Source organism: Ensifer sp. 4252 (assembly GCF_050434565.1).
Classification (GTDB): domain Bacteria; phylum Pseudomonadota; class Alphaproteobacteria; order Rhizobiales; family Rhizobiaceae; genus Ensifer.
The window spans coordinates 1-57,221 of the sequence record NZ_JBNDIU010000025.1; the positions used below are offsets into that span (position 1 = coordinate 1).

The window sequence follows — 57,221 nt, forward strand, 5'->3', positions numbered from 1 at the left end:
CATCGCATCGGCATCGACGCGTTCCGCGACGGCTTCGAGGCCATGCGCGCAGGCAATTCCGGCAAGGTCGTCATGGACTGGTAATCGAGACGACGATTCGCAGGCATTATCGACGTGAACAGGCCGATCGGCTGGGGTGAGAGATGTTTAAGCAAACAGGTGCAGTCGCGCGGGTCTTTCCGCCAAGGTCGAATGCGCGATGAACATTTCGCCACCTGCGGAGCTGCAGGAAAACTGGAACCGCCGCATGGTCATGCTGGCGCTTCCGATCATCCTGGCCAATCTGGCGCAGCCGGTGCTGTCGCTGGTCGACACGATGGTGGCGGGGCATCTTCCCGGCCCTTGGTATCTCGGCGGCGTCGCGCTCAGCGGTGTTCTGTTCAATTTCCTGTTCTGGAGCTTCAGCTTCCTGCGGATGGCGACCACCGGCCTTGTCGCCCAGGCGTCAGGCGCAGACGATGACGTGCTGATGCGCAAGCATCTTCTGCGGGCGCTTCTGATAGCCGCCGCCGCCGGCGCGATCATCATCGTGCTGCAGACGCCGATCATCGAAATCGGGCTGGCACTCCTTGGCGGCAGCCAGGCGGTCTACGAGAGTGCCGTGGCCTATGCCTCGGCCCGCATCTGGTCAGCGCCGGCAGCCCTCGGGAACTTCGTTCTGCTGGGCTATCTGCTCGGCCGGCAGCGGGTGATGATTTCGCTCGCGCTGCAGATCGCGCTGAATGTGATCAACCTTGCGGCGACAGTGACACTGGTCTTCGTGTTTGACTGGGGTGTGGCCGGCATCGGTGCGGGCACGGCCATGGCCGAATGGGCCGCCTTCGTCGCCGGTTTGTTGATCGTCCGACCCTTCAGTGCAGGGCCACCGTTGGCGTTGCGCGAGCTTTTGGATGGCGCCGCCTTTCGAAGCTTGATTGCCGTCAACCGAGACATATTTCTGCGCAGTCTCTTCCTACTGGTATGCTTCGGCTGGTTTGCGCGAAGCGGGGCGGCGGAAGGCGACGCGATCCTGGCGGCCAACGCCGTGCTCTTGAACCTGCACGGCATCACCTCCTATGGCCTCGATGGCTTTGCCCATGCCACCGAGACCCTTGTCGGATCCGTCATCGGCGCACGCCGCAAGCAAGCCCTTCGGCGTGTGATCAAGGCGGCTTTCCTGTGGTCCGGACTGGTGGCACTCCTGTTTTCGCTCTGCTACGCGCTGGCTGGTCCCTCGATCATTTCCCTATTGACCAACCAGGAGGATGTTCGCACGGCGGCCGTCCACTTTCTTCCCTACGTCGTCGTGTTGCCGCTGATCTCGGTGACGAGTTACATGCTCGATGGTGTGTTCATTGGCGCAATGCGCACCCGTGAACTGCGCAACAGCATGTTGATCTCCACGACGGTCTTCCTCGTGGCGGCATACATTCTCCAGCAACTCTGGGGCAATCACGGGCTCTGGCTCGGGATGATGGTCTTGATGCTGGCTCGCGCGGCGACATTGGGCCTCAAACTGAAGCGTATATTCGCGGAGCTCTGATCTTGACCGTTGGATGCGGGCAGTGACGTCGTCGATTCAAGCAGGTGGGTTCATTCGGGTAATCCTGCCAGCCGCAGGCCCTCGGCAAACCGCGCAAAATCTTCCGGGCGGTGGATCGGAAGCCAGTCCTTGAGATTGGCGATACGCAAGGACGGATCAAGCGTGCGCAGGCGCTGCATCGCCTGTCGCGCTTCCTCCAACCGCCCCGCGAGCGCGTGGCTCGACGCCAGAAGGGCGACGGCGACCAGGAGGCTGGGCAGGTTCCCCAGCGCCTTTTCCGCCCAGGCAGAGGCAGAATCGAAGCGCCCGTCGAAAAAATGCGCGAGCGAAGTGGTGGCCTCCATTCGAAACATTTCCGGATCCAACGGGCTCAAACGAACAGCATGCGCGAGATCCTCGATTGCGCTGCCGGTTTCACCACGGAAAACGCGCAGGGCCGCACCGAGGAACCAGGCGGGGGCGAAGTTGGGATTGAGCAACCGTGCTCTGTCGATGAGTGCGATGCCGCCGTCGAGGTCGCCGGCGAGATGCCCGAGCGCGTGGCCAGCTCTCGTCAACGCCACCGCATCATCACGACCCAGTTCCACGGCCAGCCGCGCCAGCCGCACGCCTTCGGCGATCTCCTGGCTCCGGTCGACCATCCAGCCGTTCAGCTTGCGCCAGAAATAGCACCAGGCCGCCCCGCCATAGGCGGATGCAAAGTCGGGATCGAGCTCGATTGCCTTATAAAACAAGGCCAGCGCCGTCTCGATCGCTTCGTGGGTTCCGATGTGCAGCTTCGCCATGCCGCGCAGGTAATAGTCGTAGGCGTCGAGGCTTTCCGTCGGCTTGCGCTTGGCGCGCTCGATTTCCACGCGCTCGAGTTGCGGTGAGATCGCGCCGACGACACTGGCCGAAATCTGATCCTGAAGTTCGAAAATGTTGTCGAGCGCGCCCTCGAAGCGCTCTGCCCAAAGATGCGCCCCGGTCGTGGCGTCGATCAGCTGACCGGTGATGCGCACCTGGTTGCCCGCCTTGCGCAAGCTGCCCTCCAGGACGTAGCGCACGCCCAGTTCCCGGCCGACTTCTTTCACATCCACCGCCCGGCCCTTGTAGGTAAAGCTCGAATTGCGCGCGATGACGAACAGCCAGCGGATGCGCGACAACGCCGTGATGATGTCCTCGACCACGCCATCGGCGAAATATTCCTGCTCCGGATCGCCGCTCAGGTGCTGGAACGGCAGGACGGTAATGGAGGGCTTTTCGGGAAGAACGAGCGCGGACGGCTGCTGCTGAAATTTTCCTAAGGTCTGCTCAGTGGCACCAGGCCCGCTCGGCTGTTTTGTCTGTCCGGTCTCATCGACCGAGATTTCGCCGACGAAGCGGAAGCCCTTGCGCGCGATCGTGCGGACCAGGCGCTGCTCCTCGCCGCTGTCTCCGATGGCCTTGCGAACCGCATTGATGTGGCTGGTGATCGTCGATTCCGAGACCACCCGGCCGCTCCACACCGCCTCCAGAAGGTCGTCCTTGCTGACGACGCGGTTGCGGTTCGCCACCAGGTGCAGCAGAAGATCGAAGACCTGCGGTCCGACGGCCACGACTTGCCCGAGCAAGGTCAGTTCCCTGCGCTGCTGATCAAGCACGTAGTCTCCAAAAATGAACTGCAAGGCCGGCATCCCTGACCGCACGCCACCGGCGCGCGGCCGAGGCAACTGACGAATGATATCTGACATCGATAGCGAACGCCTGACCCGTCACACGCCCGCAATGGCGTCGGTCCGGCAAGCGTCCTGGACATATATTCAAGCGTCCTTCAAGGACAATTCAAGCCCGCCTCAAGGACTTCCTACATACCCGCAGGTACTCTCCATTTGCACAGACGGCAATGGTTGCGGTCGGAAAAGCGGAGAAAACCCATGAAGATCGTCGTTATCGGAGGCACCGGCCTCATCGGATCGAAACTCGTGAAGAACCTGCGCGAGCGTGGTCATGACGTGCTCCCAGCCTCTCCCAACACGGGCGTGAACACCATTACCCGCGAGGGCCTCGCGGCAGCGATGGATGGAGCCGAGATCGTCGTCGACGTGGCGAATGCGCCGGTCTGGGAAGACAAGGCAGTCCTCGAGTTTTTCGAGACCTCGGGTCGTAACCTGTTGGCAGCCGAAGCTGCGGCGGGCGTTCGCCACCACATTGCCCTGTCGATCGTCGGCAGCGAGCGGCTTCCGGACAACGGCTACTTCCGGGCAAAGATCGCACAGGAAAACCTCATCAAGGCGTCCGGCATTCCTTACACCATCCTGCGCGCTACGCAGTTCTTCGAGTTTGTCGACGGCATTGCGCAATCGGCCACCGTCGACGGCGAGATCCGTCTGTCGCCGGCACTGTTCCAGCCGATCGCGTCCGACGACGTGGCAGCTGCGCTCACCGATGTCGCTCTTGCCCCGCCCGTCAACGGCACGGTGGAAGTGGCCGGCCCCGAGGCTGTTCCGCTCGATGAACTGGTGCGGCGCTTCCTGAGGGCGAAGCGCGACACGCGCAAGGTCGTGCCCGACGTTCACGCACGCTACTTCGGCGCCGTGCTTAACGATCAGTCGCTGACACCAGGCGAGAAACCGCGCCTCGGCAGGATCCACTTCGAGGACTGGCTCAGCCAGCAAGCCGCACACTGAGACTTGCGCAGGCTGCACCAAGCACTCGTGCGGGACACGGCGCTGTGTCCGACGAAACACTCAAAGGAGAACGACAATGCTGACGCGGTTTCTCCAGGCCTTTGCGAACGCTCTCGATCACCGCGGTCTCAGCCGCCGACCGGCCCGGGGGCAAGGTCACGATCGTCTTCGACCACGCCCTTCCGAATGTGCCCGGCAAGAGCATGAAGGGCGTGCTTGTCGAATACGGGCCGGGCGGCGCATCGCCCGGCCATACACACCCGGACTCCGCCTTCATCTACGCAACAGTGCTTGAAGGCTCGATCCGCAGCAGCGTCAACGGGTTGCCGGAGAGGGTCTACGAGGCCGGCGAGAACTTCTACGAGGACCCCGGCGCTCGTCACGGAGTAAGCGCAAACGCCAGCGACACGAAGCCGGCGCGATTGCTCGCGGTTTTCGTCGTCGACACCGGTGAAAAGGAACTGACCACGCCCATCGGCGAATAGACGCATCGAACGCGTTTCCGCGCAGGCAGCCTTTGGCAACTGCCATCGAAAGGCTGCCTCGCGGCCACCTAACCCAACAGGAACTGAGAAAATGGATTCGCTCGAGGACAAAGCCGCCATCGTCGCAGACTGCCTCGGCGCCGTGATAGCCGTTGCTGGCGGATGGGCCTGGGCTCGACCGAGCGGCGAGGCGTCGACCGACAATGGCTATGTGCGCGGCGATGTGACCTCGCTTGCCGCAAAAGTCGGGGGCTACGTTACGGCGGTGGAGGTTGATGACAACGAAACCGTAACCGCAGGGCAGGTGCTGTTCCGGATCGATGATCGGGACTACAGGGCGCGGCTTGCCCAGGCGGTCGCCAATGTGGACGATGCCGAGGCTCGCCTTACCAATGTCGACGCGGAGACCGAGCTTCAGCACGCCCTCATTCGACAGGCCGAGGCCCAGAGACGTTCGGCCGTCGCCGAAATGGATCTGGCGAGCAAGGCCTACGATCGCCGGCGCGAACTCATTCGAAGCAACACAGTCAGCCAGGCTCATGTCGATGAAAGCGATACCGCGCGATCAAGAGCGGAAGCGGGGGTTGCGGCTGCATCCGCCACCGTCGAGGCTCAGCAGCACCGCCTAACGGTCTTTGCCGCTCAGCGCGAGGCGGCCGTCGCCGCCGTAGCGCAGGCAGAGGCCGCGCACGATCTCGCCCAGATCGATCTCGATGACACCGTGGTGCGTGCGCCTGTCGCCGGCGTAATCGGTAACCGTCAGGTCCGCGTCGGAAGGCTCGTTGCGCCGGGAAATGCCTTGCTCGATATCGTTCCCGTCGCCGGGGTGTGGATCGTGGCGAACTTCAAGGAGACCCAGCTCGAAGATATCCACCCTGGCCAGCGCGTCCGCATCACCATCGACGGTTACCGCAACGAAAAGCTTGAAGGTGTCGTCGACAGCTTCGCTCCGGGCAGCGGCTCGGCCTTCAGCTTGCTTCCCACAGACAATGCGACAGGCAACTTCGTTCGTGTCGTCCAGCGTGTTCCGGTGAAGATCCGCCTTGTCGGCAATCCGCTGCTCGGTCGTCTGGTTCCCGGCCTTTCCGCGCGTGTCGCGATCGATCTGGGGAGCGGGTCATGACAATGGCCGTCAGTGCGAGCCTGAGCCATGAGAGATCGACGGCTGGAGTGCTTCTTGTCACGGGCATCGTGCTTGCCGCACTGACTGAAGCAGTCGCCAGCAGCGTTCTATCGCTCGGGCGTGGTGACATCATCGGCGACACCTATGCAACACCAGACGAGTTCGCCTGGCTGGATGTCGGATACACCAGTTTCAAGCTGATCGGTTTCATGACAGCACCCTGGCTGCTCAGCCGTATCCATCCCCTGCGCCTGATCATTGCCTCGACACTTGCCATGGGCATGGCCTGCGGCATTGCCGCCATGACGGCTCGCTTGGACTTGCTGGTCATCCTTCGAATAATTCAGGGCTTCTCCGGCGGCACGCTTTTGGTTGGTGGCCAGGCAATTATTTTCCTCGCCTATCCCAGTAGTCGCCAACCAATCCTGCAAGCGTTGTTTGCCATGGGGGCTGTTGTCGCAGCAGCGACAATCGCCCCGGCGCTTCAGGGGTGGCTGCTCGACAGTCAATCCTGGACATGGATATTCTTCAGCGTCGTTCCGGTGTCGCTTGGCGCCGCCGGGCTTCTGCTGATCGCAGACGAGCCAATGCCCATGAAAACGGCGCGTCGTCCGTTTGACTGGATCGGTTTTACACTGATGTCCGTCGCGCTCTTCTGCTTCACGTATGTCCTTAGTCAGGGAAGCCGGTGGGATTGGTTCGAGGAGCCGCGCATCCTGTGGCTAACGGTGATTGGCATGGCCACACTGCTGGCGTTTCTTTGCCAACAGGTGCTGGCAAAAGGTCAGGGCCTGCTCGATTTTACGCTGTTCAGCTCGGAGGATTTCAGCTTCGCCTTCATCGTAAGCTTTGTTGCCGGTGCTGCGCTGTTCGGGAGCGCCTTTCTCATCCCGTCATTTGCCGTGTCCGTCCTCGCGTTCACGCCCACCGACGCCGGACAGCTCCTGTTGCCGAGCGCCGCACTCTTCATCGGCGCGCTCCTGCTGGCGGCCTTTCTCATACAGGTTCGCCACCTTCCTCCTTTCGCCACTGTGCCCTTTGGCATTCTGATGATCATGGTGGCGATGTGGATGCTGTCGGGTTCGACCAGCGAGAGTGGCGCGGACGACATGATGGCAGCGGTCCTGTTGCGGGGTCTGGGTCTGGGCTTCCTGTTTCTATCGATCACCCTGATTGCGTTCAGCAACCTCAACAGCCGAAATCTCGCGTCCGGGATCGGCCTCTTCAATACCGGTCGCCAGCTTGGTGGACTGATCGGGGTCGCGGGCCTCCAGACATTGATCGACCATAACTTCGCCGACAATGTCGCCGTGCTTGCCGCCGACGTGACCGCAGGGGAGACCGCGGTGCTCGAACGGCTGAACACCACGACAGCCACGCTGATGGCGAAAGGGATGGAAGCAGGCGCCGCAAGCCGGACAGCGATGAGCCTTTTGGGCCGGGCCGTGACAGGCCAGTCGACGGTGATTGCCTTCGACACCGCCTTCAACGCCGTCGCACTGCTTTTTCTGGTTGCCGCCCCGGTGCTGGTCGCCATCAAGATCGGATTGTCCCGATATGCAAAGGCACGCGTTAGACAGCTTCGTGAGTAGCCCCGCAGCGGGTCAGGCCCTGACCCGCTGCAGCGCCGGCGGATCCTTAGGGGATCCGGGCAATGACCTTGATCTCGAAATCGAAGCCGGCGAGCCAATTCACACCGACTGCGGTCCAGTTCGGGTAAGGTGGCTTGCTGAAAATCTGTTGCTTGACGGCCATGATCGTTGCGAACTGGTTCTCGGGATCCGTGTGGAAAGTCGTCACATCGACAAGATCGTCGAATGTGCAGCCGGCCGCATGCAGTGTCGCCTTGAGGTTTTCGAAGGCCAGTTGGACTTGACGTTCAAAATCAGGTTCCGGCGTTCCGTCGCTACGGCTACCAACCTGGCCGGAGACGAACAATAGGTCTCCGGATCGAATGGCGGCCGAATAACCGTGTTCCTCATAAAGAGCGTGTCGGTTTGCGGGAAAGATTACTTCGCGCTTTGTCATCTTTGATCTCGCCTTGCTGTCATTTGGCCGCATCCAGTGAGCGGATGGCTACGCTTCAACCGCTTTCCATGCTCACTCATTTCATGTACGGTGCGTATGTGAAATAGTCCAAATACGCCTCGTATGTCAAGTTCATATACGGAGCGTATATGAACTTGAGGGCAAGATGGCGAAACGACGTGTTGAGACGATGGAGGAAAACCGCGTCAAGCTGATCGCGGCGGCGCGAAAAGCCTTTGCCGAAAAGGGATATTCCGCTGCTTCAATGGACGAATTGACAGCTGAAGTCGGGCTCACGCGAGGGGCGCTTTACCATAATTTTGGCGACAAGCGCGGCCTGCTTGCGGCGGTCGTCAACCAGATCGACTCCGACATGGCCGCGCGCGCGCAGGAGGTCGGTGCCCGTGCAGCGGACACTTGGCAGGGTTTGCTGGCCGAAGGGGCCGCCTATATCGAGATGGCACTTGACCCGGAAGTCCAACGCATCGTTCTGCTCGACGGACCGGCGGTATTGGGCGATCCATCGCAATGGCCGAGCCAATGCAGCTGTCTTCAGGCGACCAAGCGCACAGTTGAGCGGCTCATCGCACAGGGAATACTCAAGCCGGTGGACGCGGAAGCAGCCGCCCGGCTTCTCAGCGGCGCTGCGCTCAATGCCGCCCTCTGGATTGCAGCCAGTGACGATCCGCAGGATGTACTGCCGAAGGCTGTCGACGCTTTCCACGCGCTGGCCACGGGCTTTCTCAAAAAAAGCCGCGTAAGTTCCCAGGCCAATTCAATTGCGCGAGATTGTTGATCTTGGCGCCACGAAACTTCGCGTGGCACCACATCGCTCCCTTGCGTCATCACATACCGGCAACGCTGCCGGCCTCATGTGGCCCCGCTTGGTTTCTCATACCGCTATCCTTTGGACCCTGAGCCCAAAGCCGCCTGCAGGGGCGGGGCTCTTCAGGATTGGGATAAGGATCCCTGTCGCGAGGGTGGCCACAAGGCAATCTGTGACCGGAAAGGCAAACCAAATCGCCGTGCTGTCGCCGAAGACCCCGAAGCAGACAATCAGCAGCGGGCTAAGCGCAAACGGTTTGACGAGCGTCAGCACCGCCGCCCTGCCAGGCTGGCCCACGGCCTGGAAATAGAGCGCGAACACCAGGATGGGCCCGGTAAAGAGATAAAGAGAAACCATCGGCCGTAAGATAGCTCCGACTTCGGTCACCACGGACCGCTCCCGCGCAAAGTCCGCGCCGATCATGCTGCTTGTGCTCAGCAAGACGAGTTCGACCGCCAGGCAGTAGGCAAACGCAACGCTTGTAGCGAGGCGCAACATCTTGTCCGAACGCTGATAAAAACCGGCTCCTACATTGTTGCCGACGATGCTTTGCGTGGCGAGCGCGATCGCCATGAGCGGCAGGAAGGCAAAGCTGAAAATGCGCATGACGATGCCGTAGGCAGCAGCAGTGTCGGCGTAGCTGGCGCCGGCGGTCAGCCGCAATGTTGCGATCACCGTTGCCGCAACCAGTGCGATGCCGATGAAGCTCAGGCTCAGTGGTACGCCGAGCATCACAATGGACCGCCAGCCTCCGGCCCAACTATGCGCCCCGAGCGAAGAGAGCGGTATCACCCAAACGCCGTGTAGCCGCATCCCGACCAGGAGTGCCAATCCAAGGGCCTGGGCCAGCGCTGTGCCCAACGCCGATCCTGCAATGCCAAGATCGAGCTCGACGATCAACACGTAGTTGAGCGCGATATTGGCGAAGGTTACACCGACCGACATCAATGCCATCAGGCCCACGCGGCCTTCGTTGCGGCAAGCATCCGCGTGCAACCCCAGCAGAAACTGCGCAGGCGTCGCGCAGATCATGATCAGGAGGTAGCGATACGACATTTCGGCGATGTTGCCTTCGGCGCCTGCCATGTGGCCGGTGGCGGTGCGCCCGCCCACAAGGAAGGCAAAGATCAGCACCAGCGCGATCACGAGCGCTAGACCGTGGGCCCGCGCAAATTCTGCCGCCGCCATGTCTCGCGCGCCTGCGCCTAAATGCCGGGCAAGCAGGCTGGACATGCCGCCGCTGACAAGCGCCGACAATGCGATGGTGACCATCACCGCTGGAAAGACGATGCTGACTGCAGCCAGGGCATCGGCACCAATGAAATGCCCGAGGATGGCGGCATCAACCACGGTCAATAGTCCGCTCATCATCATGACAAGCATCATCGGCAAAGCATTAGTAATAAAGAGCCGCCCGATCGGAGCGGTCAGGAACGGGTTTTGTTGTGCGTCTCCGGACGACATCGCTCACTCCTCAAATGAGGCATTTCGCATTTGACAGGGAGCCTGCTTTACCTACCGACGAAATGCTTCGAGGGTGAGAAGATGAGTATCGTCGGGCTTCACCGTGACTTGCGTCCGCAGGCGGCAGGTGCCCGATACCTTAGCCGAGCTTTATCCGCCTGCCGGTCCGGATGTCAAATTCTTAGATCTATCAAGGCGGCGGGTCCGGCGCTTTTCAGCCAGCGCTGCTTTGAGCTTGTTCGGTACGGTCGTTTTCGCGCGAATGCATGCTAGCAGCTCTGCCCCGTTCCTGATGGATCATCATGTCGGGTGGACGCATCAAACCCGCTCATTTCGCTGATTGCGACGTGATACTGCGTTATTGATCGGGACAAACGGGTGAAGCTTTTCGACTTTGAGTTCGTCGTTGCGCCCTGATACTGTAAGTTGACTTCGGCGTGACTTTCCGCCTACTTCAACTTAGGGTCGTGTGGAAATCTGACAGAGGTGGAGCGATTGGATTCAGGCGGCGAACCACAGTCGGCGATCTTCCGCCTGCGGACATTTGGCGGTCTGGAGTTGCTCGATGAGCATGGGCACGCCATCCCGTTCCCCGCAAAGGCGCTTGTGATCCTCGCCTACCTTTTTTCCACAGGCCGTCGAACCGTCACGAGAATGGAGGTTGCGGAGCTGCTTTGGGGCAGGGGAACACCATCCACCGCTTTTACCAATCTTCGCAGGTTGATCTCGCGGATCAAAGGTCGTCAATCCGAGCTCAATGTGCATTTTCTTGTTTTTTCGAACCATGGGATCGAGCTCAAGTCATCCTCGATCATCTGCGATGTTTCGTTGTTTGGGATAGCCGAGCCTGAAGGCTCGTTCGATGAACTCAAGGTGCTTGTTGATCGGCTTCGATCGGCTTTTCTGGATAAAATCGACCTTCAAAATTCTTTGTTTGATCACTGGCTAGCGCAGCAGCGAGAGCGTCAGCTTGTAGCTCTCGATCATGCCATGCGACTGATGGCATCCCTGGCCGAGACAGCTGACCAGCGTGCCGTCGTCCAACAGGCAGCGCTTCTCGTCCTTCTCTCGGGCTCAAACGACCAGATCGCACCCCAATTTCTGCTGCAGGCCTACGATGTGCAGGGAGAGGTTGAGCATCTCAGGCGCACGTTTGAACGGCGAAACGAGATGCTCGCATCCTGGACGAGGGAAAAACAATCGTTCCCGCCAGCCAAGATCGCGGCGCGGGCGACAAATGTCGAGATAATCAATCCCGCTGAACTGACGGAACATCCAAGGCCTAGCCCGCCGCGCCTGGCGTTGCTCCCGCCCAGCAACTACAGCCGCGAACCCGCCGCAGCGATGATCGTAGCCTCGCTTCTCGAAGACATCACCATTGGCTTCTGTGTGCTGAATAGCGTTCAGGTGCTCGCACCTTACTCCGCCCTGCAGATAAGCCGCAAAACTGAAGACCAGCTCGCGATGCTTGAGCATCATGGCCTGACCTATGTGCTCGAGACGCGGTTGAGCGGTGTGGACGAGGCGCTTTCCTTGTTCACACAGCTCGTGTTTCTTCCCACGAGCGAGATTGTCTGGGCGGAGCGGCTCAGCCTTGATGGCGCGCGCTTCGCGCAAAACAGGCGTGACATATCCGGGCGCCTGGCACTTTCGGTCGCGAGCGAAATCGAGCGCCACAGGATCACGCGCTCCAATTTCGATCGGAACCCGGCCGCGTATCACCGCTATCTGCTTGGACGGCGGTTTTTCGACCGCTTGACGCTGCCAAACCTGCGTCGTGCCCGAAAGGAGATGAAAGCGGTTTTGCAGGAAAGCGCCAACTTCGCGCCGGCGCTCAGCTCGCTTGCACGAACCTATTCGGAGGAGTGGCTTCTGACGGCGCGAGGCGAGGCGGATTTGCTGAAGTCGGCGGAGACCTATGCCTTGCAGGCCATTGAGACAAGCAGCGACATGGCGGATGGTTACCGCGAGCTTGGGGTTGCAAAGCTGCTGCAGGGTGCTCTCGACGAAAGTGTCGAGACTTTGCAACTGGCCGAGACGCTAAGCCCGCATTACGCGGATATCATCGCCGACCACGCCGACGCCTTGGCCCACTGTTCGCGTCTGGATACCGCGTGTCGGACCATCGAGCGCGCCATCGAACTCAATCCCATAAGCCCGGATTCCTACCTGTGGACGGCGGCGGGCGCCTGCTACGGTCTCGGCCGTTTCGAGGCGGCGATTGGCTACATCGATAGAATGGCAGATGGCAGCCTCGCCGACCGGTTGGCGGCCGCGAGCTGGGCCATGCTCGGCCACCGCGACAAAGCACATGTGTTCGTTACCAGAGCCCGGGAAACCCATCCCGACTTTGATGTCGAAAACTGGTTGTCGATCGTGCCGATTAAGGAAAAATGGCACAAAGACATCTATCGTGAGGGCCTCAAGAAGGCAGGCTTCTAGAAATTAAACCGAGCGGGGGAATGTGCATGGCAAAACTTGCGATCTTAGGTTTCGCTGGCGAAGAGGGACTTTACATTGTTGACCTGGAGGCAGGGACCGTCGCGCCGATGACGGTGCCGGTCAAAGGCGCCCTTCAGACCGTCGTTGATCTCCAAAGGGCCGGAGGCGCGGTTATCAAGGGTGTCAGCGTCGCGGTTTCCGTGACGTCGGCCGAGGACATCTCGAACGGCCGGTTCGACGGGTAAGGCGGTCCGGACGTCTTCACTGCGTTCGACGATGGTGCGCAGCGGCGGTGGCGCTTAAACGCGTGCGGCTGAGAAGCCCCGTGGCATCGGGTTCTGCTGTTGCCTGGACGCAGAGCCTAAGCGAGTTCAAGTGGCCCCGCCGGAAGGCGGGGCCAAGAGTTGCGGCGTTACTTGTTGAGTGCGTCCTTCAGAGCCTTTGCCGGTACGAAGGATACCTTCCTGGCTGCCGCGACCTTGATGGTCGCTCCGGTTGCCGGATTGCGGGCTTCGCGTTCAGGTGTGTCCTTGACCTTGAACTTGCCGAAGCCGGGCAGGGAGGTCTCGTTGCCGGAGACCGAGGCGGCGGAGATCGCTGCAAGCACGGATTCAACGACGGCTTTGCTTTGAGCCTTCGTCAGGCCATGCTCACCGGCGATCTTTTCTGCGATTTCGGTTGTGGTGGTCAAAAGTTGTTCCTCCTCGTTTTTGACGAAAGGATACTTTGCCCGAATGGCGCCGATGTCATCGGCCTTGCGCAACAACACCCGCCTCCTCAGGCGATTTTCCACAGATTGCCTTGGCAACATAGCCTTTCGCCCTCTTTCTGCGGGCGATTTGCAGAAGGAGAGCAATAGCGTCAGCCTCGGATGCGAAGTGATGGCTCATCTCCTGGCCGAGCGTACCAATGCGCCCCCAGGCGCGGATAAGAGAGGTTTCGCCAAAGAGCGTGGGCTGTATCGAAAGCGCATAATAGCGCGCCATGTTTCGGCTGGGGTCTATCCGTTGAAAATAGAGGTTGGAGCACTGCTGGGTCATGAACGCAGCATCGCGCGTCGGAGAATCCGCGTCCAATGAGAGTTTTGAATCGGTCGTGGCGAACCGATTCACGTCGTTGATGTGAAGGTCGGCGTAGCCGAACCCCACACTCAAGAGGAGATCTCGTCCTCTGCGATCGGGAATGAACATTCGATAGCCGCGCCAATGAAGGCCTTGCGCGAGAGCCCAAGGCTCTCGCCGCGCTCCAGCGCGGCGTGGCAGCGGTTTCTGGCTCGTTCGTAGAACCATCCGCCCTGCGGCCATTCACTTAGATACTGCAGCGCATCCTGTGGCCCGTTGATACACCGCTCACCTTTTGCACCGACCCTCACGGGGTGATCCCAATTGATACCTTGCATCTGCGTTGCCTCCGCTTCGCCGCAGAACGCCTATCTTGTAAGTTTGTTCCTTCCTCCGGCCAGGCAAGAGCCCCTAGCAATCGGGCATGCTTTCCATTGTCAGGCGGCCGCCCAATCTTCGAGACGCAAGCCAGGCACTCTTTCGAGTTCTCGTCCTTTGTTGGTGGCCAGGATCAGTCCTTGTGAGGGCATGGCCAGCAATCAATTGGTCTAGGGTCCGATTGGCTTGCCGGCCCTGGCCAGTTCGGCCCTGAGTTGGCGGTGTCTGCCGCTGACAAGCGGTCCAGATTCAGGACATCGAGCCTTGTCGCAAACCCTTCAACTCCGTCATCAGCAGTACCACCAGTACACAGCACAGCAGGCCAAGGGACAATGGCAACCCCTGATGCCCGAACAGTTGCATGGCCAGTCCCGTGGTGGGCGAGCCCACGATGCCGCCGGTACCCCATAGGATCGCGAAGGCGGCGTTGCCTGCAATTAAGGCTTGACCGGCGAAACGCTCGCCGAGCTGGATCAGCGACATGGTGTAGATCCCGAACGAAACCCCGCCCCAGACGAAAACGAGCGGCCAGATGAGCCACGAGCTGAAGAACGACGGCAGCAGCAGACAGCCGGCTAGCGAGGCGAGCGCACAGAATAACATGGTCCGCCTCGAGCCAAATTGTTCGGCCATGCGCCCGAGCAAGATTTGCAGCACGGCATTGCCCGCGATGAAACAGGTGATGAGCGAAGCGATGCGCTCTTCGGTGCTGCCGAGCGCGGCGCCATAGACCGCGAACAGGGAAAGCAGGATTTGCTCGAAGGCGGCAGCAGCGAAAACCGCGAACAACAGGAGCGGTGCCAGTGCGAAGAAGCCACCGACCGACGTTGCCTCACCTTCATTCGGCATGTCAGGCAGGCGCGGCACGACCGCAAGAACGATCAGGCCGCAGAGAAGGAAGGCGACGATGCCGATCATGAAGGGCGGCCAACCCTGCGTGCCAACCAAGCCGAGTGACAGCGGACCGATGGCAAAGCCACCGGAAACGATCGACGAGTAGAGGCCCATGATGCGGCCACGGCGTGGCGCGGGCGTGATCGAGAGCAGCCAGGTTTCGCTGATCACGTAAAGCGGATTGGCGAAAAAGCCGAGCAGCAAGCGCAGTGGCATCCAGGCCCATACTTCCTGTGCCCAGCCAATCGCGATCAGGGTGAGCGCGGCCAGCATCGAACACAGGATCGCAAGCCGTGGCGCGCCCATCCGCCGCGTCAACGCCGGAATGAAAGGCGCGGATACAATGAAACCCAGCGGCGTCATCGCCGCCGACAGCCCGATCAGGGCGGGTGTCATCCCCTGCCGCTCAAGGATGAAGCTTAGCAGCGGATAGGTCAGCCCCTGTGCCACGGCGAAGACCGTGACGGTCGCGATGATGCCAGCCATCGCGGCCCATGGGATCCGATCCTCGCGCGCTGATGTCGTGCTTTCGGCAGTCATGAAACGTCGCCTTATAAAGGATTTGATACTTGCCAGAAGGACTTGGCGATCTCTGTCTCGAGCTGCCGTCTCGCCAGACCGATGTCATCGATCAAATGCGGATCGTCTTTCAACTTTTGCTCAAGTTCCCAGCGAAAGCGTATCCGCTCGCCCCTGGCCGCGATAATGCTTCGCAGAGTCGCCGGGCTGTAGTGCCGACGCGACACTTGCGCCGGCCCCGCGGGCGTTGCCTGATGCGGGGCCGACGCAAGGGTGGGAGTATCGTTCATGGCAGCCTCCATATGGTTTGAGCGGCCAGCGGCCCTCGACCCGAAAGAGGATGGAGTTTGCCGGATACGAACGGCGTCGTAATTAAGCCCTCCCAAATAGTTCTCAAAAACTTCCAAACGGACTATAGATGCGCCGCATGCAGGGATCGCGCTTTGCCTTTGGTCCGTTCGTGCTTGATCCGGATGCGGGAACGCTCCTTCGGAACGATGATCCCGTTGCCGTTGGCCACCGCGGGCTAAAGCTGCTTGCCGCACTCGTCGGACGGCCCGGCGAAATCCTGGGCAAGGCCGAGTTGATGGATGCGGCGTGGCCGGGCACGGCCGTCGAGGAAGGCAACCTCACCGTCCAGATCGCGCAGCTGCGCAAGCTGCTGGGTCCGGCTGCCGACGGCGGTGAATGGATCTCGACGGTTCCGCGCGTCGGGTACCGCTTCACCAGGGCCATCGAGCAGCTAAATGGCGCAAAGCGAAAACCTCTGCCTCTGCCCAGCAAACCATCGATAGCCGTGCTGCCCTTCGTGAATATCAGCAACGATCCTGAGCAGGAATCCTTTGCGGATGGGTTAACCGAAGACCTGATCACCGACCTGTCCAGGGTCTCCGGCCTGTTCGTCATCGCGCGCAACTCGGCCTTTGCCTACAAAGGAAAGGCGATGGACGTGCGCGGGATCGCTGAGGATCTTGGCGTGCGCTACCTGCTGGAGGGCAGCGCAAGACGCGCCGCCGGGCATGTCCGCATCAACGCCCAGCTGGTCGACGCGGTGAGTGGCGAACACCTATGGGCCGAACGCTTCGATCGCAGCCTGGAGGATATCTTTGCCGTTCAGGACGAGGTCACCGGCAAGATCGTGGAGGCCTTGCTCGGCCGGTTGCGCGCACCGCCGTCGCGCAACCGACCCAATAATCTCGAGGCTTACGATCTCTGCGTGCGGGCGCGCAAGCTGATGGATGATTCACCGCAGACGGCGCAGGAAGCGCATCTGATGCTCACACGCGCGGTTTCGCTCGATCCTGGCTACGCCGAGCCTTATCGCTGGCTTGCCATGAACCACTGGATGGGATGGGTGCATTCTGGCGGACCAACCGAAGCTAACCGTAGCGTTGCGTTGGAACTGGCGCGCAAAGCCGTAGCGCTCGATCCCAACGATGCCGGCAGTCGCTGGGTCCTCGCGTACCTGCTTGCCTATGAACACAGCTTCGACGAAGCGGATCGGGAATTCGCCAAGGCGATCGAGCTCGACCCGAACGAGGCCGACACCTGGGCAGCGCTTTCCGACGTCGCCGTCCTGGCAGGGCGCGTGGAGGAAGGTCTTGAGCACATTCACAAGGCGTTCCGGCTGAACCCGTTTCCGCCGAGTTGGTACTATCTGACGCTCGGCCAGGCCCAGTACGCGGCCGGCGAGTACGATGCCGCTGTCGCGACGCTGCGCAGGGAAGAGACGTACCGTAGAAGTTCACGCCGTTTCCTGGCGGCAAGCCTTGCTCAACTGGGCCGGCTCGATGAAGCTCGCGCAGAGGTTGAATTATTCCTCGTCGGCAACCCGAAGTTCACAATCCGCCACTGGGCCGAGACGGAGCCATTCCGCGATGCTGCGACGCTTGAGCATTTCGTTGATGGCTACCGCAAGGCGGGGCTCCCGGAGTGACACGCGGGCGTGATCTCCCAAACGGCCATTCACCCTGAGCGTAGCAAAAAACCCGACGAGAACCTCGCCGGGTTTTTTGCGCATGAACTTGCTTGTGGCCGTGCACGGTCGCGTGCCAGACCGGGTCGGTGAGGGGGCCGGGTGCTGCGAGGTTGACTGACACGACCCCTCGATCAAGCGGAGCGGCTGCCGGGGCTAATCTTCCCGGTCCCTGTCCGTTGCGGTCCTGAATCTGCTGAGGCGAACCGGCCAAGCCGCGCTAACGAGACTCTGGCAGCATTGCTGCCGACGCCTGGTGTGCTCGTTTATTGCCTCGGTGGTCAGTGGGATTCCGGCGCGAAGCCCTCCAAGGCGGCATGGATCGCCTCGCGTAGTTCCTCTCCGGTGATGGGCTTGTGCAGAATGCGCGCGCGACTTGCGCTAACCTCCTTGAGTCGCGATGGCGAGGTGTCGCCCGTAACGATGATTGCCGGAACGTGGCGGCCGATGTGGTCGCAGAGGGTCTGGATCGCATCCAAACCTGTGGCGCCATGCTCAAGGCGGTAATCGGCAACGATAAGATCGACCGGCGCGCTGCCGGCCCTCAAGACTTCCGAATGGAGTCTGAGCACCTCCTCTGCGGAGCGGCCGGCATAGATGCGGTGCCCCTCCAGGGTGAGGAGCCGCACCATGGCGTCGGATACGTCCTTCTCGTCCTCAACCAGTATGATGCCGGCCGTGATGCCCGCCGCGGGAGAAGGCCGGCCGGGTTGCAGAGGAGATCCTGCCGAGCGGGCCTTCGGAACCGTGATCGAGAACATCGAGCCGCGTCCGGGCACCGAAACCAATCTTAGGGGATGTTGCAGCAGCTCGGCCGTACGGCGAACGATGGCAAGACCCAGGCCAAGACCTTGCGTGCGGTCCCTTGCGGGGTTCTGCAACTGCATGAATTCTTCGAAGACCACCGCTTGCTGATCGGCGGGGATGCCGGGGCCGGTATCCAGGACCTGGATTTCGACCGAATTGCCGTGCCTGCGGCAGCCAAGGAGGACGCCGCCCGCTTTTGTATAGCGGAACGCGTTCGACAACAGGTTGTTGAGGATCCGTCGGAGCATCATCGGGTCGCTGTCAATCAGCAAGTCGCTGTCGACGATCCGCCAGTCAAGGCCGCGCTGGTGTGCCTCTGAGGCGAACTCGTCACGAAGATCGCGAAAAAGGTCGCGCAACGATACTGTCTCGTTTGCGATCGTGACGATGCCGGCGTCAAGCCGGGAAATGTCGAGCAGCGCATTCAGCAGTCCGCTGAGATTGCTGACGGCGGATTTCGCCCTCGTTGCCAGCTCGCGAGCATCGCCGGAGGGGACGTTTCCACGCTGCCCCAATATTGCAAGCGTGGAAACAAGCAGGCTTAACGCATGGATCGGTTGCCGCAGATCGTGGCTGGCGGCTGCCAGAAATCGTGTCTTGGCGCGGTCTGCTGCCTGTGCCCGATCGCGTTCCTCTTGCAGGTGGCCGACGAGACTCTCGTTTTCCAGTCGCAGGCTGACGGTTTCACGCAACATCCGGTAGGTGATGCGGCAGTAGTAGAAGTTGATCGCCACAAGGGAGGAGAGCAGGAACAGGAAAGCGCCGGAAATATCGCTGTCCGTCAGAATGCATCGCACGGCGATCGGCAGGACCGTTACAAGGATTGAGCCGATGAGCGCGGGCGGAAAGGCCGAAAGAGACGGCACCGTGCCGCAGACAAGACCGGTCAGCACGATAACCGTGAACGAAAGGACAATGGGCGCATCCGGAAGGAAGCCGACCCAGCCGAGCGCGCCCCACAGCAGGCCGGACGCCCAGGTAAATGCGGCTGCGAGCCAGGCCCACCGCATGATGGACCGGGAATCCCTTGGGCGGCTGAAAAAACGGCGGGAGGCAACGACACGCAGGACGATGAGCAGATAGAGCGCGCCAACCCATCCGGCCAGCCAACTCGCGGATACGGCATTTCGAAGGACATACACGGCCGCGCCAGAAATGACGACGTTGGAGATGACCACGCCATAGGAGCTGCGATACAGAAGCTCGATCAGAGCCTGGCGGATCTTGTCTTCGTGCATTAGCCCTCTCCAGATGCCGGAGGGACATCGTCCGGCGGCCCGTCCCCGGACGATTGATTTATCGGAAACTTGTTTCCCATAGGTTGGCGGCCAAAGAATTTGCGCCGAACCTTTCATGGAGGGTGGCGAGATGAAACACCCGCTCGCCGCCATTCTTGCCGACGATCATGTGATCGTCTCCGGGCAGATCAGAACAGGCCGACACCATCTCCACATCACCGGCCCCGCCGGTATGGAGTGCATTTTAAATTGGACGGGATATCACTTTAAATTGGACGCGAATAGAATTAACATTGGACGCATGACTGAATCAAATCGCCCGAACACGCTCATTACACGCAAGGCCCGCTCTATGGTCGAGACGGCGCTGTCCGATACGCGTGTCGTGCTAGTCGCAGGACCAAGGCAAGCCGGCAAGACCACGCTTGCGCGACAGTTCTCAGGCCCCGAGCGACCATATTATACCCTCGACGATGCCGGCACACTCAGCGCCGCCAAATCTGACCCAGTAGGCTTCGTCCGCGGTCTCGGCCGCGCGGTTATCGATGAAGTCCAACGCGCGCCCGAATTGATGCTGGCAATAAAGGAAAGCGTCGATCGCAGCGATGAACCCGGCCGCTTCCTGCTTACAGGCTCAGCGAACCTCGCCACCGTGCCAGCGGTGGCAGATTCTCTTACCGGGCGCATGGCCCTGATATCATTGCTACCGTTTGCACAAGCAGAAATCCGATCTACCCCAGGCCGCTTTCTCGATCGCATTTTTGCGGGGGAGGTGCCCGTGATCGCGGACGAACTTGTCCTCGGCGATGACCTTCTGGAGACAGTTGTACGTGGAGGGTACCCTGAGGTCGTGCGCAGAACACAGCCCGCCCGGCGCACCGCATGGCTTGAAGATTACGTCGCGCTTATCCTTGACAGAGACGTGCGCGACATTGCCAACATCGATCAGTTGGGCAGGTTGCCGCGCCTCCTTAAAGTCCTGGCAGAGCATGCGGGACAGTTAGTCAATCACAGTGGGTTCGGCTCGGCCCTCGGACTATCGAGTGTCACCGCGCAGAAGTATGTCGCAATCCTCGAGCGGCTCTTCCTTGTCCGAACGCTCGCGCCATGGTCCAACAACCGGCTGAGCCGCTTGGTAAAAACACCGAAGCTGCATTTTCTCGACACTGGACTGCTTGCTGCCCTCCGAGAAGACGATGCCAACACCATCCGTGAAAACAGAACCCGTTTCGGTCCATTGCTCGAGAGCTTCGTGGTATCCGAGCTCATGAAGCTTGCGTCATGGTCCGAACGTCGACTTTCGTTCTCCCACTATCGGACGAAAGATCAGACCGAGGTCGACGTTATTGTTGAGGATCGGCGCGGCCGTGTCGTCGGCATCGAAGTCAAGGCATCTTCGACGGTCAAGAGTGAGGACTTCAAAGGGTTGCGTCAGCTGCAGGAGGCGGTGGGTGACCGCTTCTTGCACGGGATCGTCCTGCACGATCACGACCGGGTGACGCCATTCGGCGAAAAATTGCACGCCGCACCACTTTCGGTCCTGTGGACGATGTAAAATCGCGTAAGACTTGTTATGGAACTTACAAACATGGTCCCGAGACAGGTGCGCGTGACCCAGTCGACGCGGGCCGTGGCGCAACTTCGAAGCTGTTGAATGCGCCCGACTTCGAATGGCTAGGCTGGTTTAACGATCGTCAACATACCGCCAGCCGAAGCGGATCAGTACTACTCCAGGCGGCACCCGCCAGCCATGACCGCGAAGGACGGCGTTTATCTGCATTGGATGTTATCGTTTTTCATGAAATTGTCTCTTAGGAATCATTGTTCATGAGCATGAATCGGATTTCATGGAGTTTGGGCAGCAGGAGCCTTTTTCACGAGACGTAATTGTTTTTCATGGCCGCTGGCTGCCAATACCCATTGGCTATGCCGAGCTGATCAACGCCTATGATCTGAACGTGCCGATGCCGATCACGCTCACGGAGATCGGCGATCGCCACAAAGTCTATCAGGCGGATGGGTGGAATCTTGATACTCCGCGTCATCAGCCGGATACCGACCCAGAGGCGCATCTTGTCGTCGCCCTGCGTTATGAGGGGCTTGCATCATCCCGTTCGACATCCTTACGCCGGAGAGCATATTGACGTCGTCAACGAATGCCATTCACAAGCGTGAACAGCCCGCGCCGGCGTGCCTCGCGATACTCGCGCCACGCCTCAAACAGAGGCAATATGATCGCTGCAAGGTCGTCATTCCCAGCTAATAGCTCCCTCACTTTGCCATCAAACACCCTACCCCTTCCGTTGGGAACAATGAGGCCGAATGTTTTCATCAGGCCGCGGATCTGGTTGCTCAGCTGGATTGAGATACTCAGGAGCTGGTTGCGGGCCCCGACCAGCGTGCGCGTCAGCATACTGTCAAATGACTTTACCCGGACCGCCTTGTAAAAGCCGGCTTCGGTCAGTTGGGCCAAGCCATCCGCATCATTGGCATCGGTCTTGTTGAGCGTCTCGTTCAATATGTTTTGCGCGTGACGTGCTTCGATGCAGATGGCGGGCACTCCCTCCGCCGTGAGTGCGTGATAGAACCACGTCGACAGCGGTCCCGTCTCGAATACGACGCGCTTGGCATTCGGGGCATGCTTGCGGATCACCTGTGCCAGAGCCTTTGGATCCGAAGCACCCTTCCCCCGCCATATCCGCTTCCCGATCCTCTCGGATCGAGATCGCCGTATCTTTCAACGAAACATCAACCCCGAATCCAGCTTAGGTTCTATTCCGACGTAGGCAACTTGCCGCGGACGCGGTCCTCTTGCCCAATCCGAGTCTCAAATTCGCTTTTGAGTTCGTCGAACTCGATATCAAGAAACCATTCCGGAATGGCGATCGTGGAGCAGTAAACCATCTGTTTCAGCCATGCGAACGCGACATGGGCAGCAGAAAGCAGTTGGCTGAAGGATCAACGTAAAACCGGGTGCTGAGGGAAGCGTTCAAACGGAGGGCGTCCCTGCCGCCTGCCTTGAGTCTTGGGAGCAAGAAACGTATATTCGACGTTGCTAACATCGCAACAATGCATGTCTACTTCTGCGCGAACACGGGGGCTTTCATGGCTAATCTGCGCATCGCGAGGGGCGGAGACGGGTCGGTTCTTTTCGGTATCGACGCTCTTCCTTGGGCATTTTCGATCCTGGCCGCGCTCCTGTTCATTGCCAACACGCGACATGGAATTGGCATCTTGCCGGACACTACGCGCTATATGCAGATCGTCAGCACCCCCTACGATGCGCCTCTCTACCCGTGGATACTCAGCACTGGCCATCTGGTCGGAATAAAGTTGGAGTACGTAGCATTGGCCGTCGGCTTTGTGTTGTGCATAGCAAATACGCTACTCGTATTTCACCTGTTCCGATATGCGCTTCCAGACCGACCGCTTCTTGCTACAATCGGGACGCTCTTGATTGTCATCAATCCGACATTTCTCTGGATCAACACGATTGCAATGTCCGAGCCGCTGTTCCTTGCGCTCATGCTTTTCTCCGTGACTTACTTTCTCACCTATATGCGCAAGCGGGATCGAGGTTCTCTTGCTCTGGCGTCCTTGTCGCTCGGTCTTGCCATGCTCGCTCGCTTCGTAGCCCCACCGATCGGTGCATCTTTTGCTGTCATCATGCTCTTCTACAATCGCCAGCGGACGCTGGCCGAAAGGATCTTCGACGCGACCACATTATTCGTGGTGAGCGCAGGAATTTTCCTGCTCTGGGCTGTCGGCAGCAAGCTGATTGTCGGCCGCGCTGTGGGGCGTGAGCTATGGTTCTATGGCAACGCGGACAGCGAGCGCTGGCTCAACGGATTATCTATCCTTTCAAGCTTTCTGTTACCCACCCAAATCCCGCAGATAGCCCGCCTGGCATTACTCCTGATCGCGATCGGCGCCGCGATTTTCGCCCTTGCCCGTGCCGCATCGCGTAGCTGGGGGCAGCCCCAGCCGTCGCGACAAGACATCGTGATACTCTTTTTTGGCTTCTTCAACGTCTTCTACGCTGCACTCATTGTTCTTTCGGTCTTGATCGAGGCAAACCTTCAGCTCAACAGCCGCTACGCCCTGCCCTTCTATATCGGGTTGGTGTTCGTGCTTGTCGTCGCGGCAGCCAGGTTCAGCGATCATTCGAACCACGCCAAAATACGCCGCGGTGTTGTCGTGACGGGCCTCGCGCTCTTCCTTGCCATCAATGTGCTTCGCAGCATGGTGCAAACCGCCGAAGCTTTTGATCAAGGCGTCGGCTTTCAAAGTCATTCCTGGAGGACTTCACCTACCATTGAAGCCGTCCGTGCCTTGCCTGCCGATGCGATGATTTTTTCCAATGGCTGCGACGCGTTGAATTTTCTCACGAAACGAGCGGCACAATGGACACCATCACACAGCGCCAGGCGCACCGGGATGGAAAGCGATGAAGGTTCATTTGAGGAACAGCTTCAACGGTTCCGGCAATCCCTACTGGAAAGAAATGCATATGTGGTATTCTTCGATGCAATCGACTGGCGTTTCTATCGCGCAAGCGAGCCGGAGCTTGTCGAGCGGGCCAATCTAAGGCTGATCCGCACTGAAGCGGATGGTCGAATCTACCAAGCGGATGCAACAGCCCTTGGCAAACAGCAGCGTTCCAACTGAACAAGGGTTCCAGATCGGAGGTTTCCATGCCTACGAAACAGGAAAGCATACCAGTCACCGACGCATTGCCAGCTCCACCAGGGAAGCTCGCGGACTATCTTTCGCTCGCCAGGTTTGATCACATGACCAAGCATGTGTTCATTCTGCCTGGCCTTGTCCTGGCTTTGGCCCTGCAGCCCCCGATTTTCGCCAATCTAGTCTTTAAAGTACCGCTCGGCCTTCTAAGCGCCATTTGCATTGCTTCGGCGAACTACGTCATCAACGAGTGGCTCGACCGAGAACATGACGCCGCCCACCCGACCAAATCGAAGCGGCGCGCCGTTGTGGTGGCCTTGGAGCCAGGCCTCGTCTACGGCGAATATCTTTTCCTCGCAATTACCGGGCTTTTCCTTGCCTATATCGTGGGGACGTTGTTCTTCCTCACTTCCATTGCCTTCCTTGCATCCGGAGTGCTCTACAACGTGCGTCCGATGCGGTTGAAGGACAAACCTTACCTCGACGTGCTGATGGAGTGCCTAAACAACCCGATCCGCTTTCTGCTGGGGTGGGCAATCGTTGATGGCTTGACGCTACCGCCTGTCAGCGTCCTTGCTGCCTACTGGATGGCCGGGGCATTTCTGATGGCGGCCAAGCGGCTCGGGGAGTACCGGGACATTGCCCAAACCGCGGGGATCGAGGTGCTGAGCAAGTATCGGCGTTCTTTTCACTACTACACGGAAGAAAGCCTGCTGGTTTCCTGCTTCGTATACGCGATGATGACCGCATTCCTGACCGGAATATTCCTGGTCAAGTACCGAGTGGAATACATTCTGGTGTTTCCCTTCATGAGCGGTCTTTTCGCCGTCTACATCTGGCTTGCTGCCCGGCCTGGCTCGGTCGTCCAGCGTCCCGAGCGTCTCTTCCATTCACGCCGCCTCGACGTCATGTTGGCCGCCTGCCTTGCCGTTTTCATCTTCGCAACATTCGTTGACATGCCCTTTCTCGATTTCATCGCCACGCCCTCGTTCCTGTCCCTTCCTGTGCTGAGATGAGGCCATCCGACGACCCGCCCGTGCAATGGGATACCATCCGTCTCGTCGTGTTCGACTTGGACGGGACGCTGTATGAACAGCGCTGTCTCCGGCTGAAAATGTTGTTACGGCTCGCCGCAGATGCGGCCTCTTCCCGAAGCTTGGAAGTGATCCGGGTTTTGAAAGAGTTCCGGCGTTGCCGCGAAGAACTCGGCGAGACCCAGGCGCCAGGCTTTGAAACCCGCCAATACCAAACCGTCGCCGAGCGAACAGGGCATCTGCCTGAATATGTAAGATCGCTCGTTGAAGAATGGATCGAGCGCCGCCCGCTCGAGATTTTGCATAAATGCCGTTCTTCTGGTGTGGAGCGACTGTTCTGCGGTCTTAGCGCTAAAGGCAAAACGATTGCTGTGCTTTCCGACTATCCGGCACGCGATAAACTTCGGGCTCTGCATTTGGCCGCCGACGTCATCGTCTATGCAGGCGATCCGGATGTCGGGTTTTTGAAACCTCACCCGGCAGGGCTCAGGCACATCCTGAACGAGGCCAAGGTTCCGCCGAGCGCCGCAATCATGATCGGAGACCGCGTCGATCGGGATTGGGAGGTGGCGAGGCGGAGCGGTGTGCGCGCCCTGATCAAGAGCCGTCGCCCGCTTGCCGATATCGATACCTTCCGTGACTTCGAGGATGATGTTTTCAGTGTTGTCGCAGCGACCAAAAATTGATCAAGAGACCATTTTCAACAGCCACAAGGCTCCTTGCCGTAACGGTGACCTGTGCGGGCTGCCGGCGGCGCCGAGCTTTTCGGACGCCAGGCTCTCACAATACCAGTCATAGCTTTCTCTGAGCATGTCCTGGTTGGAATACATTGGACGCCATCCCAGTTGAAGCAGCGGCTCGACGTCGAAATAGCATTCCTTGTGATAGGTCAGATAGTGCCAAGGGACGAGGGGTGATACGCGCATCCAGTGCAGTGCTCGCAACGTGTTCACGGTAAGCGCAGTCGGCAGGCTTTTCACACTCGAGCGGCTGCCCGCGTAGGCAATCAAGGACTCCAGATCACCTCGCAAAGTGCCAAAACGATCCGTTCCGACATTGTACGTCGCGCTCCTGCCTGCATTCAATGCGAGCATGTAGAAGTCCATAAGATCGTGTGCATGGACGAACTGGAATTTGATATCTCCGCTGCCAATCACATAGACCGAACGGTTCTCCCTGATCCACTCAAAGAGGATCTGGAAGATACCGAGCCGCCCCCCACCGAGCGTGGCACGAGGGCGGATCGTGATCAATGTGATGCCGTTCGCCCGGCAGATCTCGTCAGCCAATTCCTCGCCAGCGCGCTTCGAGCGACCATAGGGCTCAACCGGCCTGAGCGGCGTCTGCTGCGTAATCGGCCCAGAGGGCGGGATGCCATAGGCGGCTGTTGAGCTCACATGGATCAACGACTTCACGCCGGCCCTCGCAGCCTCCTCGGTGACGATGCGCGTTCCTTCGACATTGACCGTCCAATAGTCGCGACCTGCATCGGTTTGCGCCACCAGCGCGGCGTTGTGGTGGACGATATCGACCTCGCGCATGGCGGCGCGCACGCCGTCGCGGTCGAGAACCGAGCATTTGACAAACTCGATGTCACCGGGCCGAGATCGATCCTCCCATAGATCGAGCACTCGCACGTCGTCACCGCGGTCGCGAAGCCGGCGTGCGGCAAGATTGCCGATGAAGCCCGATCCCCCAGTGATAAGGTGCCGCATATTGTCCTCCCACCGTTTGCAAGCCGATTATCTGATCGCACCGGAATTGACTGCGTGCATGGCGTTCCGGTGCGCAACCGCCATGACAGTGCCTTGGGGATTGACAACGGTCGGGCTACAAAGCAGCGACGCATCTGCAATATAGAGCCCGTCCACGCCATGCACGCGCCCATAGGAATCCGTTGCGCATCTATGTTTATCTTCGCCCATCGGGCAGGACGAAAACAGGTGCAGCGCCGTCGCATTGGCCTGCTTCGGCGAGATAGTCTCTGGTAATTTGCCGATATCGGCCAAGGAGCGAAGAACCCGATAGCCGGGGATGCTCGGATAGACGGCTTCGGCTCCCGCAGCGAACAACACTTCCGCCAAGCGCGCGAGGCCATCGGCCAGTTCCTTCAGATCACTGCGTTGGAGCTCGACGCGCACAAGCGGGTCCCTGAAACCGGGTAGCGCCCTGATCCGCCCTATCCCTCCGGTACTTTGCACATAGTATATCGCCATGCGGCGCCAATCGCGATCGACCGCCTCCATCATTTCGGGGTATGCCGCCATGGCAAGCGCCAGCGCTGGACGCTTGCTCATCGAACAGCCCATACTGAAGCGTGGATCGAACTCCTTGATCTGGTGAACCGGTTCGAGCTCGCCGGGTGTGTTTATTTCGTCGGGAAAAAGCGCGACGGCCTTCAGCATGGGATGAAAGCGAAGACTATTGCCGATGTTTTCCTTGATCCCGGAACGGCGCAAGAGCCATGGCGTCTGCACAGCGCCCGCGGCGACAAAAACGGTCTTCGCGTTCAACTCGATGTGCCGCACGTTATGCTTGTTCGTGGACCGTGCGTTGACAGCCCAGCCTCCGGAGACGCGCTTCAGCCCCGTGACGCAAGTGCCGGACATGACAACGCCCCCCGCCTCGATAAATCGCGGCACGAACGTTTCTGACATGGATTGCTTGCGGCCGGGGGCACCTGACGTCATATCGCTCGAGTAGGCGTAAAGCCGGGGAACTTCCAAGCACGCCCAGCCGAGGTTGCGCGCGCCTTCTTCCAGCCGCGTGGAGAGCTGAGGTGCCGGACCCGGTAGGTACTGGACTTTGGCAATCTCTTCGCATGCTGCAAAATGCGGATCGAGATCAGATGCACTCAGATGATCGACGCGAAAATCGCGCTTCCAGCCTTCGAGAACCTCCGAAGATATCCGATGATAAAGACCTCGGTTGATCTCACTCCCGCCGCCGACACAACAGCCTTCGACATAGGCAATCTTCGCGGCGCCAAAGCCGATGTTGACGCCTGCATTGCGGTACTTCTGCAAAATTTCCTCACGGGAAAAATGCGGCGCGGACTCCAGGGGGAGGTCTTCACCTTCCTCCACCATCACGACATGCTTGCCGGCTTGCGCGCACATGGATGCGGTCACCGCGCCACCGGGTCCGGACCCGATCACGATAATGTCCGCGTCGATCCTATTGAGACTGCGTCCGTCTCCCCGTGGCAGGCTGACCATACCGATAGTCCTTCCCGTAAAGATCTGAATACAGGCCAAACACACCGAGCGAGCCGTAGAACTCGACGAAACGGCGCCGGAATTCGATCCGGGATCGGCGCCAATTGTCGAGTTCCAGCAGGCGTTGCTCGAGCGGCAATCGATGAAAAAAAGTTCCCCGCCGCAGCAGCGGTGACACGTCAAAAAAGAGAACAAGCAGATAAAAAAGCGGTCTGAGAAAGTCTGGCATGCGTGCGTGTACGGAGAGCAGGAACTCGGAGACGTTTTTCGCCAGGACGCCTGGAGTGACAGCGTCGGGTTGCCTCTCCGACACGATGGCCTCCCCCAACGCCAGGATCGTGCGTGCGAAATGCCCCGACATGACATCCCCTCTAAAGCCGACTATGCTATTTTCTATCTGCCTTTATTAGAAAAAGATACTGAAACATTGGCGCCATCTCGAGCGGGAGCCCGGCGGTTATCATGGGCGGCTTTTCTCAATCCAAGATACTGAGATATTTCCTTTTCGGCTCGCTCGCTGCAAGTCTGCAGGTTGTCTTGCTCATTGGGCTTGTGGAGACACTCGGACTGAACAAGGCCGTCGCCTCGACCGTGGCGTTTTATGGCGCCGTCGTCGTAAATTACTTCCTCCAAAGCCACTTCACGTTTCGCTCCACGGAAAGGCATTGGATAGCAATGCCCAAATTCCTGGGCGTCTCCACATTCGGTGCGTTGATCAACATCCTTGCTTTCACTCTATTGCTAAGGGTCGTCCACTACGTATCTGCACAGTGCCTGTCGCTGCTTCTCGTGTTCCTATTCAACTACAGCTTAAGTAAAACGCTTGTTTTCAAAAGCCGTCGACACGAGGCAACCCGACCAGAATAACTCCCACTAAAGCGTGTCGCGTTTTTTGAGATTCAGGATTGAACGAAGCCGCTTGCGCGGCATTTGGAGCGCGGGATTTGCATGATGCGCTTCTGATCTGAAAGATTGGGCTGTTTTAGCCCAACCTTTGAACAGGAGATGGCGATGACAGAGATAATCCCGCTACGCCGGCGCATGATCGATGACATGACGATCCGCAATCTTTCGCCAGCGACGCAACGATCGTATTTGCATGCGGTGACGAAGTTCTCGCGCTATTTCGGGCGATCGCCAGACCGTCTTGGACTGGAAGACGTGCGCGCGTTTCAGGTGCATCTGCTATCATCGGGCCTATCATGGCCGGCCTTGAACCAGACAGTTTGTGCCCTGCGGTTCTTCTTTGGCGTCACGCTTGGTCATGCCGAGATACCGGAGCGCATTGCCTATGCCCGGACACCCTCCAAGCTGCCGACGATCCTAAACGGCCACGAGATCGTGCGGTTGCTGGAAGCGGTTCCGAGCCTGAGGACCCGCACGGCACTGACGACAGCTTATGCGGCGGGGCTGCGCGCCTCGGAAGCTGTCCATCTCAAGGTCCGCGACATTGATGCCGAACGCGGCATCATCCGCGTCGAGCATGGCAAGGGCGGAAAGGATCGCAACGTCATACCGTCAGCGCAGTTGCTCGCGATCCTGCGGGTCTATTGGCGCTTGCGAGACCCGAGGTCTGGCTGCTTCCGGGCCGGGACGAGACCCAGCCCATCGACGTCCAGATTCTGTATTCTGCCTGCCGTTCGGCGTGCTCCGCGGCCGGCATCGACAAAAGGGTGACGGTGCATACGCTGCGCCACAGCTTTGCCACCCATCTTCTGGAAAGCGGAACCGACATCCGCATCATCCAAGTTTTGCCCGGCCACAAACAATCTGTCCACCACGGCACGCTACACGAAGGTTTCCAATACCCTGATCCGCAGCACGACCAGCCCGCTCTGCCGGCTGACGCTGGAGGTGGTGCCGCCATGCTGAGCAAGCTCCGCCATGGCGGCGATCAGCGTCGGCATGCCGAGGAGCCGCGGGGCGAGTGCTTTGGCCAATCGTGCCTGAGCGACGCAAAGCGCAACACCACCAAGGGTTCGGTCGATGCAAACCAGCCGACAGGGGCGTCAAAGACACCGCAAATACCGGCAAGAATCGTCTTCCAGACCTGGCCACGTGCTCCGGCAAGGCTCGACCCTGCAAAACGCCATCCACCGCTTCGGCTAAATCCCCATAGCGCCTAACAGCTGGTTTTTATCGATGAGACCTCGACCAATACGAAACTGACCAAGCGCTCTGGTTGGCCGCAAAGGGGGCGACGCTATTGCACCACGCCCCCTTCGGCTCCCGCAAATCCATCGCCGGACTCAGATCGCATGGGATGGTTGTACCCTGGATCGTCAATGCGCTCATGAACAGTTGCATCTTCGAGACCTGGGTCGACACGCAACTCGCCCCCACCCTGGCACCGGGCGATGTCGTCATTCACGACAATGTCGGCTTTCATAAAAGCGAACGAGCCGCAGAACTCGTCAAAGCGCCGGGCGCTTGGCTCTTGTTCCTGCCGGCCTATTCACCCGACATCAACCCAATCGAGATGGCCTTCTCCAAACTCAAGGCGCTCCTGCGGCTATTCTTTTGAAGAGAACCTGCCGTGGCTGAACTTTGATCGGGTTTGGCGACCTTTAGACCGCCGCACGTGCCGCGGCCGCCACCGCGTCCCACTCCGCCAACACCCGTTCCTGGGTGAACCGCCGCGCGCTTTGTTCCGCGCTGCGTCCAAGATGGTATCTGAGCAGCGGATCCCGCAGCATCCTTCCAAGGGCCGCGGCCAGGGCGTCGGTGTTTTCCCTCTCGACCAGGATCCCATCTTCGCCATCGCTGATCATTTCCTCGGGGCCCCATTGGCACCGAAACGACACGGTGGGAATTCCGGCGGCCATCGCTTCCAGCAGCACGATCCCCCATCCTTCGTAACGCGACGACAGCACGAATACATCGGCCGTCTCCACCCATTCTCCTGGCCGCTTCGTGACGCCGGGCATGCTTACCCGGTCGGCAAGGCCAAGGCGGTCCCTTTGCGCCTCAAGAGTTGCCCGGTCCTCCCCCTCTCCCCAGATGCGCAAGTGCCACTCCGGTAAATCCGGCGCGATCCTGGCGAAAGCCTCGAGCAGCAGGTCGAAGCCTTTTTGGTGGGTCAGGCGTCCGACGGCAGTCAAAGTGTTGTCCTGTCGCCTGTTGTTCCATCCTGGCGGCAGATCGAATGCGTTGGGAACGACCCAGCCGCGCTTGCGCATGGCGGGCGGAAAGGTTTCGAGCGCCCCGCGTGTCATGGTCACCAAGCCGAAGGCGCGCGGATAGAGCCATTGCTGCAACCGCTTCCAGCCACGTCCAAAGGGCTGCAGCTCCGGATTGTTGCGCTCGGAAACGATGATAGGCACACCAAGCCGCCTGCCCGCCAGTAGCGTGAGGACGTTTGTTCGCGTGAGGAAACTGAGGATGAAGCTCGGGCGCGATGCCCGAAGGGCGGCAGTAAGCTTTCGCATCCTGCGTATCGCCATCAGAGCGGAATGAAGCTTTGATCGCGGCCGCCCTGCACCGCCGAGCCGCCAGATATCGATCTGTGGATCGATCGGATAATAGGCCTCGCATGTCGGCGCCTCGAAGGTGATGATCGTCACCTCATGGCCCTGTCGTGACCAGTGATTCGCCACCAGACTGACGACATGCTCAGTGCCGCCCGCCCCTAGAGCCGGTACGACGATCGTGGTTCTGGTCGTTTTCTTGTCTGGATGGTCATGCGCGCCAGAATACGGGCTCGTTTCCATTCCTAGATGTTCCCCGTCGCGTTCCACACGTCCTCGGTCAAATCGATAATGGTTGCTACATTCCGGATCGCTGTTGCAGTATATTCTGTTTTAAACGCTGCGGCGACCGGCTTCAGCGCGCGATCAGGGGGATGTCGATGAGCAGCATTCTGCAGCGCGTCACCAGGCGCATACGCAAGCGCGTTCGGCTGACCTCTCACGCCGCCTCGGCGGACGCGTTCCTGGTTTCCTATCCGAAATCGGGCAGAACCTGGTTTCGGTTCATCCTGTCCCATTATTTCGCGACGGTGGCGGGCGGGTGCGAACCGGTCGATCTGCACAACATGTTTTCGATCGTGCCGAACTACGACCTCGATACGGTCAGAGGCATTCCGGCATTTCGTTTCGCGAACGGCCAGATTCCGAAGATCCTTGTCAGCCATCTCGATTACAGCGCGAGCCGCTTCCTCATGCGTCCGGTGATCATGATGGTCAGGGATCCGCGCGACGTGCTGGTGTCGGCCTATTTTCATGCGACGCGGCACAAGCACCGCTTCGAGGGCGATATCGCCGCCTTTATCGAGGATCCCACCCAGGGCGCATCTTGCCTGATCCACTATCTCAATGGTTGGGCGGGCGGCTTGAAACGCCGCAGGCACTGTATTCTCAGCTACGAGGATCTTTCTGCCGATCCAGCCCTGCACACCCGCCACGTCCTCGAGTTCCTCGACTGCACCGTCGATGACGCCAACCTCGAAAAGGCGGTGCGTGCTGCGCAGTTCGATGCGATGCAAAGCCGCGAGCGTGTGGAGGGAATTCCGGCGCACGACTACGATCGTGGCGACGACGAAAGCCTGCGGATGCGCCGGGGCAAGGCGGGTGGGTTTCTGGATTATCTCAGCGAGCAGCAGGCGGACCGCATCCTCGAATTGTGCCGGTCGCGCCTTTCGGCGGGGGCGAAGGATCTGCTGGTCCATACGGGTCTCGATCTGCGCACCAGCTAAGCGCTCGGTCACTTCGTCGCGCTCGCGACGACGTTTCTGACGACTTCGGCAATGGATCTCATTGCTTGCTCATCGAAACTGGGATCCACCAGGAAGGCAAGGCTTGTTTCTCCGAGTGATCGCGCGACCGGCAGCCGGTGCGCCGGCACCATGCCGATATCTGTGAATGCCCGTTCCCGGTAGATTTCCGAGCAACTGCCGCTGAAGCAGGGCACGCCGAGGCCATTCATCTCAGCCACAAGCCGATCTCGGTCCCATCCGTCGCGCAGCATTTCTGGCCGGACAAAACTGTAGAAACGATACCACGCATGGACGAACTCCGGCGGCGGCATCGGGGTGCGAAGCGCCGACAGGTCCCCGATGGCATCGTAGAGGATAGCCGCGTTAGCCGCCCGGATATCGTGGGTATTGGCAAGCGTGGCGAGTTGTGCCGTCCCGAGCACCGCCTGTATCGACGTCATGCGCCAGTTCGTGCCGATCGTACCGTGCAGCCAGCGGAACCCGGGCTGATGATCCGTTTTGAACACGGCATCGTAACTCTTGCCATGGTCCTTGCGGCTCCACGCCCGTTTCCACATGGCCTCGTCGTTCAAGGCGATAAGGCCGCCCTCGCCGCCCGTCGTAATGATCTTGTCCTGGCAAAACGAAAATGCGGCGATCTCGCCGAACGTTCCGACGGGGTGGCCCGCTATGCAGGCTCCGTGCGCCTGGGCGCAGTCCTCGATTACCCAGAGATCGTTGTCGGCCGCTAGCGCCCTGATTGCCGGCATGTCGCAGGGCCAGCCGGCAAGATGCACGGCGATGATGCCTCTGGTCCTTTTCGACAGGCAGCGGCCGATCGTCTCTGCGGTGATGTTCTGGCTTTCCTCGTCGACATCGGCGAACACCGCCCTGCCCCCGGCCATGACCACGCAGGATGCGGAAGCGATGAAGCTCCTGGGCGTAACGACGACCTCGTCTCCGGGCTGCAGGTCGAGCGCATGAAGTGCCAGGTCCAGTGCGACCGTTCCGTTTGCAAGCGCGATCGCATGCCGCATGCCCAGATAATGCTCATAGGCCGCTTCGAAGGCGCGAACGTGGGGTCCGGTCCAGGCGTTGACCTCGCCGGTTCGCAGCACGTTGCAGACGTTCGCGATCTGCTGTTCATCGTAAATCGGCCATCGATGCATCTGTGTCCCCCCAAATCCGCCGCGTCATCAGCGCGTCTGTGGCAGTATCCAACGAACAAGGACGAACGCTTCGGCCGCTTCGCTCATCACCGTCGCACCGCGTAATTGCGCCAGTGCCGACAGCGTCCTTGTCGAGCGCTCGTGTGGCGGCGAACGGATCTGGGACGCGAAACACTGCATCGCTTCGAGCTTTCTTTCGATATAGCTCGAAATGTCGACGAAAACGTTCGGCGTGAAGCCTGGGGTCAGATAGGGCGCGTTCCAGTTGGTCTCGGACAGTGTTTCGTAGGCCAGGATGCGATGCGGGAAGCTTTCCTGGTGCGGTCGACTTGCGACCAGCGCCGACAGAAACGCCAGTTGATGGTCCTTATGGATGTCGCCCGGAAACGGCAGCAGGACGGTCTCGGGAGACAGGACGCGAACGAGATCCGAGAGCGCGCTGTTGACGGCAGAATGTCCGGCCAGATCGAGACCGGCTGCTTCGAAACCGAGCCAGAATGTCTCCTCCACGCCTAGCAATGCATGGGCCTGATTGGCCTCCGATCGGACAAGGGCGACGCTTTCCGTCGTGAAGGCGGGAGGCCGCCCCTCGGTGACGATCGCCACGAACACCCGCTCGCCTTCCGCGGTCAGTCGCGCGATCGTTCCGCCCGCCCCCAACACCTCGTCATCCGGGTGCGGGGCGATCACCAGGGTTCGGCCAAACGAGAGCGGAACAGGCAGCGCGGGACCCTTCTTTGCCTTGGCGCGCTTGCTCATCGATGGCTTTCTCCCAGTGGTGCAAAAGGCGCGGCGGCGCCGTATCGTTCGGTGACATGACGCCGTGCCTCTGCCAGGTGCCTGTCGTTCCGCTTCTCGCCGGCGACCAGGGTCAGTACGGTCATGACGAGGATGCGCGTGTCGAGCCATCGATCAGCATGATCGACATACCAGATGTCGAGCGCCAGCTTCTCCTCGTTCGACAGGCGTGTGTTGCCGTTGACTTGCGCCCAGCCGGTGATGCCGGGCAGTACCCGGCAACGGACCCGGCCGAGCTCACCGAATTCCGCGATGGTTGTGGGACCAAGCGGGCGCGGTCCGACGAAGGCCATCTCACCCCGCGCGACGGAGAGGAACTGCGGCAATTCGTCGAGGCGCGTGCGTCGCAGAAACCATGTCAGCCTCGTCGCGCGCAGATGGTCGGGCAGCAATTGGCCGGTAGCATCGCGGTCTTCGCGCATGGTACGAAACTTGACGATGGAAAATGGCTTGGCTCCGAGACCGGCACGCAATTGTCGAAAGATCAGTGGCCGACCGAGGGTGGCGAGCACAATCGCGGCCGCCAACAACATCAGCGGAAGGCAGAGGACAAGCAACACGCCGGCGATGAGAACGCTGTCGATCCGGCCATTTTCAGCTGGTACAGCTATCGGGCCCATCTCGAGTGCATGTCGGTCATTCCGTCTCAATCCGCTCTCCGTCAGGTGGTCTCTTCGGCGGACGGCCCCGCCGTGCCCGTGTTTGCCTACATTCCCGTTATTGCCACCACCAAGACATCGCCCGGCAACATTTCGGTCAATGTGGAAGCCTCGATGCTTGCCGGCTTGCCGCCGACGGGGTTGCGTCGAATCTCGTAGGAGTAATTGATCTTGGACTTGCTCGCGTCATCGGCGCTTGCTGCCGCCATCAGCAAGATTTGCTCCTGAGCGGATTGCCTGCTCGCGATCAGTTTCTTGATCTCCACGTCGCGCTCCTGCAGCTGCATCAGAATTTCCTTCTCGCGATCCGCCCCGAGCTTGGCGAACTGCAGCTTCATTTCGCTCAGTTCCCGCCGCGAACGGGCGAGCGTCGCAAAGGTCTCGAGCAATTGGGACTTTTCGTTTGATGCGTTGCTCCTGGCGCGCGACAGGTCGCTTTCGGTGTTGAGTTCACGCTTGCGTAACGAGCTCACCCGCGCCAGATCTTTCTCGTTGATGTCGACCACTTCCTTTTGTTGCGCCACCAGCTGATCGAGGATGTTGATCGCGCCCTCCCCTTGGGTAATGCCCTCCGACAGGATGGCGGTCTGCGACTTGTTGGCGGCGAGATCAGCGCTCAGGATCTTTTCCTCCACCTCGATAACCCCTGTAAGGGGCAGGTCGGCGACGAATTCCTTCGCAACCTCCGGTACGTCCTTCAGGTCGACCTTCGTGCTGTTCTTCAGTTGCGCAACCAGCCGGGCAGCATAGATTGCCTCATAGACGATCTGCGCATCGGCTCCCTCGATCTCGCCGCGCAGCCTTGCACGCGCCACGATCCGGTCGGACGGATTGACGGACGCGATCTGGGTGCCGCCTGCCAGCCCGACGGCCTGTTCCACCGTCAGGCCGTTGTAGAAGGGAAAAGAACCGGGGGTTCGTACTTCGCCGAGAACGAAGATCGGACGAAACGTGGAGATGTTGAGCGAAAGCTTCGGATCGATCAAGATCTCGCGGGAACGGTATTCGGAGCGCAATTTTTCCAGGGCCGCCGTCACCGTCAATCCATCGATCTTGACCGATCCGATCAAGGGAAATTGGGCGTCGCCGTCGCTCGAAATCGTCACCGTGACGGGAAGCTCGGCGTCGTCGAGGAAGTCGAAGGTCAGGATATCGCCCGTGGACAGCCGATAGTCCGCTGAAAACCCTCCCCCCGCCGTCAGGCTGAGTAGGAAGCAAAAGATCACCGCGAGAAGATATTTGGATATCTTTCTCGCCAGGCTCCTGTTGTCGAATGAACTCATGATTCCGGTCATGCGATTGCGCCTCTCGAAAGAAAAGACAACGCGCGGAGATCGTATTGAAGGCAGACTATATTCTGGCGTTCGTCGACCCGTCAAAGGAATTTGATTGAAAATCAGCAAACGCGGTAACATTATAATACATATCCCGCATGGGAGAGTATTTTCGCAATTTGTTACCCTGATGGGCTACTCCTGAAGAGTTAGTCGAATTGCCTTTGTTGCTCGCCGGCGTGCCCGGCATGGCCCTTCTGGAAGGCGTGCGTGACGATCCGCAAGAAACTACGACGCGCCATGCAGGCGTTCGGCGAAATCGCGAGGCGGGAAAAGAGCCTGAAGGAGAGGCTGCAGGCGGTCGCTCATCTGATGGCCGGCAATTTCCTCGGCTCGATCATCGGGCTCGCCGGTTTCGCCTTGACCGCTCGCGCCCTCGGTCCGGCCGATTATGGCACCCTTGCGCTGTGTTTCGCCTTCACCAGGGCTGTCGAGCGGCTTGTCAGCTTCCAGTCCTGGCAACCGCTCATCAAGTTCGGCGCCGAGGCGAAAGAGGCCGAGCGCGACGACGATCTGCGCGTGATCCTGAAATTCGGGCTCCTGCTCGATGTGGCGGCCGCGATCGCCGGCTGCCTGATCGCGATCCTGCTGGTTCTTCTTGCAGCACCGCTCATCGGCATCTCGGAGCAGATGAGGAGCCTAGTTCTCCTTTACTGCTTCGTGCTGCCTTTTCAGCTATCCGGCATGCCGACCGCGGTCCTCAGGCTTTTCGGCAGATTTACGTCTCTTGCCTATGGCCAGGTGATTTCGAGCCTCTTGCGCGTCCTCCTCTGCTTTCTCGGCTACATCACCGGTGCGGGGCTGTTCGAGTTTGCTTTGATCTGGATGGCGGCGCAAATCCTGAGCTCCATCTCGCTCGTGACTTTTTCCTTGGTTGCCCTCAAGCGTGAAGGCGTGCTTCCCGGGTTGGTGTCGGCCTCCATGACTAACCTTCGAACACGCTTCCCGGGCCTTTGGAAATTCGCGATCTCAGCGAATGTCTCGCTGACCATTCGCGCAAGCGCCAATGAGCTCGACACGCTGCTGGTCGGCTACCTTGCCGGCCCGGCGTCAGCCGGGCTGTTTCACATCGCCAAGCGCGTCGGTCGCCTGGCGCAGCAGGCAGGCGTACAGGTTCAGGCGGTGCTTTATCCCGAGCTCGCTCGCGTCTGGGTCTCAGGTGCCAGCGCCGAATTCCGTCGTGCCGTTTCCCAGACGCAGTGGTTGCTTCTGGCATTCGGCGTGGCGATGATCGGCGCTTTCTATGTGTCGATCGGGCCGTTGTTGAAATGGACAGCCGGACCGCAGTTCGTTGCAGCCGCGCCGCTCGTGATCGTCCAGTCGGTTGCGGTGACAATGACCCTGGTCGGTGCCGTCTTCCGCTCGGCGCTGCTGGCGATGGGTGAGGAACGCAGGATCCTCTCGAGTGTTCTCATTTCGGTCGTGGGGTTTTATGTGACGGCGTTGATCTTCATCCCGCAGATCGGCGCTATGGGCGCCAACGTCGCCCATATCGTTATGTCGGCGCTGTGGCTGGCGACGATGTACGTCGCCTATCGGCGGCGCGCCTACTGCAGGTTTCCTTAAATCGTGTTCGATTCAAGGATAAAAACATGCAGCAATTCAAAGGGCTACAGCGACCTTTGCGCGTCTAAATAAGACGCCCGTCAGTCGGTTGGATAGCGTCCGGCGATGCGCTCTTCAGAGAGCCACTGCATGAAGTCGTCGAAGTTCGACCAACCGTTGCCGTCGCCATCGAGCCAGGGATCGTTATGCGCCGCCGCGGCACCAAACTGTGGCTCGACCGCGTCGGCCATACCGTCGCTGTCGGAATCGAGATAAGGCTCGCCAATAGCAATTTGTGGTAAGGCGCCCGGCGCCCTGACCATCTTGCCGCCGCCCTTCTGCCCGATCGGCCCGATTTCAGCAATCACCCTTGTGTCGACGCCGTCGCGCGGGAAGGCGCCGGCGGTCGCCGTGACGACGGCATAGATCGTTTCAGCCGGCTCGGGATTGGCAATCGCCAATGGACAGGGTGGCTTGTCGACGACGAAGCCGAGCGTGTCTGGGGCGATCGCGACAATCGATTTTTTTCCAAAACTCCAGGTGACGTTACCGCTCTGGTAGAGCTTCGGGTTGTCGACGCTGGCAATGTCGTTCCAGTTCATCGCATAGGTGACTTCGTTGGTGCTCGGGCCGGCCTTGAAGTAGTTGCCGACATAGGAGATCGGCGTCCCTCCGGGAAACTGCGAGAATATCTCGCCCCATTCGGAGCCCGCGTTGAAGAAGATATTGTTGACGATCTCGATGCAGGAGCCGCCATAGTGGTTATCGTCCGGGTTTCTGTCACGATTGGAAACGCATGCGTTTCTCCAGAAGCTGATGTTTTGCGGTCCGCGTGGATCCGAACCAAGAAGCGCGCATTTGCTATGCTTGTTCAGGCCTTCGGCAAAGATCGAATTGGCGACAGTCAGATCCGTCGTGGTGGCATAAGCGTTGAAGTTCTCGTCCGTCGCCCAGGACGTCGATACGTGATCGACATAAACCAGCCGACTGTTCTCGATCGTCACGCCATCGACATTCGGTATCGAATTGGCAAACTGCGGCCGCATCCGGAGATGACGGATGATGACGTTGACCGATCCCTTGACGACGAACGGCGTGTGCAGCCCCTCGCTGTTTGTCTGGTCGATGGTCAGCAGGATGCCGCCACCCGGCGCCGTCTGGCCGAGAATGGATAGGTTGGCGTTCTGGTCCCGCACCACCAATGTGCTTTTCAGCTTGATCGTTCCGCCGATGCGGAAAACGCAATTGCGCGGGCCGCTAAGATCGATGCAGGCGCGCAGGCTGCCGGGGCCGGCGTTGTTGAGGTTGGTGACCGGAATAATCGCCCCGCCCCTTCCTCCCGATGCCATCTTTCCGTAGCCCTCAGCGCCCGGGAAAGCTGGCTGGTCCTGCGCCAGGGACAGTCCCGCCGACGACGTCAGCGCCAGGCAAGCGACTGCAACCGCCCTCCCCCATCGAGCGGGAGGCTGGCGAAAGAACAAACAATTCAAACTCGAAATCGCCTTCGCTGTGTCTGTCATGTGAAATCTCCTGCTAGGGCTCCACATCGGTTCGCCGGGAATAGAAGGCTGGACGAACGACAATGGTTTTAACTCAAGTCATCGAAACGCACCAGCCGCCGCTCGATAGTCGGCGGCCGGATTCCATTGGATCATCAGAAGAAGCTGCGTTACATTAGCGAAAATGCAGAAAAGGACCGTGGCCCCAGGGAGGCGCGATCCGAGGGAGAGGAATTCTGAGCGACGTTGACCGCCTCGTGGTGGCCTATCCATTCGTTGGAGATGAAGTCGGCGGCAGCCACATCTCTGCCGTGGGTTTGATCCGTGCGCTCGATCGGTCGAAGTATGTGCCACTCGTCATTTTGCATCGGCCTGGCAAGGCGCTTGAAGGCTATCTCAGCGAGCGCGGCCTGCCTTTCGTGACATCGCCTGAGGTTGCGGTCATGTCGCCCCGCCTTTTGCATGGCATAGGCAGCAAGCTCTCAGGCGCTTTTGGATATGTACGGACCACCGCGCGTTTGAGCTCCTTCCTTCGCGAGAAACACGTTGATATCGTCCACACCAACGACGGCCAGATGCACGCCACCTGGGCACTGGCCGCTCGCCTTTCCGGCGCGCGGCTGCTTTGGCATCACCGTGGCGACCCCGGTGCCTTCGGCGTCAACTTCATCGCACCCATCCTGGCAAATCACATCGTGACGGTCTCGCGCTATGTGCAGCCGACGCGGCCTATCCTGCCCGTCTCCCATAAGCTGAGCGTGCTGCACAGCCCCTTCGATCATCCAACCCGGTTGCCCGATCGGGAGGCCTGCAGGTGCGAATTCGTCAGGGAACTCGGCCTGCCCGAGGAAACACGTTTCGTCGGCTATGTCGGGGGATTGATCGACAGGAAGCGCCCGGTCAGGTTCGTCGAGGCCGTGCACGCTTTTCTCCAGCGCTTTCCGGACTTCCCGCTCGTTGGCCTCGTCTTCGGCGTGCCTTCGCCGAACCTTCCAAACCCGGAGCCGGCGGTGCGCACGCGCGCGCTGGAACTCGGTGTGGAGAGCCGTATCAAGATGATGGGCTTTCGCGCGCCGGTCGAGCCCTGCATAAGCGCCTTGGACGCATTGCTGGTGCCCGCCGTCAACGAACCATTCGGGCGGACGCTGATCGAGGCCATGCTGCTGGAGACACCGGTGATCGCCACCCGCCATGGCGGCAACGTCGAGGCGATCGTCGACGATGTGACGGGTTTTCTTGTGGAGCCTGAAAAGCCGGAGGCTTTCGTGGATCCGCTGGCGAAACTGTTGATGAAAGTCGGGGAACATCGCCGCATCCGTTCGGCGGCGCGTGCGAGCGCGCTGACGAAATACGGTACTGCGGCGCATGTCGAAGGCATCAGCCTGCTCTATGAGCGTATCGTTGGACGCAATGACCGGAACATTGGAGCACGAACGACAGCACCCTGAGTTTGGCCGAAGGAGCAGACGATGGAAATGCGCGATATTAACTTCCTGATCATTGGCGCCACGAAGAGCGCCACCACCTGGTTGCAACAATCGCTGCAACTGGATCCGTGCGTTTACATGCCGGATCCAGAGATCCATTATTTCAGCCGGTACCACGACCGCGGCGATCGTTGGTATCTGGAAAATTTCACCCCGGCCGGCGAAGGACTTGTCATCGGCGAAAAGTCGAACTCCTACCTTGATACCCCCGCCGCCGCGGTGCGCATTCACCAAACCCTGCCGGACGTCCTGCTCGTGACACAGCTGAGAAATCCGGTCGAGCGGGCCTATTCCGACTACTGCATGCTCCATCGTCGAGGCGATGTGACCGCCGATATCGACCGCTACCTCGATCCGCGTCAGGGTGCCGGGGGCAGGTTTCTGCAGGGCGGGCTTTATTTCCAGCAGTTGTGCCGGTTTCTCGATCTCTTCCCGCGCGAAAGAATGCTCATCCTCTTTTACGAAGACCTCAAGACCGACGCCGCCGGGCAGGTTCATGACCTGCGCCGCTTCCTCGCCCTTGAGAAGAAACCCGCATTCGAGCCGGTGGCTCAGAAAATAAAGGACAAGACCAAGCCGCTGGTCGACGCCAGATTAAGGCGCCTGCTCAAGCCACTGAAACCGATCGTAAAGCCTCTTCGCGAAACGAAAGGCTTTGAGGCTTTGCGATCGATGATCTCCGACGAGTTCAAGTACGTGCCCCTCACCAGCGACTTGGCCGCGCGGATGGTCGGCTACTATGAGGCGGATACCGATCAGTTGGGGAGCCTGCTTGGGCTTGACTTGAGCCACTGGTTGAAAAGCCCCTTTTCCGAGACGAAGCGGCAATCCGTGTGAACGTGAAATACCAGAACAGGGGGCGTTGGATGTTGTTCACGCCGGGCGAGCGCGGCCGTCGTCAGCGTGTCGGCTCGCAGACCCATTCGGCATGGTCACGATCCCCGATAACATAGCCGTTCGTTTCCAGGATAGCGCTGACGGCGGCCGCGTTTTCGGTCACTTCGATAATGATCAAGGGCCTGATATCACGCAGACAATCTGTGGCACCTTCAAGAACGAGCTTCTCCGCTCCCTCCACATCGATCTTCAGCAACGACGGTTTGAGGTCGTGTTGGGAGAGATAGCTGTCGAGCGTCGTCATCTGGACTTCGACTTCGCGCATCTCCTCGGCGCTATAGGCACTTGAACGGTTCTGGGCAAAGTTTTCGTATTGCTTGTTTAAGGAATTATTTTGCCCCGACAGGCCTTCGATCCAGAAACTGACGACGGCTTCGCGATCTCCGCACGCCATCTCCACAAGGTCGATGTTCGGGTACGGCGCAATATTGGCCCGCAGGTAAGGGAGATTGTTGATTCCGGGCTCGAAGACGACGACCCGTCCCGTCTCTCCCACCAGCCTTCTCAGATGCAGCGTGACGTAACCGATATGCCCGCCGGCCTCGACCACGGTGTCGCCTGGGCACACGAACCGTTCGAAAAGCCTCATGACCCTGCGTTCGCGCCGCCGACCCTTGAACCAGTAGCCACGGTGGCGATAGGTGTGCAGCCGTATCTTCGCCTCGGGCCACCAATGGTGACGGATCGTCGTGTCTCTGCCAACCAGCCGCAGCAGCGGCAGCCCAATGCGGCGCAATGTTGCGTTGCGTGAAAGCCGATGTGGCAACGTCCGCTCCTCACGCCTTTATCGGCGCTGGCATGAACTTTGGTCAGGAACGGCGGACCTGCAGGCCGAAATTGCCTGTCCTCCAGGCGCCAAATTTGTTCCTGAGCCATTCAAGGGCCGTCTTCGAGATCGGCGTTGGCCGATAGACCCCGGCGAAATTGAGGATGCTTCCGATGATCCTCGCGCGGCTGGTCGTCAGTCGCTCGACGAGGTCCAGAAGGTCCTTTTCGTTCGTCCGATCCGCTGCCGCGACGATGAACACCGCATCGACGTGGCTCGCGAGCCAGATCGCGTCATCGTCATGATCGGCTGCAGGCGTGTCGACGACGATAAGATCGAAATGCCTGCGCAGTTCTCCAAAAATGTGCTCCTGATCCTGGAGCGTCAGACGCGAGGTGAGAACATGAACAAAAGGAAAGTCAGGCGCTTGCGCGCTAATTGAGGTGAGATCGGTGGCGCCATCGGCCACAAGATCGAGATTGAATGGCCTTTGCGGCGCGCCGATCATTGTGGTCGCCCCCGTAGGGCCGGGGTCCATGTCTAGGATAACGGAACGCAAACCGTTCAGAGCGGCAACGGTCGCCATGCCCACGGCACAAGTTGTCTTGCCTTCGTTGGCTGACGGAGAGCAGAACATGACGACTTTGGATGCGTCCTGGCTCTTCCAGCCCAGACATAGAGAGCGCATTGAGCGTGCGAATGGCGAGCGCGGGTCGGCGAGAATGGAGCGGTAAAGCGTCTGGTCCGGTTTCAACGTCGCCGAGAGGTCGGGGATCGAGAGATAGTTCGGTTGGTTGACGATCGCTTCGACCGCGCGCGCGGTACGCACGCGTCCGTCCGCCACCTCGACGGCAATCGCCCCCACCAGACCAAGCAGCAGTGAAGCCAGGCCGCCGATCGGGATAAGCAGGCTGGGTCTTGGAAATGAGGGATCGATCGGAATCTCGGCGAACGATGCTATGCGAGCCGTGGCCTTGATCTCATCCTTCTCCGGATCGAGCGTGCCGAGCCTCAGGACCACGGCATCATAGCGCTTCTGTTCCGTCAGCAGGTCGCGATCCAACTCGCGGCGGCGGATTTCATCCAGGTTTCGGTCCTGCATCTGCTTCTGTAGCCGACCTACCTCCTCCTGGAATTTCTGGACCCTGACCGTTGCAACTTTTGCATCGTTTTCCAGTTCCTGGAGGATGCGGTTGATTTCACCCTCGATCACTTGGCGGTTGGACCCGAGTTCAGCATCGACCTCGATCACCTGTGGGTGGTTCTTGCCAAATTTCGAAGCCAGTTGGGCGCGGCTGCGTTCCAACCGCCCCTGTTCAGTTCGTAGTGAGCCGAGCAGTTCGGATGTCATCACGCGACCGGCGGAGTCGATGCCAGTCATCGAAAGTACATTCTTGGCTTCATTGTACTTCGCCCATGCCCCTGCTTCGTCGACCCTTGCCAGTGTGAACTGCTGGTTGAGCTGCTCTGTCCGGGCGCGCAGAACATCGTCGCGAGGGTCGAAGGTGAGGTCGCTGCGGGTGGTGAACTCAGCGATATCGCGTTCCTTCTTGGTGATCGACAGCACCAGGTCCTGAGCCTGCGTGCGAAGGGCATCGACGGTCGCGTGCGCTGCGAGTTCTTTCATCCGGGTCGACCAAATGACATAGTTCGCCGCGACCCCATTGGCGATCTCGGCTGCATAGAGCGCCCGCGGATGCTGAACGTAGATGGTCATGGCGAGGCTGTCGCCCTTGCGGTCGGCGGAGATCGCCGCCGACAACCGCGTGATCACACGGTCGCGGTTGACGGGGTCGGCCGAAGGCGGCCGTTGGGCGGCCTGGGCATTCGTGGGGCGACGCGGTCCCGCCTGCGCCCGTCGCGGCGACCATCGCCAGCTCCAGAAGGAAGATTCATCCTGGGTGATCTCCGGCGGCAGCTTCGTGTTGAAATACGGGTCGTCCATGAGATTGAGATCATCGACCACGAAACCCAGGAATTCACGCGACATGATGAGATCCATTTCGGTCTCCATCGCGGACTTGTCGCGTTCCTGTTTCTGCAACTCCACTACGGCCTCGTAGGGCCGGATATCGTTGCGATCGAAAACGAGCGTCGAGGACGCGGTATAGATCTTCGTGAGCGAGAAGGTGACGATGGTGGCAATCAGGGTCCCCACCAGGACCGCGATCAAGATGAGCCTGACGTGGCGCCGGAAAAAGTCGAACAGAGCCGCCAGTTCGTAGGACGAGGCATCACGTGATGAGACCGGCGGCGTCGGGCCAAGGCGGCGACTGCTCCTCTCATCGGCTTCGAATTCTCGGTCATATGTCAGCATGATGGCCTATCTCGAGTCCTCCGCTGGCGCCATTTGCGTCCACGTCGGTAGGTCAACAAGTGATGTCAGGCTTCACATTCGCGTATTTACTTGGGAGCAGATTGAGATCAATGTCAAAGGGAATTTTAGAAGAGTCATTGCAAGCATGTACTCAAGTACATGACGCGTAGATTAACTAATCACTTTCCCAATGGTTGTGATCAATGTCGATGGCAGGCATGACACGAACGACCGGTGTACAGCCGATCCCGCCTCACCAGCAGACTTTTTGGCAGAGAGCCGAGTTAGCCTGCGTGGCGTGTGCTGTCTTTCTCTCGGCAGGCAACTTCCTGCGCATGAACCTGTTCTATTTCACGCTGAGCGACCTCCTTTTTTGCATCAGCCTATTTCTGCGCGCCTTTTCGGGTGGTCTGCCATTGCGGCTCTGGGGACGGGCGTCATCCGTCGTGTGGTTCTGCGGGCTGATGTTGCTGTGCTCAGGCCTGATGGTCAGCAGCCTGCTATCCGCCGCGCCCCTACGCGGAATTGTCACCGTCGGACAATATATGTTTGCCTACTTTGCCATCGCCCTAGCCCTTTGCGGGCGCGATCTGCGCGTCATGGTGCTGCTGGCGCGGGCCTACGTGCTCTCCATTTTCCTCATGTGCCTGCACGGCGTCTATCTGATCGATTTCGATGGACAGAGGAATACCGCGTTCGTCAGCGGCAACGGCCGCTTCACCGGCTTCGTGGAACGAGAGAACGAATGTGCCGCGCTGATTGCACTGGCAATGCCGATCCTGCTGTTGCTGGCTTCCACGGGGCGGGTCGGAAAAGTCTATGCCATCGTCGTCGCGGCGACGATGGCCTATGGCATTTTGCTGACCGGCTCGAATACCGGCCTGGCCAGCTTCGCCTTCGCCATCCTAGGGTTCACGGTTCTGAGCGGGAACTGGAAGCGTGTCGTGGTCGGTATTGTCTGTTTGGCACCCTTTGCGCTTTGGATCGTTCACTCCGGTCGAGATTACCTGCCGGTCGTTTTTCAAAAGCGCGTGCTTGGCGCGTTGGAGACCGGAGATCTGAGCCGGGCCGGGAGCTTTGATCATCGCCTGGAATTGATCCACGAGGCGCTTGGTCGCTTGGAGGACAATATGTGGATCGGGCTCGGCGCCGACCAGTATCAAGTCACAAGCGCCATCCATCAGCCGGTGCATAATCTCTATCTGCTCTTGTTCACGGAAGGCGGTATCATCGCGGCGATAGGTTTCGTGGTTATGATCGCCGCTACGTTTCAACCGATCGCGCGAGCATTTCGCGCGCCTGGCGGGTCCGCCTATGCGGCCTGTGCCTTTGTGAGCGTGTCGATGTTTGCTTTGATGGCGAATGCGTTTCCCCATCTTTATGGGCGGTTCTGGACTGTCCCCGTAATCCTCACGCTGGGACTGGCGCAGAGCTATTGTATTGCCATACGAAACGACAATCTCGGCCGTGGATCATTGCCAATTCTTCGCGCATTGCGGACCGGGCGTGCGCCCAGGTCGCGGTTAAGCCCTATTCGCTAGTTCGCATAAGATTTCCGAATGCTAACTGTCGGACCTCGTCTCAGTTGCTGGGCGGGAGGATGAGCGATGTAGGTCGAAGTGGAAGAATGCATTGAAGGGGCGCATGGGCGGCACGCATGACCAGACCAACCCATTTAGGCTAACCCGTTCTCGCTAATTGCCACCGGGGCTGCACGGACCTTAAATTCGAACATCCATTACGAAACCTGTTTCGGGATGCCGCTTTGCCGCTTCCCTCGATGACGATTGATTTACGCCGATCGATTTCGCAACGCGACACAAAGGGGTTGTCGCATGGCTCTTTCGCATCTTGCCCGCCTTGAGGCCGAAGCCATCCACACCATGAGGGAGGTCGCGGCAACATCCGCCAACCCAGTGCTGCTTTATTCCGTCGGCAAGGATTCAAGCGTGCTGCTTCGTCTGGCGATGAAGGCTTTCTATCCTGCAAAGCCACCGTTTCCGTTGCTTCACGTCGACACGACCTGGAAGTTCAAGGAGATGATCGCGTTCAGGGACGAAGTCGCGAGAAACAACGGTCTGAGGCTGATCGTTCACATCAACGAAGACGGCGTCGCGCAAGGGATCAACCCGTTCGAGCACGGCTCCAATGTCCACACCCACCTCATGAAGACGGTGGCATTGCGTCAGGCGCTCGAAAAGCATCGCTTCGACGTGGCGATTGCGGGTGCACGGCGCGATGAGGAAAAATCGAGGGCGAAGGAACGGATCTTTTCCCTGCGCACCGCCGGACAGGCCTGGGATCCCAAGCGACAGAGACCGGAGATGTGGAAGACCTTCAATACCAGGCTGACGCCCGGAGAAACCATGCGGGTCTTCCCACTTTCGAACTGGACCGAACTGGATGTCTGGCAATATGTCCTGCAGGAAAGCATCGCGGTGGTCCCGCTTTATTTCGCCGCCGAACGCCCTGTTGTCGAACGGGACGGCATGCTGATCATGGTCGACGATGACCGCATGCCGCTGCAGCCGGAAGAGATCGTCCGTCGGCGCGAAGTGCGTTTCCGCACCCTGGGGTGCTACCCGCTCACCGGTGCCATCCTGTCCACGGCGACGACCGTTCCCGAGATCATCGAGGAGATGGTCTTCAGCCGCTCCTCCGAGCGGCGCAACCGGCTTGTCGATCGCGACGAAGCGTCCGGCATGGAAAGGAAGAAGCGGGAAGGATACTTCTGATGCACGGTCAACCTTCGGTGTTTTCACCTGAAGCGGCGGGGCTCCTTGATGTCGAAGGCAGCAAGTCGCTCCTTCGCTTCATCACCTGCGGATCGGTCGACGACGGAAAATCCACCTTGATCGGCAGGCTGCTCTATGACGGCGGCCTGATCTTCGACGACCAGGTCGCCGACCTGGGGCGGGAGAGCGCGGGGCAGGGAAAGGTCGATCATCTCGATTACTCGCTGCTGCTGGACGGGCTTGAGGCGGAACGCGAGCAGGGCATCACGATAGATGTCGCCTATCGTTACTTCTCGACCGCCAAGCGCAAGTTCGTCGTTGCCGACACTCCCGGCCACGAGGAATATACCCGCAACATGGTGACCGGCGCATCGACGGCCGACCTGGCGATCATTCTGGTCGACAGCCAGCACGGCATGCTGCCGCAGACGTGCCGCCACACCTACCTCGCCTCGCTTCTTGGCATTCGCCACGTGGTCGTCGCCGTGAACAAGATCGATCTGGTCGGCTATCGTTCCAGTGTTTTCGAAGCGCTGCAGACCCATTACCGAAAATTCGTGCTGACACTCGGTTTTGAAACCGTGCAGGCCATTCCCGTATCGGCGCGTTATGGCGACAACGTCACCTCCCGGTCAATGCACACGCCATGGTACCAAGGGCCGAGCCTGCTCGAATATCTCGAAACCGTCGATGTCGGCAAAGAGGTCGCCGAGCGCCCGTTCCGCTTTCCAATACAATGGGTCAATCGGCCCAATGCCGGGTTTCGCGGCTATGCCGGCGAGATTGCGTCCGGCCGGATAGCCGTCGGTGATCCGGTTACGGTCGCCAAGTCTGGACAGAAGACGGCGATCAAGTCCATCGTGACCTATGACGGAGAAGTCGCAAGCGCCGAGGCCGGCCAGGCCGTTACCCTGGTTCTTAGAGATGAGGTCGATGCCTCCCGCGGCAATATGCTGACGTCGCCATCAGCTCGGCCTTTCGTCGCCGACCAGTTGCAAGCTCACGTTATCTGGTTCGACGCCAACCCTTTGCTTCCGGGCCGCAGCTATATCCTGAGGACCGAAACCGACAGCGTCAACGCGACGATCACCAAGCTCAAGCACCGCGTGAACGTCAACAGCTTTGCCCGGGAGGCAGCCAAGTCGCTGACGATGAACGAGATCGGCGTCTGCAATATTTCGACGCAGGCTCCGATCGCCTTCGACGCCTACAAGGACAACAAAACCACCGGCAATTTCGTCATCGTCGACCGCCTGACCAACGACACCGTTGGCGCCGGCATGATCGATTTCCCACTGAGGCGCGCGGCCAACGTCCACTGGCACGCCATGGACGTCAACAAGCAGGCGCGAAGTGCGCAGAAACAGCAGACACCTGCCGTTCTGTGGTTCACGGGGCTTTCCGGCTCTGGCAAATCGACGATCGCCAACGCGCTCGAACGGATCCTCAATGCCCATGGCAGGCATACCTATCTTCTCGACGGCGACAATGTCAGGCACGGCCTGAACAGGGATTTGGGCTTTACCGACGAGGATCGGGTGGAAAACATCCGGCGCGTGGCCGAGGTGGCAAAATTGATGGCGGATGCCGGCCTGATCGTTCTGGTTTCCTTCATCTCGCCGTTCCGCGACGAGCGGCGCATGGCACGCGAACTGATGGCCGAAGGTGAATTCATCGAGATTTTCGTGGATACGCCGATCCTGGAATGTGCTCGCCGCGATCCCAAGGGGCTTTATGAAAAGGCCCGCGCCGGCAAGATCGCCAATTTCACCGGCATCTCGTCACCCTATGAAGAACCGGAGCATCCGGAGCTGCGCCTTTCGACCATCGACAGCGAACCAACGGACCTCGCTCTCCAGATCGAAGATTTTCTCACACGGCGACAGTTGCAATGAGCGCGTTGTCTGAGCTTTTCGAGGAAACGGCGCTTGCTGCGGGCATCGCCGTTCTCGATGTCTACCACGCGGGCGCAAGCGCCGTTGTGAAGGTGGATGGCTCGCCCGTCACCGAAGCCGACCTGAGGGCGGAGGCGGTGATCTTCGAACGTCTCGCCAAGGTTTCGCCCGGTACCCCCATCGTCGGGGAGGAGGCGGCGGCTGCGGGCTGTGCTCCGGCCGTTGAGGACGGCTCCTTCTACCTGGTCGACCCGCTCGATGGCACCAAGGAGTTCATTGCTCGCCGTGATGATTTCACGGTGAATATTGCCCTTATCGAGGACGGCAAGCCGATTGCGGGGATCGTGTATGCCCCCGCCTTGCGACGAGCCTATGTCGCCGCCGGCGGCATCGCGCAGCGCCTGGAGATCGATCGCTTCGGCCGCGTATGCGATCGACGCGAGATTCGCGCGCGCGCTCGTGAAACCACTATCATCGCGGTGGCCAGCCGTAGCCATTCCTGCGCGGAAACCGAGAGGTTCCTCGCCCGGCATCGTGTCCAGCAGTGCACCTCGGTCGGTTCATCCCTAAAATTCTGTCTGCTGGCCGAGGGACAGGCGGATGTCTATCCGCGTTTTGGCCGGACGATGGAGTGGGATACTGCCGCCGGCGATGCCGTATTGTCTGCCGCCGGCGGAACGGTGCGGCGCCTGGACGGCTCGGTCCTGAGATATGGCAAATGCCGGCAGGCGAGCGATTGCGATTTCGCCAACCCTCACTTCGTCGCCTGGGCCGCTGCGCCGCCCGAAGGTTGGTGCTGAGCGGTATCGACGCATGCGGTCGTCGCTTTGCCGTCGATCTGCATTCGCGCAAGAAGCTGGCGGTTTACCAGCCTGACGTCGAACCGTTCTTCCGCGATCCGGCGCGAAGCGCGCCCCATGGCGGTAATCGTCGAACGCTTCTCGATGAAGCCTTCCATCGCTTCGGCAAGCGACGAGACGCTGCGAGGCTCGATCAAAAGCCCGTTGACACCAGGGTCCACCGTTTGCCTGCATCCGGGGAGATCCGTCGTGATGACGGCGCGTCCGGTCGCCATGGCCTCCAGAATGCTTCTGGGAATGCCTTCGCGGTAGTAAGACGGCAGCACGAACACGCTGCAGGCCGCGAGGTACGGACGCACATCGCGGGTGGTTCCAAGATACTGCACCACGCCTTCCTGCACCCATCCAGCGACTTCTCGTTCGCTGATCGCCGTCGGATTGGGGTCATAGTGCCCCAGCAGTTGGAAGATAGCGTCGGGATGGCGCGCGCGGATTGTCCGCGCCGCAGCGACATATTCCGGGATACCCTTGTCGCGCAGGAGCCGGGCGATCAGGAGAAAAACGGTTGGCTTCAGCTGTGGCGTCGATGCGCGGTAGTGATCAAGGTCGACGCCCGATCCCGGGACCGTCGAGACGATCGAAAGGTCGTCAACCAGCCGACACTCCCTGATGTCGGCAAGATCCGCTTCGTTATATACGAAGACGGCCCGTGCCTTCTTCATCGCGCATCGGTAGAGCCCGACGCACATCGAGCGCAGCGATCGGCGAAAGACGCTTTCGTCAGGTTCGACGGCGAACATGTGGCCGAGCCCAGTGACGAGAAAGAATCTGTGGGGCACCGCGCAGAGCCGTGCGGCAATACCGCCGTAGATGATCGGTTTCATCGTATAGGGCAGGATAGCCGTCGGGCGCACCTTCAGGAAGTTCCGGACCAGTGCGGCGAGCGTCATCAGGTCGGCAAAGGGGTTCAGCCCGGCCCTCGACATGGGTATCCGGATGAAACGCACACCAAGTGCGTCCAATTCTTCTTCCACGACCGGATCGTGGTCGGGGGCCATGGCCACGACATCAAATCCTGCCTTCAGGAGGTCCTTGATCAACTCGCGGCGAAAGTTCGTGAGCGACGAGGTCAAGCTCGCTATCAGGACTATCCTGGCGCAGGGCGCTTCTGCTTTGCCGGAAAAGGTTTTGGATGCTTCCATGGCCACTACCGCATACGGCGGGCTGTACTGACCGGGGCCTGCCACCCCATTTGCCGTGCCGCCCTGGTGGCTTGCTGGTCGAGGATCTCGTCGTAGAGCGCGAGGTGGCTGTCGACATAGGATCTCAGCGAGAACCGGTCGACGACGCGCCTTCGCGCTCGCTCGCCCAGTTGTCGCCGGGCGTCTTGCGACAGGCAGAGGATCGATGCGGCAAGTTTTGCAAGGGTGTCTGCGTTTTCCGGTCCGACGACCATCTGCCGGTCCCCCAGCAGCCATGCGCAATCTCCGACATCGGTGGCGATCGCCGGCACGCCGCTGGCCATTGCTTCAGCGACGACCAGTGGAAATGCTTCCCCCCATGCCGACGACAGCATGAACAGATCCAGCCCGGGCATCAACCGGTCAATGTCCGCACGCGCATTTGAAACGGTGATCATCGGCGTTATGTCGAGTTCGGCCGCCAGGCGATGGACGACCCCGCGTTCGTGGCCGTCGCCGATAAGGATCCCATGGGCATCGAGCCCCATGCTGCGAAGCCTTGCGATCGCACGCACGAAGCTGCCATGGTCCTTCATCGGATGCGCGCGCGCGACGTTGCCCACCAAAATTCGTTCAGTGGGCACGGAGAGCGCGTCGCAGAGGTACCGTCGGGCGTCGGAGCGTGGGCGAAACTGATCGCAATCGACACCGTTTGGAATAATGCGCCGTTTATCTGGATCAAATCCCAGCGCTTCGTGCTGGTCGGCCGACACCCGTGAACAGTAGGAAATGGCGCTTGTCCCATGGGAAAGGGATGCGCTGAGGCGGATCACGGCGCGTGTCAGCAGTTTCTCCGAGGCGAGGTTGGCGATGGAGTGGTGAATGCTCCAGATGATGGGCTGTCGCTCGCCGAGCAGCGATCCGATCGAGGCGGCGACATTGCCGTGATACATCCATCCGTGAAGCAGGCGGGGTTGAGATGATCTCATGATCGCACGCAATCTGGCCAAGGCACGCGGGCCGGGTCGCGACTGGTGCATTTGTAGTGTCGCGACATTGATGTTGGCGGCTCGCAAATCACGCGCGATCGGGCCGGGTGTCATCAGCGACAGCACGGAAGGGTCGTAGTGCGTTTGAGCGAGCTTTGCGCCAAAGCGCGCGAGCATGTATTCCGCACCGCCGACATTCAGCCCCGTGATGCAATGAAGTACGGGGATCCCTGCCATGCTCGGCTCCTTCCTTGCGCGTACGCCAATACCTACTGCCGCGGCCTGCTGGTGGTTTGCGGCCGCACCGCCGTCTGTTTGCCGAACGCGATAACGCCAGGACTGCGTCCGGTCGACCGGCGAGCCGCTCTGGCCGCCGAAATCATGTCTTGAGGGATTTCCGCATTCGGTAGCAATTGCGCGATCGCTGCCAGGACCGAGCCCTCGTCACATCGTTCGGCATCGCGCTGCATACGGTTGAATGCACTCTTCAGCACTGAAGAGGGCACGGCTTCAGGCACCGCTCCAAGCACGCCGGGGATGGCCGACGGGATGCGCTTGTCGGTTGGATCGAAGAGTTCCTCGAACAGCTTTTCGCCCGGCCTGGATCCGACGATCTCGATCATGATATCCTTGTCCGGCACGAAGCCGGCCAGGCGGATCATGCGTCGAGCGATGTCTATGATCTTCACAGGCTCGCCCATGTCGAGCACGAAGATTTCGCCCTGGCCAATCTGCTTCTGGAAACCGTAAGCCGATGCCTGAAGCGTCAGCTCGACGGCCTCTCGGATCGTCATGAAGAAGCGTGTCATCCTCGGGTCGGTTACCGTCAGCGGACCGCCCTTGGCTAGCTGATGCTTGAAGAGCGGGATAAGAGACCCGCTTGATCCAAGCACGTTGCCGAAGCGAACGGTCATGAAGCGGGGTCCCTGCCCGCTTGTGACGCCGTCGAGATCGAGCGCCTGACAATACAGCTCGGCAAGCCGTTTCGTCATGCCCATTATGCTGGAGGAGTTCACCACCTTATCGGTGGAGACCTGTACCATGGCGAGCGCACCGAACCGCTTGGCTGCGTTTGCGACGTTCATGGTGCCGATGACATTGGTCAGAACGCCTTCGCAGGGATTGATCTGCACCATGGGCACATGTTTCAGCGCGGCAGCGTGGAAGACCAGTTCCGGCAAGTGAGCTTCGAAGATTTCATTGACCCGTTGGCTGCGCCGAACGCTGCAAAGGCAGTTCGAATGACGGACTTCCGGAAACTCTTCCTTCAGGCAGAGGTCGATCGAATAGAGATTGAATTCCGTATTGTCGACCAGGACGATTTCGGCCGGCCCGCAGGCGGCGATCTGGCGGGTGAGCTCGCTGCCGATTGACCCTCCGGCACCGGTGACGAGAACCCGCCGGCCGGCGATCAAGCGCTTGATGGCGTCCTTGTCGAGCGCGGCCTGCGGCCGTTCGAGCAGATCGGTCATTTCGATCGATCGGAGTTCGTATGGGTTCTCGGTGCTGGTCTGCTTGAACTCCGTGGCGCTCTGCAGCCGCGAGACTGCGATGCCAAGGCGTTCGGCCGCCTGCAGCACTTCGCCCGAAGCCGCCTCGTCGAAGGAGGACAGGGGTTCGGTGAAAACGATATGGCAGGGCTGCTTGCCCACAGCCCTGAGATCGGCGACGACCTGTTCCAGATCCTGGAGCCTGCCGGCGATCGGCACCCCATGCAGCATCAGGCCAACCTGAGATTCACTCGTGTCGAGGCAGGCGACCGGAACATAGGGCGCCGCCGGGTCGCGAAACAAGGCGCGTAGATAGAGATCCGCGGCGTTGCTGGCTCCAACCAGAAGCAACGGAACGCGATGGCGATGGCCATCGGGGTCGGCCTTTTCCGATCGCTTGTTCTTGGCGGGCAGGAATTCGTCTGCGCGGAAGCTCAACCGGGAGGTCGCAAGGAAGGAAATCAAGAGCAGCGATTGCAGCGGCACGACCGTTCGCGGCATGTCGGTGAGACGTGTGGAGAAGAACAAAAGGGCGATGAGCACGAGCGAGGTCAGGACCACCGCGCGGATGATAATCACAAGGTCGCTGATTGACCCGTATTTCCAGTTTCGGCTGTAGAGACCCGAGAGCGGGAACATGACCGCGCAGACCGCCAAATACTGAGCAGAGGACCAGGCCAGTATCTGCATCGTATCGGGGCGATCGCTCAGGCCCCCAGGCCCGTACCGCAGAAACAGGGCGACGAGAAGCGCGACCGCTGCCGATGCTAGATCCACCGCATAGAGAACAGCGTTCTTTCGTGCGCCACGGGCCGCCGACTTGAGTTTCCTGACGCCGATCTGCGCAAGTGTGATCGCGGCGTCCTGGACCGTTGCCGGAAACGTTTGACGATCTGCGATGGTTCGATGATTCATTACACGAAATGCCCACGTACCGTAAAACGCCTTAACGGCGGTCGGAATGCGAAACATAACGCCCCTCCTTCGACATGATTCCGCTCACCGGATGCCACCATGGGGCCGGGCGAATAATGCAACCGAAAGTATATGCGTTACTGCTAGTGGATTTCCGCCAATATCAGTGCATAAAAAAGCTATACGCTCTCGACTGTTCCAACGTCGGAGCGTGTTTTACTTTTTCCTATTTGCAGTGAGCTCTAGAGACCACTTTGAAATTCGAATGTAAACTAACATTGAAGGATTAATCCTTTGGGGCGGTAAAGATAATACACAACATCGATCGATTTTGATTGCGACCGGAGATCGTGATCAAGATCAAGTATTTAGGCCTGCAAGCTTGCGCCTGCGCCGAGTGGGGGGATTACGGAAAGCGGCTGAGCGCCAGCTCAAGTTCATCAAATGTAACGATTCGTGATTGTGCTTGGTGCATCGGCGTCGGCGCATCGCATCGGTGGATGCGATTGTCGCGCAGGATTTGAACGGTTTGCCAGCCCCTCGTTCGGGGCGTGACAAAATCCTTGATGGCATTGTCGGCGACATAGGTGAGTCGCGATGCCGTCAGATGCGAAGAGGTCTCGACGGCTTCGAATGCTCTTGGATGCGGCTTGCGATAGGAGATGCCCCAGGCGTCCGTGCACAGGACGAGGTCAGCTTTATGCTCGAGGCCAAGTGCCTTGATCTTCGAGCGCTGGGTCGAGACTGGTCCGTCCGTGATGATGCCGATGAAGTCGTCGTCCCGACGGTTGGACAAGAAACGCAGTGCATCGGGGGCGAGCGAGATTGAGGGCTGATGCTCCCGGTAGATCGTCACCAGTTGCTCTACCAGAGACGGGTCGGCCTCGCCCTCCGTTTCCGAAAGCGCAAGATCGAAAACTCGGCCCCTGACGCCCGCCGCGAAAAGGCGGGCACAGCGTGCGGCAAAGTCGATCTGTCCGGTTCTTTGCTGCCACCATGCTCCGACAGCCGTAAAGCCGCTGAAGACGAAGTCGCGCTCGAGATAGAGGGTGTCATCGAGATCAAAGATGATCCCACGAGCAAAGGAGCGCATTTTGGTCACCCGTCAAAAAGAGCCGCGTCGTAGCGCAACATGAGTACGCCATCTCGCCAGTCGTCGTTGGCGCTGCGGGGGAGGCCGGCGACCTCCTCCAGCAGCCACTGCGCGAAACGGGCCCCGGCGCGATCGGCCAGCGGATAACCGCCTCCGAACCGCGCGTTGAGTTCGATTGTCTGCAAGCCGCGGGTTGCATCGGCTATTGCCTGGAAGCAGAGGGCGCCCCGCGCGCCGGGCAGTGCCTCAGTCATCCCCCGAGCGAGCGCGGGAAGCTCCGGCAGGCGCACGGTTCGCCCCTTCTCGACTTCGCCCGCCCGCACCGAAAGCCGTTCGTGCGCGATGCATGAGCGGGCCACGCCATCACAATCGACGAACATGTTGATCGTGTATTCGGGGCCGGAGAGGTATTCCTGGACGATCATCGGTTCGGCGCAGTCATTAGGAAGAACGCTTGGGTCGTGAATCACACTGATGGAGCGACTGGCGCTGCCGGAGCGCGGTTTGACGAAGACCGGCCATCTCCAGTCGGGGATCGCCTTGCGGGCATTCTCCAGCGTATCCGTGCGAGGGACGGCGAGGCCCGCCCCATGGAACGTTTGCATCGTGCGCAG

Annotated in this window: 49 protein-coding genes and 2 pseudogenes (1 of these 51 running past the window's edge); 25 read left to right on the forward strand and 26 right to left on the reverse strand. The window is 59.9% G+C overall.

The window, feature by feature from the left end; all coding sequences use genetic code 11:
- Positions 1-199 precede the first annotated feature (199 nt).
- Positions 200-1,522, forward strand: a complete 1,323-nt coding sequence (locus tag ABIE33_RS30185) for an MATE family efflux transporter (protein ID WP_429131902.1) — start codon at positions 200-202, stop codon at positions 1,520-1,522.
- A gap of 50 nt (positions 1,523-1,572) precedes the next feature.
- Here the strand turns inward: ABIE33_RS30185 and ABIE33_RS30190 are convergent, their stop codons facing one another.
- Positions 1,573-3,168: a winged helix-turn-helix domain-containing tetratricopeptide repeat protein gene (locus tag ABIE33_RS30190; RefSeq protein WP_429131904.1), complete on the reverse strand. Its 1,596-nt coding sequence runs from the start codon at positions 3,166-3,168 to the stop codon at positions 1,573-1,575.
- Between the two features lie 249 nt (positions 3,169-3,417).
- Between ABIE33_RS30190 and ABIE33_RS30195 the strand changes: the two genes are divergently transcribed.
- The 4 genes from ABIE33_RS30195 (at position 3,418) to ABIE33_RS30210 (ending at position 7,370) form a co-directional block, all read left to right on the forward strand.
- Positions 3,418-4,170: an SDR family oxidoreductase gene (locus ABIE33_RS30195; RefSeq protein WP_429131905.1), complete on the forward strand. Its 753-nt coding sequence runs from the start codon at positions 3,418-3,420 to the stop codon at positions 4,168-4,170.
- Positions 4,171-4,271: 101 nt separating this feature from the next.
- A complete protein-coding gene (locus ABIE33_RS30200) occupies positions 4,272-4,655 on the forward strand; it encodes a cupin domain-containing protein (RefSeq protein ID WP_429131907.1) in 384 nt (127 codons plus the stop codon).
- 91 nt (positions 4,656-4,746) lie between these two features.
- Positions 4,747-5,778 carry an HlyD family secretion protein gene (locus ABIE33_RS30205; RefSeq protein WP_429131909.1) on the forward strand — a complete coding sequence of 344 codons (1,032 nt, stop codon included), beginning with the start codon at positions 4,747-4,749 and terminating at the stop codon, positions 5,776-5,778.
- Positions 5,775-7,370 carry a DHA2 family efflux MFS transporter permease subunit gene (locus ABIE33_RS30210; protein WP_429131910.1) on the forward strand — a complete coding sequence of 532 codons (1,596 nt, stop codon included), beginning with the start codon at positions 5,775-5,777 and terminating at the stop codon, positions 7,368-7,370. The genes ABIE33_RS30205 and ABIE33_RS30210 overlap by 4 nt, the downstream gene beginning before the upstream one ends.
- A 46-nt stretch (positions 7,371-7,416) precedes the next feature.
- Here ABIE33_RS30210 and ABIE33_RS30215 read toward each other — a convergent pair whose 3' ends face one another.
- Positions 7,417-7,806 (reverse strand): RidA family protein, encoded by a 390-nt coding sequence (locus tag ABIE33_RS30215; RefSeq protein ID WP_429131912.1) that lies wholly within the window; start codon positions 7,804-7,806, stop codon positions 7,417-7,419.
- 166 nt (positions 7,807-7,972) lie between these two features.
- Between ABIE33_RS30215 and ABIE33_RS30220 the strand changes: the two genes are divergently transcribed.
- Complete coding sequence (locus ABIE33_RS30220; RefSeq protein ID WP_429131914.1) at positions 7,973-8,602, forward strand: TetR/AcrR family transcriptional regulator; 630 nt, start codon at positions 7,973-7,975, stop codon at positions 8,600-8,602.
- A gap of 96 nt (positions 8,603-8,698) precedes the next feature.
- Here ABIE33_RS30220 and ABIE33_RS30225 read toward each other — a convergent pair whose 3' ends face one another.
- Positions 8,699-10,096 (reverse strand): MATE family efflux transporter, encoded by a 1,398-nt coding sequence (locus ABIE33_RS30225; protein ID WP_429131916.1) that lies wholly within the window; start codon positions 10,094-10,096, stop codon positions 8,699-8,701.
- Between the two features lie 495 nt (positions 10,097-10,591).
- Between ABIE33_RS30225 and ABIE33_RS30230 the strand changes: the two genes are divergently transcribed.
- Both ABIE33_RS30230 and ABIE33_RS30235 read left to right on the forward strand, forming a co-directional pair.
- On the forward strand, positions 10,592-12,538 hold the full coding sequence (locus ABIE33_RS30230; RefSeq protein WP_429131918.1) for a hypothetical protein: 1,947 nt from the start codon (positions 10,592-10,594) through the stop codon (positions 12,536-12,538).
- A 26-nt stretch (positions 12,539-12,564) separates the two neighbouring features.
- The gene (locus ABIE33_RS30235) at positions 12,565-12,783 is read left to right on the forward strand and encodes a hypothetical protein (protein WP_429131920.1); all 219 of its coding nucleotides are present in this window, start codon (positions 12,565-12,567) and stop codon (positions 12,781-12,783) included.
- Positions 12,784-12,950: 167 nt separating this feature from the next.
- Here ABIE33_RS30235 and ABIE33_RS30240 read toward each other — a convergent pair whose 3' ends face one another.
- The 5 genes from ABIE33_RS30240 to ABIE33_RS30260 form a co-directional block, all read right to left on the reverse strand.
- Positions 12,951-13,229, reverse strand: a complete 279-nt coding sequence (locus ABIE33_RS30240; RefSeq protein WP_429131922.1) for an HU family DNA-binding protein — start codon at positions 13,227-13,229, stop codon at positions 12,951-12,953.
- A gap of 55 nt (positions 13,230-13,284) precedes the next feature.
- Entirely contained in the window at positions 13,285-13,686 is a 402-nt protein-coding gene (locus ABIE33_RS30245) for a WGR domain-containing protein (protein WP_429132038.1), read from the reverse strand.
- A 2-nt stretch (positions 13,687-13,688) separates the two neighbouring features.
- Positions 13,689-13,937: a DUF982 domain-containing protein gene (locus tag ABIE33_RS30250; RefSeq protein WP_429131924.1), complete on the reverse strand. Its 249-nt coding sequence runs from the start codon at positions 13,935-13,937 to the stop codon at positions 13,689-13,691.
- Positions 13,938-14,226: 289 nt separating this feature from the next.
- Positions 14,227-15,411 (reverse strand): MFS transporter, encoded by a 1,185-nt coding sequence (locus tag ABIE33_RS30255; RefSeq protein WP_429131926.1) that lies wholly within the window; start codon positions 15,409-15,411, stop codon positions 14,227-14,229.
- A gap of 11 nt (positions 15,412-15,422) precedes the next feature.
- Positions 15,423-15,680, reverse strand: coding sequence for a DUF1127 domain-containing protein (locus ABIE33_RS30260; protein ID WP_429131928.1), 258 nt, complete (start codon positions 15,678-15,680; stop codon positions 15,423-15,425).
- 137 nt (positions 15,681-15,817) lie between these two features.
- On the opposite strand from ABIE33_RS30260, the gene ABIE33_RS30265 reads away from it, so the two are divergent.
- The gene (locus tag ABIE33_RS30265; RefSeq protein ID WP_429132039.1) at positions 15,818-17,326 is read left to right on the forward strand and encodes a winged helix-turn-helix domain-containing tetratricopeptide repeat protein; all 1,509 of its coding nucleotides are present in this window, start codon (positions 15,818-15,820) and stop codon (positions 17,324-17,326) included.
- A gap of 320 nt (positions 17,327-17,646) precedes the next feature.
- On the opposite strand, the gene ABIE33_RS30270 is transcribed toward ABIE33_RS30265, so the two are convergent.
- On the reverse strand, positions 17,647-19,410 hold the full coding sequence (locus ABIE33_RS30270; RefSeq protein WP_429131931.1) for an ATP-binding response regulator: 1,764 nt from the start codon (positions 19,408-19,410) through the stop codon (positions 17,647-17,649).
- Positions 19,411-19,711: 301 nt separating this feature from the next.
- On the opposite strand from ABIE33_RS30270, the gene ABIE33_RS30275 reads away from it, so the two are divergent.
- The gene (locus ABIE33_RS30275; RefSeq protein ID WP_429132041.1) at positions 19,712-20,965 is read left to right on the forward strand and encodes an ATP-binding protein; all 1,254 of its coding nucleotides are present in this window, start codon (positions 19,712-19,714) and stop codon (positions 20,963-20,965) included.
- Between the two features lie 292 nt (positions 20,966-21,257).
- On the forward strand, positions 21,258-21,554 hold the full coding sequence (locus ABIE33_RS30280; RefSeq protein WP_429131933.1) for a hypothetical protein: 297 nt from the start codon (positions 21,258-21,260) through the stop codon (positions 21,552-21,554).
- Positions 21,555-21,607: 53 nt separating this feature from the next.
- Here the strand turns inward: ABIE33_RS30280 and ABIE33_RS30285 are convergent.
- Positions 21,608-22,151, reverse strand: a pseudogene (locus ABIE33_RS30285) (IS110 family transposase); the annotation flags it as partial.
- 364 nt (positions 22,152-22,515) lie between these two features.
- Between ABIE33_RS30285 and ABIE33_RS30290 the strand changes: the two are divergent.
- The 3 genes from ABIE33_RS30290 to ABIE33_RS30300 are packed head-to-tail and all read left to right on the forward strand — an operon-like array spanning position 22,516 to position 25,813.
- Positions 22,516-24,078: a glycosyltransferase family 39 protein gene (locus ABIE33_RS30290; RefSeq protein ID WP_429131935.1), complete on the forward strand. Its 1,563-nt coding sequence runs from the start codon at positions 22,516-22,518 to the stop codon at positions 24,076-24,078.
- Positions 24,079-24,104: 26 nt separating this feature from the next.
- Positions 24,105-25,109, forward strand: a complete 1,005-nt coding sequence (locus ABIE33_RS30295) for a UbiA family prenyltransferase (protein ID WP_429131937.1) — start codon at positions 24,105-24,107, stop codon at positions 25,107-25,109.
- Positions 25,110-25,129: 20 nt separating this feature from the next.
- Positions 25,130-25,813 (forward strand): HAD family hydrolase, encoded by a 684-nt coding sequence (locus ABIE33_RS30300; RefSeq protein WP_429131939.1) that lies wholly within the window; start codon positions 25,130-25,132, stop codon positions 25,811-25,813.
- On the opposite strand, the gene ABIE33_RS30305 is transcribed toward ABIE33_RS30300, so the two are convergent.
- Genes ABIE33_RS30305 through ABIE33_RS30315 form a run of 3 tightly spaced genes read right to left on the reverse strand, consistent with a single transcriptional unit; the run spans position 25,814 to position 28,706 of the window.
- A complete protein-coding gene (locus ABIE33_RS30305; protein ID WP_429131941.1) occupies positions 25,814-26,842 on the reverse strand; it encodes an NAD-dependent epimerase/dehydratase family protein in 1,029 nt (342 codons plus the stop codon). It lies immediately after the preceding gene.
- Positions 26,843-26,869: 27 nt separating this feature from the next.
- Positions 26,870-28,345, reverse strand: a complete 1,476-nt coding sequence (locus ABIE33_RS30310) for a GMC family oxidoreductase N-terminal domain-containing protein (protein WP_429131943.1) — start codon at positions 28,343-28,345, stop codon at positions 26,870-26,872.
- A complete protein-coding gene (locus tag ABIE33_RS30315; protein WP_429131945.1) occupies positions 28,305-28,706 on the reverse strand; it encodes a hypothetical protein in 402 nt (133 codons plus the stop codon). Before ABIE33_RS30315 ends, ABIE33_RS30310 begins: the two co-directional genes overlap by 41 nt.
- A gap of 101 nt (positions 28,707-28,807) precedes the next feature.
- Between ABIE33_RS30315 and ABIE33_RS30320 the strand changes: the two genes are divergently transcribed.
- From ABIE33_RS30320 to ABIE33_RS30330, 3 genes and pseudogenes are all read left to right on the forward strand, one after another.
- Entirely contained in the window at positions 28,808-29,212 is a 405-nt protein-coding gene (locus ABIE33_RS30320; protein WP_429131947.1) for a GtrA family protein, read from the forward strand.
- Between the two features lie 144 nt (positions 29,213-29,356).
- Positions 29,357-30,217 (forward strand): annotated as a pseudogene (locus tag ABIE33_RS30325) (tyrosine-type recombinase/integrase).
- Between the two features lie 391 nt (positions 30,218-30,608).
- Positions 30,609-30,869: a transposase gene (locus tag ABIE33_RS30330; RefSeq protein WP_429131948.1), complete on the forward strand. Its 261-nt coding sequence runs from the start codon at positions 30,609-30,611 to the stop codon at positions 30,867-30,869.
- A 43-nt stretch (positions 30,870-30,912) separates the two neighbouring features.
- On the opposite strand, the gene ABIE33_RS30335 is transcribed toward ABIE33_RS30330, so the two are convergent.
- Positions 30,913-32,055, reverse strand: coding sequence for a glycosyltransferase family 4 protein (locus ABIE33_RS30335; protein WP_429131950.1), 1,143 nt, complete (start codon positions 32,053-32,055; stop codon positions 30,913-30,915).
- Positions 32,056-32,192: 137 nt separating this feature from the next.
- Between ABIE33_RS30335 and ABIE33_RS30340 the strand changes: the two genes are divergently transcribed.
- Positions 32,193-33,038: a sulfotransferase domain-containing protein gene (locus tag ABIE33_RS30340; protein WP_429131952.1), complete on the forward strand. Its 846-nt coding sequence runs from the start codon at positions 32,193-32,195 to the stop codon at positions 33,036-33,038.
- An 8-nt stretch (positions 33,039-33,046) separates the two neighbouring features.
- Here the strand turns inward: ABIE33_RS30340 and ABIE33_RS30345 are convergent, their stop codons facing one another.
- Genes ABIE33_RS30345 through ABIE33_RS30360 form a run of 4 tightly spaced genes read right to left on the reverse strand, consistent with a single transcriptional unit; the run spans position 33,047 to position 36,959 of the window.
- Positions 33,047-34,207 (reverse strand): DegT/DnrJ/EryC1/StrS family aminotransferase, encoded by a 1,161-nt coding sequence (locus ABIE33_RS30345; RefSeq protein WP_429131954.1) that lies wholly within the window; start codon positions 34,205-34,207, stop codon positions 33,047-33,049.
- A 27-nt stretch (positions 34,208-34,234) separates the two neighbouring features.
- The gene (locus ABIE33_RS30350; protein WP_429131955.1) at positions 34,235-34,966 is read right to left on the reverse strand and encodes a PIG-L deacetylase family protein; all 732 of its coding nucleotides are present in this window, start codon (positions 34,964-34,966) and stop codon (positions 34,235-34,237) included.
- On the reverse strand, positions 34,963-35,655 hold the full coding sequence (locus tag ABIE33_RS30355; RefSeq protein ID WP_429131957.1) for a sugar transferase: 693 nt from the start codon (positions 35,653-35,655) through the stop codon (positions 34,963-34,965). Before ABIE33_RS30355 ends, ABIE33_RS30350 begins: the two co-directional genes overlap by 4 nt.
- A gap of 56 nt (positions 35,656-35,711) precedes the next feature.
- Positions 35,712-36,959: a polysaccharide biosynthesis/export family protein gene (locus ABIE33_RS30360; RefSeq protein WP_429131958.1), complete on the reverse strand. Its 1,248-nt coding sequence runs from the start codon at positions 36,957-36,959 to the stop codon at positions 35,712-35,714.
- A gap of 249 nt (positions 36,960-37,208) precedes the next feature.
- On the opposite strand from ABIE33_RS30360, the gene ABIE33_RS30365 reads away from it, so the two are divergent.
- On the forward strand, positions 37,209-38,564 hold the full coding sequence (locus tag ABIE33_RS30365; RefSeq protein ID WP_429131960.1) for a lipopolysaccharide biosynthesis protein: 1,356 nt from the start codon (positions 37,209-37,211) through the stop codon (positions 38,562-38,564).
- 80 nt (positions 38,565-38,644) lie between these two features.
- On the opposite strand, the gene ABIE33_RS30370 is transcribed toward ABIE33_RS30365, so the two are convergent.
- Positions 38,645-40,063 (reverse strand): pectate lyase family protein, encoded by a 1,419-nt coding sequence (locus ABIE33_RS30370; RefSeq protein ID WP_429131962.1) that lies wholly within the window; start codon positions 40,061-40,063, stop codon positions 38,645-38,647.
- Positions 40,064-40,299: 236 nt separating this feature from the next.
- Between ABIE33_RS30370 and ABIE33_RS30375 the strand changes: the two genes are divergently transcribed.
- Positions 40,300-41,490: a glycosyltransferase family 4 protein gene (locus ABIE33_RS30375; RefSeq protein ID WP_429131964.1), complete on the forward strand. Its 1,191-nt coding sequence runs from the start codon at positions 40,300-40,302 to the stop codon at positions 41,488-41,490.
- Positions 41,491-41,511: 21 nt separating this feature from the next.
- Entirely contained in the window at positions 41,512-42,366 is an 855-nt protein-coding gene (locus ABIE33_RS30380; RefSeq protein ID WP_429131966.1) for a sulfotransferase domain-containing protein, read from the forward strand.
- Between the two features lie 61 nt (positions 42,367-42,427).
- On the opposite strand, the gene ABIE33_RS30385 is transcribed toward ABIE33_RS30380, so the two are convergent.
- Both ABIE33_RS30385 and ABIE33_RS30390 read right to left on the reverse strand, forming a co-directional pair.
- Entirely contained in the window at positions 42,428-42,976 is a 549-nt protein-coding gene (locus ABIE33_RS30385; RefSeq protein ID WP_429131968.1) for an FkbM family methyltransferase, read from the reverse strand.
- Between the two features lie 259 nt (positions 42,977-43,235).
- The gene (locus tag ABIE33_RS30390) at positions 43,236-45,509 is read right to left on the reverse strand and encodes a GumC family protein (protein WP_429131970.1); all 2,274 of its coding nucleotides are present in this window, start codon (positions 45,507-45,509) and stop codon (positions 43,236-43,238) included.
- Between the two features lie 218 nt (positions 45,510-45,727).
- Between ABIE33_RS30390 and ABIE33_RS30395 the strand changes: the two genes are divergently transcribed.
- The 4 genes from ABIE33_RS30395 to cysQ all read left to right on the forward strand — a co-directional run bounded on the left by ABIE33_RS30395 (position 45,728) and on the right by cysQ (position 50,939).
- Entirely contained in the window at positions 45,728-47,050 is a 1,323-nt protein-coding gene (locus ABIE33_RS30395; RefSeq protein WP_429131972.1) for an O-antigen ligase family protein, read from the forward strand.
- Between the two features lie 294 nt (positions 47,051-47,344).
- A complete protein-coding gene (gene cysD / locus ABIE33_RS30400; RefSeq protein WP_429131974.1) occupies positions 47,345-48,244 on the forward strand; it encodes a sulfate adenylyltransferase subunit CysD in 900 nt (299 codons plus the stop codon).
- Complete coding sequence (gene cysN, locus ABIE33_RS30405) at positions 48,244-50,139, forward strand: sulfate adenylyltransferase subunit CysN (RefSeq protein WP_429131976.1); 1,896 nt, start codon at positions 48,244-48,246, stop codon at positions 50,137-50,139. The genes cysD and cysN overlap by 1 nt, the downstream gene beginning before the upstream one ends.
- The gene (gene cysQ / locus ABIE33_RS30410; protein ID WP_429131977.1) at positions 50,136-50,939 is read left to right on the forward strand and encodes a 3'(2'),5'-bisphosphate nucleotidase CysQ; all 804 of its coding nucleotides are present in this window, start codon (positions 50,136-50,138) and stop codon (positions 50,937-50,939) included. Before cysN ends, cysQ begins: the two co-directional genes overlap by 4 nt.
- Here the strand turns inward: cysQ and ABIE33_RS30415 are convergent.
- The 5 genes from ABIE33_RS30415 to ABIE33_RS30435 all read right to left on the reverse strand — a co-directional run.
- Positions 50,894-52,141: a glycosyltransferase family 4 protein gene (locus tag ABIE33_RS30415; RefSeq protein ID WP_429131979.1), complete on the reverse strand. Its 1,248-nt coding sequence runs from the start codon at positions 52,139-52,141 to the stop codon at positions 50,894-50,896. The two genes, cysQ and ABIE33_RS30415, sit on opposite strands and share 46 nt — an antisense overlap.
- Positions 52,142-52,146: 5 nt before the next feature.
- A complete protein-coding gene (locus ABIE33_RS30420; protein ID WP_429131980.1) occupies positions 52,147-53,346 on the reverse strand; it encodes a glycosyltransferase in 1,200 nt (399 codons plus the stop codon).
- 32 nt (positions 53,347-53,378) lie between these two features.
- Complete coding sequence (locus ABIE33_RS30425; RefSeq protein WP_429131982.1) at positions 53,379-55,514, reverse strand: polysaccharide biosynthesis protein; 2,136 nt, start codon at positions 55,512-55,514, stop codon at positions 53,379-53,381.
- 406 nt (positions 55,515-55,920) lie between these two features.
- A complete protein-coding gene (locus ABIE33_RS30430; protein WP_429131984.1) occupies positions 55,921-56,607 on the reverse strand; it encodes an HAD family hydrolase in 687 nt (228 codons plus the stop codon).
- Between the two features lie 5 nt (positions 56,608-56,612).
- Positions 56,613-57,221 carry the 3' portion of an ATP-grasp domain-containing protein gene (locus ABIE33_RS30435; RefSeq protein WP_429131985.1) on the reverse strand. It continues 363 nt past the right edge of the window, so the window shows 609 of its 972 coding nt (coding positions 364-972); its start codon lies beyond the right edge, outside the window — the gene reads right to left on this strand; the stop codon is at positions 56,613-56,615.

Excerpts from the sequence above, each read along its gene's own strand:
- ABIE33_RS30345 (WP_429131954.1), bottom strand. The coding sequence starts at position 34,207 with ATGCATCGATGGCCGATTTACGATGAACAGCAGATCGCGAACGTCTGC.
- ABIE33_RS30215 (WP_429131912.1), bottom strand. The coding sequence starts at position 7,806 with ATGACAAAGCGCGAAGTAATCTTTCCCGCAAACCGACACGCTCTTTAT.
- ABIE33_RS30290 (WP_429131935.1), top strand. The coding sequence starts at position 22,516 with ATGGCTAATCTGCGCATCGCGAGGGGCGGAGACGGGTCGGTTCTTTTC.
- ABIE33_RS30250 (WP_429131924.1), bottom strand. The coding sequence starts at position 13,937 with ATGCAAGGTATCAATTGGGATCACCCCGTGAGGGTCGGTGCAAAAGGT.
- ABIE33_RS30315 (WP_429131945.1), bottom strand. The coding sequence starts at position 28,706 with ATGTCGGGGCATTTCGCACGCACGATCCTGGCGTTGGGGGAGGCCATC.
- ABIE33_RS30235 (WP_429131920.1), top strand. The coding sequence starts at position 12,565 with ATGGCAAAACTTGCGATCTTAGGTTTCGCTGGCGAAGAGGGACTTTAC.
- ABIE33_RS30305 (WP_429131941.1), bottom strand. The coding sequence starts at position 26,842 with ATGCGGCACCTTATCACTGGGGGATCGGGCTTCATCGGCAATCTTGCC.
- cysD (WP_429131974.1), top strand. The coding sequence starts at position 47,345 with ATGGCTCTTTCGCATCTTGCCCGCCTTGAGGCCGAAGCCATCCACACC.
- ABIE33_RS30195 (WP_429131905.1), top strand. The coding sequence starts at position 3,418 with ATGAAGATCGTCGTTATCGGAGGCACCGGCCTCATCGGATCGAAACTC.
- ABIE33_RS30370 (WP_429131962.1), bottom strand. The coding sequence starts at position 40,063 with ATGACAGACACAGCGAAGGCGATTTCGAGTTTGAATTGTTTGTTCTTT.
- ABIE33_RS30330 (WP_429131948.1), top strand. The coding sequence starts at position 30,609 with ATGGTTGTACCCTGGATCGTCAATGCGCTCATGAACAGTTGCATCTTC.
- ABIE33_RS30320 (WP_429131947.1), top strand. The coding sequence starts at position 28,808 with ATGGGCGGCTTTTCTCAATCCAAGATACTGAGATATTTCCTTTTCGGC.
- cysN (WP_429131976.1), top strand. The coding sequence starts at position 48,244 with ATGCACGGTCAACCTTCGGTGTTTTCACCTGAAGCGGCGGGGCTCCTT.
- ABIE33_RS30260 (WP_429131928.1), bottom strand. The coding sequence starts at position 15,680 with ATGAACGATACTCCCACCCTTGCGTCGGCCCCGCATCAGGCAACGCCC.
- cysQ (WP_429131977.1), top strand. The coding sequence starts at position 50,136 with ATGAGCGCGTTGTCTGAGCTTTTCGAGGAAACGGCGCTTGCTGCGGGC.
- ABIE33_RS30275 (WP_429132041.1), top strand. The coding sequence starts at position 19,712 with ATGACTGAATCAAATCGCCCGAACACGCTCATTACACGCAAGGCCCGC.
- ABIE33_RS30350 (WP_429131955.1), bottom strand. The coding sequence starts at position 34,966 with ATGAGCAAGCGCGCCAAGGCAAAGAAGGGTCCCGCGCTGCCTGTTCCG.
- ABIE33_RS30265 (WP_429132039.1), top strand. The coding sequence starts at position 15,818 with ATGCAGGGATCGCGCTTTGCCTTTGGTCCGTTCGTGCTTGATCCGGAT.
- ABIE33_RS30210 (WP_429131910.1), top strand. The coding sequence starts at position 5,775 with ATGACAATGGCCGTCAGTGCGAGCCTGAGCCATGAGAGATCGACGGCT.
- ABIE33_RS30380 (WP_429131966.1), top strand. The coding sequence starts at position 41,512 with ATGGAAATGCGCGATATTAACTTCCTGATCATTGGCGCCACGAAGAGC.
- ABIE33_RS30310 (WP_429131943.1), bottom strand. The coding sequence starts at position 28,345 with ATGGTCAGCCTGCCACGGGGAGACGGACGCAGTCTCAATAGGATCGAC.
- ABIE33_RS30270 (WP_429131931.1), bottom strand. The coding sequence starts at position 19,410 with ATGCACGAAGACAAGATCCGCCAGGCTCTGATCGAGCTTCTGTATCGC.
- ABIE33_RS30430 (WP_429131984.1), bottom strand. The coding sequence starts at position 56,607 with ATGCGCTCCTTTGCTCGTGGGATCATCTTTGATCTCGATGACACCCTC.
- ABIE33_RS30425 (WP_429131982.1), bottom strand. The coding sequence starts at position 55,514 with ATGAATCATCGAACCATCGCAGATCGTCAAACGTTTCCGGCAACGGTC.
- ABIE33_RS30280 (WP_429131933.1), top strand. The coding sequence starts at position 21,258 with ATGGAGTTTGGGCAGCAGGAGCCTTTTTCACGAGACGTAATTGTTTTT.
- ABIE33_RS30220 (WP_429131914.1), top strand. The coding sequence starts at position 7,973 with ATGGCGAAACGACGTGTTGAGACGATGGAGGAAAACCGCGTCAAGCTG.
- ABIE33_RS30360 (WP_429131958.1), bottom strand. The coding sequence starts at position 36,959 with ATGACCGGAATCATGAGTTCATTCGACAACAGGAGCCTGGCGAGAAAG.
- ABIE33_RS30205 (WP_429131909.1), top strand. The coding sequence starts at position 4,747 with ATGGATTCGCTCGAGGACAAAGCCGCCATCGTCGCAGACTGCCTCGGC.
- ABIE33_RS30420 (WP_429131980.1), bottom strand. The coding sequence starts at position 53,346 with ATGGCAGGGATCCCCGTACTTCATTGCATCACGGGGCTGAATGTCGGC.
- ABIE33_RS30395 (WP_429131972.1), top strand. The coding sequence starts at position 45,728 with ATGACACGAACGACCGGTGTACAGCCGATCCCGCCTCACCAGCAGACT.
- ABIE33_RS30340 (WP_429131952.1), top strand. The coding sequence starts at position 32,193 with ATGAGCAGCATTCTGCAGCGCGTCACCAGGCGCATACGCAAGCGCGTT.
- ABIE33_RS30185 (WP_429131902.1), top strand. The coding sequence starts at position 200 with ATGAACATTTCGCCACCTGCGGAGCTGCAGGAAAACTGGAACCGCCGC.
- ABIE33_RS30255 (WP_429131926.1), bottom strand. The coding sequence starts at position 15,411 with ATGACTGCCGAAAGCACGACATCAGCGCGCGAGGATCGGATCCCATGG.
- ABIE33_RS30390 (WP_429131970.1), bottom strand. The coding sequence starts at position 45,509 with ATGCTGACATATGACCGAGAATTCGAAGCCGATGAGAGGAGCAGTCGC.
- ABIE33_RS30335 (WP_429131950.1), bottom strand. The coding sequence starts at position 32,055 with ATGGAAACGAGCCCGTATTCTGGCGCGCATGACCATCCAGACAAGAAA.
- ABIE33_RS30295 (WP_429131937.1), top strand. The coding sequence starts at position 24,105 with ATGCCTACGAAACAGGAAAGCATACCAGTCACCGACGCATTGCCAGCT.
- ABIE33_RS30225 (WP_429131916.1), bottom strand. The coding sequence starts at position 10,096 with ATGTCGTCCGGAGACGCACAACAAAACCCGTTCCTGACCGCTCCGATC.
- ABIE33_RS30415 (WP_429131979.1), bottom strand. The coding sequence starts at position 52,141 with ATGGAAGCATCCAAAACCTTTTCCGGCAAAGCAGAAGCGCCCTGCGCC.